We start from the raw sequence: 56,214 nt of genomic DNA, 5'->3' as shown, positions 1-56,214 counted from the left end.
GGATCGATCGCGCAGAGCGTGCCGAAGAAGCTGCCGTCGCCGCGCAGGATCGGCCAGGAGATGTAGCTGCGGAAACCGTAGAGCGCCGGGGTGTGATGCCGGCGCCATTCCGGATCGGCATCGACATCGTCGATATAGACACCCTGCCCGCTCGCGCGGATCTCGTCGCAGATCGTCGTCTTGATCGCCAGCTCCTCGCCGGGGTTCAGCCCGAACTCGATCTTGTCGAGCACCTGGCAGGCGACCCAGCGATCGGGCGTGACGCGCGCCACCGCGGCAAAGCCCATGCCGGTGCGCTCGCACAATTCGGCAAGGATGATCTCGACTTCGGGGATGCGCTGGATGTCGGCGACATCGGCGAGATAGGGGGCGAGATAGGGATGGTCCATGCGCTCCGCCGTAGCGGAGCGTCGCGCCGGTGTAACTGATCGAAATCAGGCGCGGGGATGGGCGTTGCGATAGACGTCGAGCAGATGGGCGGCATCGACGGCGGTATAGACCTGGGTCGAGCTGAGGCTGGCATGGCCAAGCAGCTCCTGCAGCGCGCGCAGGTCCGCGCCCCGGCCGAGCAGATGGGTGGCGAAGCTGTGGCGCAGCGCGTGCGGGGTGGTGCGGTCCGACAGGCCGAGCGCGGCGCGGGCGGCGCGGACCGACTTGCGGATCACCCCCGCCGGCATCGGGCCGCCCTTCGCCCCGCGGAACAGCGGCGCGTCGCGCGAGACGCCATAGGGGCAGGCACGGGCATAGGCCTCGATCGCCGCGCGCACCTCGGGCAGCAGGGGGACGATGCGGGTCTTGTCGCGCTTGCCGGTGACGCTCATCGTCGGGCCCAGCGGCAGCACGGCGCCGGGGAGCCCCACCGCCTCGCCGATGCGCAATCCCGCGCCGTAGAGCAGCAGCAGCACCGCCCAGTCGCGCAGCCCGATCCAGGGCTCGCGCGCCTCCTCGGAGACGGTCTCAGCGAGCGCGACCGCCTCGTGCGGGGCGATCGGGCGGGGCACGCCCTTCCTGACGCGCGGTCCCTTGAGGCGGGGCAGCTCCGCCTCGTCGCCCCCGGCGAATCTGAGGAAGCCGCGCACCGCCGAAAGCTCGCGCGCGGCGGAGGCGTTGGACAGGCCCTCGCCGCGGCGATGGGCGAGATAGGCGCGCAGGTCCGCGGCGCTCGCCCGGCCGAGCGCATCGCGCGTGACGGGCCCGCCCCAATGCCGCTGGAGGAAGGCGACCAGCCGCTCGGCGGTGGCGCCATATGCCCGGACGGTATGCGCCGAACGCCGCCGGTCGCGCGCGAGATGCTGCGCATAGAGGAGCGGAAGGGCGGGCTCGGTCATGGGGGGATAGTACAGTTCCTCCCCGAGCTTGTCTCGGGGAGGGGGACCGCTCGCGCAGCGAGTGGTGGAGGGGCCGCCGCGAACGCGGCGGTGCCCGCCGCGCCCCTCCACCCCCGCCTTCGGCGGCGGTCAGCCTCCCCCAGCAAGCTGGGGGAGGAATTGGGAAGTCAGCCGATCTTCTGCCCGGTCTTGGCCCAATCGGCCATGAAGGCGGCGATGCCGTTGTCGGTCAGCGGGTGCTTGACCAGCTGGCGGATCACGCTCGGCGGCGCGGTCATCACGTCGGCGCCGATCTTGGCGGCCTCGAGCACATGGATCGGGTTGCGCACGCTGGCGACCAGGATCTCGGTGTCGAAAGCGTAATTGTCGTAGATCGTGCGGATGTCGGCGATCAGGTCCATGCCCGGATAGCCGATATCGTCATGCCGGCCGACAAAAGGCGAGATGAAGGTCGCGCCGGCCTTGGCGGCGAGCAGCGCCTGGTTGGCCGAGAAGCAGAGAGTCACGTTGACCATCGTGCCGTCGTCGGTGAGCGCCTTGCACGCCTTGAGGCCGTCGATCGTCAGCGGCACCTTGACCGCGACGTTGTCGGCGATCTTCCGGACGATCTCCGCCTCGCGCATCATGCCCTCGAAATCGAGCGCGACGACCTCGGCCGAGACCGGGCCCTCGACGATCTCGCAGATCTCCGCGACCACTTCGAGGAAATCGCGGCCCGCCTTGTGGATCAGCGAGGGATTGGTGGTGACGCCGTCGAGCAGGCCGGTGGCGGCCAGGTCGCGAATATCGGCGGTATCGGCAGTGTCGGCGAAGAACTTCATCGGGAATCCCTTATGACATTTGCTGTCAGTCGTGCGTGAGCATCAGCCTTGCACGGCCGCCCTTAAGCCGATTCACCGTGACGCGATAGGTGCCGGGGCGCATCCGGTAATAGAGGATCTTGTGGATCGTCGAGCAGCGCGGCCCCCGGCGCTCCGACGCCATGCGCAGCGCGCGCGGGCTGCCGGCGGCGAAGGCATCGATCCAGCCCGCGCGATCGATCGCGATGCCGACCGTGCCGGCCTTGCGGATCGTGACGCGCGTCTCGACGCCGCTGCCGCCACGCACCGGGAGCGTCACCGCATGGCCGGTATCCAGCCCGCGCCCGTCGCGCGTCCAGCCGGCGAGCGAGCGCGGAAGCCGCGTGTCGAGCGTCGCGCAGCGGCCCTGCGCCGCCATGCCCAGAGCCAGCGCCGTCGTGAGAATCATTGCCCTTGTCCCCCCTTTGATCGCGGCGATGTTCCATGGATGTTCCAGGCCCGGCAAGTAAAGCTTGCACCGGAATGAAGACGATGCGTTTAGGCGCGATGCGTTGGTGCGTCGTCCTGCCCCTGCTCCTGGCCGCCATGCCCGCGCGCGCGCAGCGGACCGACGACCAGCTGTGGCTGCAGGCGAGCGGCGTCGTCCGTATGGGCGAGCATCAGGAGGCGACGGTGGAAAGCATCGCCCGCTTCGGCGAGCGCGCCCGGGGGCTGGCGCACACCGAGATCGGCGGGCTGTTCGCCTGGAAGCTCGGCAAGGTCGAGCTCGCCATCGGCTATCGGCACGTCGAGGATTTCGTCGGCGACCGGACGCTGCCGAACGAGGAGCGGCTGCGCCAGCACGTGATCGTCCCGCTCGGCGCCGGCTTCGCCACGCGGATCCGGCTCGAGCAGCGCTTCAACAGCTCCGGCCCGGAGATCGGCCACCGCGTGCGCGGCCAGCTGCGCTTCAACGCGCCGCTGGGCCGGACCGGGCTCGGCCTGTTCGCGACGCACGAGACGTTCCTCAATCTCAACAGCACCGCCTGGGGCCAGCGCGGCGGGATCGAGCGGGTGCGGGCCAATATCGGACTGGGCGCGCCGCTGGGCCGCCAGCTGCGCGTCGAGATCGGCTATCTCAACCAGTATCGCTTCGGCCGCGCCGGCGCGCGCGACCAGATGGACCATGCGATGACGATCGGGCTGACGCTGCGGCCCTAGGGTGCCGGCTCGATCAGCAAATACCGTCATCCGCGCTTCTCCATCGTCCCCCCCGCGGGGGCGGGGATGACGGACGTAGTTTCAACGGCTTGTTTCGGCTTCCACCCTAAGCCTCGCTCACCTGCCTCAGGATCGCGGCGGAATCGCGGGCGCCCCAGCGCTCGGTGATCTTCCCGTCCTCCAGCCGGAACCATTCCATCGCGGCCACCTCATAGGGCCGCCCGGTCGGCGCCAGCCCGCCCAATCCGCGAAAGGGGCCGATGAAACGGCCGGTCTCGCGCAGGCGCACCGCCACCGAATCCCCCTCGGCGACCAGGTCGAGGATCTCCAGCCGCATCTCCATCCCCTCGTGCAGCTCGCGCCAGATCCCCATCGCCATGTCGAGCGATCCGGCGCCGAGCACGCCCCAGATCTTCGCATCCGGCGCGAAGAGCCGCGTCAGCCGCGCGACGTCGTGCGCGTTGAACGCGTCGACATAGGTGCGGACCGCCGCCTTGTTCGCGGCGCTCATTCGCCGGCCACCAGCATGGCCTTAACCCGCGCCCCGGCAAGGCCGGAGACATAGAGGCGATAGATGCCCGGCTCGAGCCGGAAGCGGACGATCTTGCGAATCGTCGAGCATTCGGGACCATGGCCGTGCCTGACCGAGGCGAGCGCCGTGCCGCCCTCGGCCCCCGGCAGCACGTCGATCCAGCCGCCCTGGTCGAGCGCCACGCCATAGATGCCGGCGCCCGCGATCCGGAAGCCGATCATCGCCGCCTTGCCCGGCTTGCTCCCCACGGGCAGGCCCTTGAGCGCCGCGCCGTCGATCGTGTCCAGCGCCACCGCCTTGCCGGGGACGAACGCGTCGCCCGGCGTGAGCCAGCCGAGCAGGCCGGTGGGCAGGCTGGCGTCGGTCGCCTTGCATTGGGTGGTCTGCGCCGCCGGGGCGGCGGGTGCGGCCTGGGCGAGCAACAGGGCAGCAGCGAGCAGCATCTTCGGTCTCCTTGAAGCGCCAACCGGATACGGGGATTCCGTTTCCGGTGCAAAAGCCCATATGAGGGGCATCCATGTCCCGCGCCCGCGTCCTCGTCCTCCATCCCGCGCTCGGCCCGCTCGACTATCGCGTGCCTGCCGGCATGCAGGTCGCGCCGGGATCGATCGTGGTCGTGCCGATCGGGCCGCGCCAATATGCGGGCGTGGTCTGGGAGCCCGAGCGGCTGCCGACCGAGGAGATCGGCGACAACCGGTTGCGGAACATCATGGCCGTCGCCGACGCGCCGCCGATTCCCGCATCGGTCCGCCGCCTCGTCGAATGGACCGCGGACTATTATCTGAGCCCGCCCTCGGCCGTGCTGGCGATGGCGCTGCGCACCTCGGCGGCGTTCGAGAGCGCGCCGACGATCACCGAATATCGCGCGACCGGCCAGGTGCCCGCCCGGCTGACCCCGCAGCGCGCCCAGGCGCTCGAGCGGATCGGCGAGCGCCAGGGGCTGGTGCGCGAGCTGGCCCTGGCCGCCGACGTCTCCGACGCAGTGATCCGCGGCTTGGTGAAGGCCGGCGCGATCGAAGCGGTGGTGGTCGACACCGACACGCCCTATCCGCTGCCCCAGCCCGATTTCGCTCCGCCCCGGCTCAACCCCGAACAGGCCGATGCCGCCGCGACGCTGCGCCAGGCAGTGGAGGCGGCCAGTTTCCAGCCCTTCCTGCTCGACGGGGTGACGGGATCGGGCAAGACCGAAGTCTATTTCGAAGCGGTCGCTGCGGCGCTGGCGGCGGGGCGGCAGACGCTGGTGCTGCTGCCCGAGATCGCGCTGACCGAGCCTTTCCTCACGCGCTTCGAGAAGCGCTTCGGCTGCGACCCCGTCGCCTGGCATTCGGGCCTGCGCACTTCGCAGCGTCGCCGCGCCTGGCGGGCGATCGCCGGCGGCGAGGCGATGGTGACGGTGGGCGCCCGCTCGGCGCTGTTCCTGCCCTATCCCAATCTCGGCCTGATCGTGGTCGACGAGGCGCACGAGACCAGCTTCAAGCAGGAGGACGGCGTCCATTACCATGCCCGCGACGTGGCGGTGATGCGCGGCCGGTTCGAATCCTGCCCGGTGATCCTCGCTTCCGCCACGCCGGCGATCGAGACGCGCCACCAGGTGGAGCTGGGCCGCTATGCGGAGCTCAAGCTGCCCGGACGATACGGCGCCGCCGAGATGCCCGAGATCCTGCCCATCGACCTGATCCAGGAGCCGCCCGAGCGCGGCCGCTGGCTGGCACCGCCGCTGGTAAAGGCGATCGACGCGACGCTGGCGCGGGGCGAGCAGTCGCTGCTGTTCCTCAACCGGCGCGGCTATGCCCCGCTGACGCTCTGCCGGCATTGCGGCCACCGTTTCCAATGCCCGAACTGCACCGCCTGGATGGTCGAGCATCGGCTGCTCCGCCGCCTCTCCTGCCATCATTGCGGGCACACCATCCCGGCGCCGAGCCTGTGCCCCGAATGCAAGAGCGAGGACACGCTGGTCGCCTGCGGCCCCGGCGTGGAGCGCATCGCCGACGAAGTGGCGGCGCTGTGGCCCGAGGCGCGGACCGCCATCGTCACCTCGGACACGCTCTGGTCGCCCGCCAAGGCCGCCGAGTTCGTCGCACGGATGGAACATGGCGCGATCGACATCGTCATCGGCACCCAGCTGGTCACCAAGGGCTATCACTTCCCCAATCTGACCCTGGTCGGCGTGGTCGATGCGGACCTGGGACTGGACGGCGGCGACCTGCGCGCCAGCGAGCGGACCTTCCAGCAGATCATGCAGGTGGCCGGGCGCGCGGGCCGGGGCGAGAAGCCCGGCACCGTCTATATCCAGACGCACGCGCCCGATGCGCCGGTGATGCGCGCGCTCGTCTCGGGTGATGCCGACAGCTTCTACGCCGCCGAGGCCGAGGCGCGCCGCGACGCCGAGGCCCCGCCCTATGGCCGCTATGCCGCGATCATCGTCTCGAGCGAGGACCGCGCCGCCGCCGAGGAAGCCGCCCGGATGATCGGCCGCACCGCGCCCGAGATCGGCGAGGACATGCACGTCTACGGCCCCGCGCCCGCCCCGCTGGCGATGCTGCGCGGCCGCCACCGCTACCGGCTGCTCGTCCATGCCCGGCGCAGCTTCGACGTGCAGCAGGTGCTGCGCGACTGGCTGGGCAGCCTGGCCTGGAGCCCCAAGGTGCGCGTGGCCGTGGACGTCGACCCCTACAGCTTCGTCTGATCCGCGGCAGACCCGATCGCCCGCCCCCGCAACGTCACCGATTGACGAGCCGGCCGCAGTTCATAAACTCGGTCGATCGGGGGGAAGAATCATGCGTCGTCATCTGTTGCTCGCCACTTCGCTGCTACTGCCGTCGTTCGCGCACGCCGCCGACTGGTACGAAGGCAGCTCCAAGCATTTCATCGTCTATTCGGAAGGCTCGCCCGAACAGGTCACCGCGGCGACCGAGTCGCTCGAGCGCTTCGACCAGGCGCTGCGGACGATCACCGGCACGCCGGACAAGCCGCTCAGCCCAAACCTGCGCGTCACCGTGTTCATGCTCGACGACGTCGATGCGATCCGGAAGCTTTCGGGCAACCACTCGATCGCCGGCTATTACCAGGCGCGCGCCTCCGGCCCGATGGCGTTCGCGCCGCGCAAGACCAGCGGCGAGCTCAGCGCGCGGACGATCCTGCAGCACGAATATGCCCATAGCTTCATGTTCGCGAGCTGGCCGAGCGCGGTGTTCGCCAAATGGTTCGTCGAGGGGTTCGCCGAGTTCGTCGGCACCGCCAGCTACCGGACGGACGGCACGCTGACCTTCGGCGCGCCGCCGGAATATCGCAAATACGGCATCAACCAGACCAACCAGATCCCGGCCAGCCAGTTGCTGATGCTCAACCCGGGCAAGCTCGACGGCCTGCAGACCCATATCCTCTATGGCCGCGGCTGGCTGCTCACCCATTATGCGCTGCTCGGCGGGCACGGCAAGGAACTGGCCGACTACATCACGTTGAGCAACGAGGGGAAGACCGCCGAGGCGGGCCGGTCCTTCGGGAATCCGAACGATCTCGACAATAAGCTCAACCGCTACATCTCGGGCAAGACGCTGCCGTTGCTGCGCCTTTCCAAGGACCAGGTCGCGGTCGGCAAGGTCACGCTGCGCAAGCTGGGTGCCGGCGAGATCGCCACCCTGCCGGCACGGCTGCGCTCGAGCAGCGGCGTGACCTCGGAAACCGCGCCCGAAGTCGCCGAGCTCGCGCGCCGGCTCGCGGCGCCCCATCCCACCGACGCGGCGGCGCAGAACGAGCTGGCCGAGGCCGAGTTCGACGCCAAGAACTATGCCGCCGCCGAAGCGGCCGCCGATCGCGCGCTGGCCGCCGATCCCAAGTCGATCCATGCCCTGCTCTACAAGGGCATGGCGCAGATGGAGGCCGCCAAGGCCGCCGGCGACACCAATCCGGAGCGCTGGAAGGCGATCCGCGGCTATTTCCTCAAGGCCAACAAGCTCGATACCGACTATCCCCAGCCGCTGGTGCTGTTCTACGAGAGCTTCGCCGCGGCCAAGCAGGCGCCGACCGCCAATGCGCGGAACGGACTGCTCGGCGCCTATGTGCTGGCACCGTTCGACACCGGCCTGCGCGTCACGGCGGGCAAGGTGCTGCTCGAGATGAACGACGCCAAGGCCGCGCGCGTCGCCTTCGAGCCGGTCGCCTACAGCCCGCACGCGCCGGTCGACAATATGGCGCTGAAGGTCCTCACCGCGCTCGACGAGAAGGGAACCGAAGGCGCGCTCGCCGTGCTCGCCGAGGGCGAGGCCAAGGCGAAGAAGGCGGCCGAGGAGGCGGAGAAGAAGAAAAAGGGCTGAACCCCGCTGCCGCCGCAGGCCCCGGCTTGAACCGCCGGGGCTTTTGCCCGAAAGCTGCCGGCCAAACGGAGGTTCGGGTTCGATGATGCGTCGGTTGCTTATCGTGGTGGCTATGCTCTTCGCATGGGCGGCCCCGGCGCATGCCGACGACATCTCCGCCTCGGCGCGCGGCGTGGTGCGGATCGTCACCATCGCGGTGGTCGATGACGAAGTGGTCGGCTTCGGCCATGGCAGCGGCTTCGCGGTGGCGCCGAACCGAGTGGTCACCAACGCGCACGTCGTCGACCTCGCCTCCCGCTATCCCGACAATGTCGTGATCGGCGTCGTCCCCTCGGAGGGCGACAAATCCTATCAGGGCAAGGTGATCAAGATCGACCAGGCGCGCGACCTGGCGCTGATCGAGTTCACCGGCGTGCGCCTGCCGCCGCTCACCCTGTTCGGCGGCAGGATCTCCGACGGCGACTCGCTCGTCGCGCTCGGCTATCCGGGCAATGTCGACGTCGCCACCGCGCGCTCGGCGGCGGATTTCATCAAGCCCCAGTCGCCGGTGCGCTCGCAGGGCGGGTTCGCCGGGCTGCGCCAGCTGAGCGGCGTGAGCGTGCTGCTCCACACCGCCAGCATCGCGCGCGGCAATTCGGGCGGCCCGCTGCTCGATCGCTGCGGCCGGGTGCTGGGCGTCAATTCGGCGATCACGCATAATGACGACGGCGATTCGACTTTCGCCTTCGCGATTGCCGGCAGCGAGCTGGCCGCCTTTCTGGGCGAGGCGAAGCAGCCCTTCGCCACGGTCGACATCCCCTGCACCTCGGTCGAGGAGCAGATGGCGCAGGAGCGCAGCGCCGACGAGAAGGCCCGCCTGGCGGCCGACGAGGCGTCGCGCGCCAATGCCGCCCGGGCCGAGGCCGAGCGCGACGATGCGATCACCCAGGCGCGCAATCGCGCCGAGACCGCCCGCGAGAACTATATGGCCGGTGCCGCGGTGCTGCTCGTGCTGGGCGCGCTGGCGGTGGGCGGGGCCGGGCTGCTGCTCTCGCGCGAGCGCAAGCGCGAGGCGATCTGGGTCGCGGCGGGCGGCGGCGTGCTGATGCTGGGCGCGGCCGCCCTGTTCCTCAGCCGGCCGGGCTTCGACGAAGCCACGGTGGTGCCGGTGCCCAAGGCCGTGGCGGCGGGCACCACGAGCACGGCGGCGCAGGGCAAGCTGGTCTGCACGCTCGTTCCCGAGCGCAGCCGGGTGATCGTTTCCCCGACCGACAAGGTCGACCTCGACATCGGCGAGGACGGCTGCATCAACGGCCGCACCCAATATGCCGAGTCGGGCACGCACTGGCAGCGCATCCTGGTGCCGGACCAGGAAGCCAATGTCTCGGTGCTCGACTTCGATCCGGCGACGGCCACCTACACCAATACGCGCTATCTGCTCTCCTCGGAGCAGATGAAGCAGGCGCGCGCGCTGCGGAAGGGCGTGCCGCTCAAGGAATGCTCGGCGGACCAGGCCAAGCGCGCCGAGCTGGCGACCCAGCAGCAATCGATCCGCACCGCGCTGCCGCCGGTGTACAACGAGAAGCTGGTCTACAAATGCTCGGCATCGGACGGGACGGCGGCCGGGACGACGCCCGCGGCGAAGTGATCCGCCGACCACCAGAGGAGTACGAGCCCCGACCCTAGATAGCTACTCACCGTCCTCCCCGCGCAGGCGGGGATCCAGGGTAGCATGGGGTAATCGAAGAAATCGCGCATGGGTTTGCCGGCGACGGCAAAGCGCGCCTCGCGACCCTTGCTCTCTACCCTGGGCCCCCGCCTGCGCGGGGAGGACGGTGGGGGTTGTGAGGCCCCAGCCTAGCCCCGGTCCACCCGCGCCGCGAAGCAGCCGGGCCTGGCATTGTGCACGTGCAGATACGCCACCGCCGGATCCGCGAAGAAGCGCGCGATCAGCGGCTCGAGATCACGGCCCTCCACCACCTCGGCATCGGTCATCATGCCGGCGCCGTCAAAGGCGCGGACCGAGAGCAGGCGGATCGCCAGCGGCTCGGGCACCGCATTCTCGAAACGCGCCGGCACCTCGGCCCCCTCGCGCACGAAGATGGCATGGGCGCTGCGATAGGGCGAGGCGACCGGCAGATGCTCGTGGTTGACCAGCAGCACCGTCTCGCCCGGCTCGGCATCGGCCAGCGTCACCCGGCACGGCGCGCCAGGCTTCTTGCCCACCGACATGCGGACGGCATGCCGCGCCGCCAGCTCCGCGTCCGACAGGCCGTAGAGAGGGCGGAACGGCGCCGGATCGATACCCTGGATTACATAGTTCATTGGTCCGCTCCCTCGCGCTTCAGCAATGCCTTTTTGCGGTCCACGCCATAGGCATAGCCGCCCATGCTGCCGTCCGAGCGCAGCGCGCGGTGGCACGGGATGATCACCGGCACGTGATTGGCGCCGCAAGCCGTGCCCGCGGCGCGCACCGCGCCGGGGCTGCCGGCGGCGGCGGCGAGCTGGGCATAGCTGCGCGTCTCGCCTGGCGGGATCGCACGCAGCGCCTGCCACACGGCTTCCTGAAAGGCCGTGCCCCGCACGTCGAGCGGCAGATCGGTGTCGCGCCCCGGGCTCTCCACCTCGGCGACCACCCGCGCGGCGAGCGCGGCGAGCGCCGCCCCGCCCTGGACCACCTCCGCCGCCGGGAAGCGCCGGGTCAGGTCGAAGGCATTCTCCTCGAAGGCGACGCGGCACAGGCCCTTGTCAGTCGCCGCGATCAGCAGCGGGCCCAGGCTGGTCTCGGCGACGGTCCAGCGGATCGTCACGCCCGCGCCGCCGCGCTTCCATATGCTGGGGCTCATGCCGAGCCGGGCATTGGCGGTCTCGTAGAAGCGGCTCGGCGCGGAATAGCCGGCCTCGTAGATCGCGCCGGTCACGCTTTCCTCGCCGGACAGCGCCTCGGCGGCGCGCTTCGCCTTCAGCCCGCGGGCATAGGCGGCGGGCGTCACGCCGGTGGCGCGCTTGAACAGCCGGTGGAAATGATGCGGCGCATAGCCGACCGCCGCGGCGACTTCGTCGAGCGAGACACTATCCTCGGCCGCCTCGATCAGCGCCACCGCCTTCGCCACGGCGATCCGGTCGCGGCCGACCTCGTCGGGCTTGCAGCGCAGGCACGCCCGATAGCCGGCGGCACGGGCGGCATCGGCATCGTCGAAGAACTCGACATGCTCGCGCTTCGGCCGGCGCGCCGGGCAAGTCGGCTTGCAATAGATGCGCGTGGTGGTCACCGCGACGATCAATCGCCCGTCAAAGGCGCGGTCGCGCGCTTCGAAGGCGGCCCAGGCCGCGTCTTCGGAGAGGGAGAATGGGTGGGTCATGGGATGGATATAGGCGCGCGCCGGGCGGGCCACATCCCGGCGATTGCGGTCAAACCCGCTTCCGAAGCTCCCCTCCCTGGAAGGGAGGGGCTGGGGGTGGGTGGAGGCTTGGCGATACTGCAGCCCCATGCATAGCCTCATCGTATCGCGGGCAAATACCCACCCCCGACCCCTCCCTTCCAGGGAGGGGAGTCTAATAACTCATACAAATCCCTCTTGCCCTTCCACCCCAAACCCGCCACCGTTAGCGCTAACGGGCGCATGCCGCGACGCCCGCACGGGAGAGGCCATGTCCTTCTGGCGACGCACGCACGCCCTGCGCTGGTGGATCATCGGGATCGTGATGCTGGGCACGGTCGTGAACTATCTCACCCGCTCCACCCTGGCGGTCGCCGCCCCCGTGTTCATGCCGGACCTGGGCATCGACGAGCATCAATATGGCTGGATCACCGCCGCCTTCCAGGCCGGCGTGATGCTGCAGCCGATCGTCGGCTACATCCTCGACACGATCGGGCTGCGCACCGGGCTCGCCATCTTCGCGAGCTGCTGGGGGGTGCTGACCATGGCGCACGGCCTCGCCTTCAACTGGCAGATGCTGTTCGGCCTGCGCGGCGCGCTGGGCTTTGCCGAGGGCACCTCGCACACCGGCGGGCTCAAGGTCGTCTCCGAATGGTTTCCCGCGAAGGAGCGGGGTCTTGCCGGCGGCATCTACAATCTCGGCGCTTCGGCCGGATCGGCGCTGGCGGCGCCGCTGGTCGCCTGGTCGATCTGGATGTGGAACTGGCGCGCGGCCTTCGTGATCGCCGGCGCCCTTGCCCTGTTCTGGGCGCTGCTGTGGCTGCGCTGCTATCGTCCGCCCGCCGAGCATCCTGCGATCGGCGAAGCGGAGCGCGCCCATATCCTGGCCGGACAGGAAGCGCATATACAGGCGGCGGGGGCGCGGCCCTCGATCCTGTCGATCCTGCGCCAGCGCAATTTCTGGGGCATCGCGATCCCGCGCTTCCTGGCCGATCCGACCTGGGGCACGCTGACCTTCTGGCTGCCGCTCTATCTGGTGAAGGTGCGCCATTTCGACCTGGCCGAGATCGCGCTCAGCGCCTTCCTGCCCTTCGTCGCCGCCGATCTGGGCTGCCTGTTCGGGCCGGCGGTGGTGCTGTGGCTCCAGCGCCGCGGCGTCGACCTGATCGATGCGCGCCGCTGGACCTTCACGCTGGGCGCGGTGCTGATGACCGGCATGCTGTTCGTCGGCACGGTGGAGAGCGCCTGGGCGGCGGTCGCCCTGCTCTCGCTCGGCGGCTTCGCGCATCAGACGCTGTCGGTCACCGTGATCACCATGGCGAGCGACCTGTTCCGCCGCGACGAGCTCGGCACCGTCGCCGGCATGGCCGGCACCTGCGCCAATGCCTCGATCCTGATCTTCTCGCTGCTGATGGGGAGCCTCGTCGCCTCGATCGGCTACACTCCCTTCTTCATCGCGCTCGGCCTGCTCGACCTCGTGGCGGCCGCGCTGCTCTGGACCCTGGTGCGCAAACCCGCATGACCCGCAACCCCATCCTGCCGGGCTTCAACCCCGATCCCTCGATCGTCCGGGTGCGCGACGATTACTACATCGCCACCTCCACCTTCGAATGGTTCCCGGGCGTGCAGATCCACCACAGCCGCGACCTTGCCAACTGGGAGCTGATCGCCCGGCCGCTCAACCGCCGGAGCCAGCTGGACATGCGCGGCGATCCCGACAGTTGCGGGGTGTGGGCGCCGTGCCTTTCGCATGACGGCGCGCGCTTCCACCTGATCTACACCGATGTGAAGCGCTATGGCCGCACGACGGTGGGCGGCGCATCGGGCGCGTCGCTCCGCGACTTCCACAATTATCTCGTCACCTGCGAGACGGTGAACGGCGAGTGGTCCGATCCGATCCACCTGAACAGCAGCGGTTTCGACCCCTCGCTCTTCCATGACGAGGACGGGCGGAAATATCTGCTCAACATGCTCTGGGACCACCGGCCGGGCCGCAACCGCTTCGCCGGGATCGTGCTGCAGGAATATTGCCCCGAGCGGCGCCGGCTGATCGGCGAGCGGACCAACATCTTCCCCGGCACGCCGCTCGGCCTCACCGAGGCGCCGCACCTCTACAAGCGCGGCGGCTGGTATCATCTCCTCACCGCCGAGGGCGGCACCGGCTGGAACCATGCGGTGACCATGGCGCGCTCGCGGAGCCTCACCGGTCCCTATGAACTCCACCCCGACATCCATATCCTCTCCAGCCGCACCCGCCCGGACGCGCCGCTCCAGCGGGCCGGCCATGCCGATCTGGTCGAGACGCCGGCGGGCGAGCCCTGGCTGGTCTATCTCTGCGGCCGCCCGCTCCCCAATCGCGGGCGCTGCGTGCTGGGCCGCGAGACCGCGATCCAGCCGATGCGCTGGGGCGCGGATGGCTGGCTCCATACCATCGGCGAGCCGGGCATGCCGATGCGCGACGTGCCCGGCCCCGAAGGCCGCCAGCCCGCCGACATGCGCGCCGATTTCGACGATCCCATCCTGCCGATCGACTTCCAATGGCTGCGCACGCCCGAGCCGGAGGCGATCTTCAGCCTCACCGCCCGGCCCGGCCATCTGCGCCTCCATGGCCGCGAGACGATCGGCAGCCTGTTCACCCAGGCACTGGTCGCGCGGCGGCAACAGGATTTTTGCTATTCCGCCTCCTGCGCGCTCGATTTCGCTCCCCGCCATTTCCAGCAGGCGGCGGGGCTGGTCGCCTATTACAACGCGGCCAAGTTCCACTATCTGCACGTCAGCCATGACGCGGAGGCCGGCCGCCATCTGCGCGTGATGTCCGCGCTGCCCGATGCGCCGCAGGCCGATGCCTTCACTGCGCCGATCCCGATACCGGAAGGGCCGATCGAGCTGCGTGCCGAGGTCGATTACGAGCGGCTGCGCTTCGCCTGGCGCCTGCCCGGCGGCGCGTGGCAATGGCTGGCGGAACAGTTCGACGCTTCGATCCTGTCGGACGAGGCGAGTGCGCCCGGCCTGCCCAATTTCACCGGGGCGTTCATCGGCATGGCATGCCAGGACCTGTCCGGTGCCGGCCTCCACGCGGATTTCGACTGGTTCGCCTATCGCGAGCGGGAATTCAGCCCTCGCGGGTCGGGCGCCTGATCAGCCGCCGCAGCGGCGGAATGCCCGGCTTCGCATGCGGCTTGCCCGTGCCGAAGCGCGCGGCGAGCGCGGCGGAGAGATCGGCGAGCACATGCTCCTGGCCGCGAAAGGCATGCGCGATCTCCTCCTCGGTCAACGCCTTCATGAAGGCGCAGCCATAGGTATTGCCCGAGCGGCGCACCACCTTGGCGGCGCGCGATCCCGCGCCCGAAAGGCCGAGCGAGACGAGCGTGCCGTCCGGGAGATCGAGCTCCGAAGTGAAACGGAAGCCCGTGCGCGAGAAATCCTCGACCTGCACGTCGATCGGCCCGCCGTCCGGCGTGCGCAGGGTCGAGGGCGAATCCGTGTCGAACCGGATCGCTCCGCGGCGGTCGATGTCTCCGAGGATCTCAAGCTTGGCGACGAGCAATTTGGGGCTCCATGGTTGGCGCCCCGAGCCTAGCGGGCCATGGGTTAACGAGTGCTTTGCGAGCGAGTCCGCGCGCGTTAATTTCGCATGCGCAACGGCGCGCGCCCGTCCCGGCCGTTTTCGTCGCACCAGCTCGCGTCCCGGTCGCAATCCCGATTGGCGCCGCGGCCCGGCTCCGTCCTCCCTGCCGATGCCGCCGGACGAGGACGAAACATGGCAAGACGCATATCCCTGATCCTGCCCGCGCTGCTCGCCGCCTGCAGCGGTGGCGGCGATGGCGCCGCCCCGCCGCGGCCCACCCCCACGCCGTCGCCGAGCCCGAGCCCCACGCCGAGCCCCACGCCCCCGGCCGATCCGCTCGACCAGGCGATCGCCGAGGCGGCGGCGGCCATCCGCGCCGACACGTGCCGGCCCGCCGGCGCGAACTGCGCCTGGACCGATCGCGCCTATAGCCCCGCCGAGTTCGAGATGGCGCCCGGCAGCGGCGAGGCGATCCTGATCATCGACAGCCTGCCCCGCCTGCCCGTCCGCGCCATTCGCTTCCGCAAGCATATCAAGGGCTATTTCCGGCTGGGTGCCGGCGGCGCGATGCACGCCGCGACGACCGGCTGGCGCATCCCGGCGGCGCTGTGGAACGCGCTCGATCGTTTCTCCGGTCCCGCCTTCGTGCCGAGCCAGCGGCTCGCCCCGATCGGCGATGCCGCGAACCAGGCCTATGCCGGCATCGCCTTCGACAATAGCGGCCATGGCAGCACCGTCTTCTCGCTGATCGCCGACAACAGCCCCGGCCAGCCGCTGGTGCTGATGGACGCGATCGACCTTCACGCCCTCGCGGCGGCCGATTATTGCGATGCCGCAGGCGGGGCCGCGGCGCAGGCGCGGCTGGTGCAGTCCGCCCAGCGCGCGGCGGACGCGATCGTCGCGCTGATGCGCGCCAACGATGTCCGCTTCGTCAACTACAGCGCGGGCCACACTTTCCAGACCGTCCGCGACAGCTGGCAGGGCCGTTGCGGGACGCCGCTGCCCGCCGAGGCCGTGCTGCGCGACCGGCTCGCCGCCTATGCGCCGATCTACGCCGCGCTGTTCGGCACGCCCGGCGTGCTTGCGGTACAGGCGGCATCGGAGACCAGCGGGCTCCATGACGCGCCTTATGACCAGCGCATCCCCGCCTATCGCAACCGCGTCCGCACCGGCTATTTCACTGTCCTCGCATCGGGCCTGGACGATAGCGGCCGCGGCGGCATCGCGGCGCCCCAGGGCTGGCCCGCCCGCGCCGATGCCGATATCTTCGTCAACACCGGCGTGCTGCCCGAGCGCCCTTATGCCTTCAACCGCACGCCCCTGCTCCAGTCCGACGATTTCAGCACCGCGCTCTTCCCGATCACCGCGCCGCATACGTCCTGGGTGGCACCGCTGGCACTCGCGCGCATGATCCATCTGCGCTTCTCGCAATTCCCCGGCCGGCCGTTCGACGACGCCCTGATCGCCGACATCCTCGATGCGGCGACCCCCGCGCGCTGCCCTGGCCAATGGGGCGATCGCTGTGCCTTTCAGGACCCGATGCTCCACGGCCAGACCGAAGCGGTGCGGCTGGGCCTGCGGCCGCGCGAATATACGGGAATTGCTGCCCCCTAGGCCGCCTGCCCCGGTGCGGCGCGCGGCGGACAGACGCGGCCCGCGGACCGGCTTCCTTGACGGAAACCGATTTCATCGCCATATGCGCGGCCATCGAGCCAGCATGGCAGCGTGATCGGACGCACGGCGTCCCGGCCCCGGCTCGGTTGATTTCACGGCTTCCCTAGTCACGCGGGTCGTCATTTTTGACCCCGCCTTCGCGTTCGGAATCCGTCCGTGCGCGCCGGCCGTACGCACAGGACACATAATGCAATTCAACGAACTCGGTCTCTCGGAGACCGTTCTCGCCGCGCTTGCCGCCAAGGGCTATAGCGAGGCGACGCCGATCCAGGCCAAGGCGATCCCGTCGCTCCTCGAAGGGCGCGACCTGCTCGGCATCGCCCAGACCGGCACCGGCAAGACCGCCGCCTTCATGCTCCCCTCGATCGACCGGCTGGTCGCATCGGGCAAGCGCGCCCAGCCGCGCGGCTGCCGCATGCTCGTGCTCGCCCCCACCCGCGAACTGGCCAGCCAGATCGCCGACCAGGCGCGCCACTATGCCAAGGGCACCCGCCTCAGCGTCGCCACCATCTTCGGCGGCACGTCGATCCACAAGAACAAGACCGACCTCGCCAAGGGCGTCGACATCCTCGTCGCCACGCCGGGCCGCCTCGTCGACCTGATGGACCAATGCTATGCGATCCTGATGGGCCTCGAGATCTTCGTGCTCGACGAGGCCGACCAGATGATGGACCTGGGCTTCATCCACGCGCTGAAGCGCATCGTCCGCGAGCTGCCCGCCAAGCGCCAGTCGCTGTTCTTCTCGGCGACCATGCCGAAGACGATCCGCGAGCTCGCCGGCCAGTTCATCAAGGAGCCGGTGGAAGTGAAGGTCACGCCCGAGGCGACCACGGCCGAGCGCGTCGAGCAGCGCGTCACCTTCGTCCAGCAGGCCGAGAAGCAGGCGCTGCTGACGATGATGCTCAAGGAGATCGAGATCGATCGCGCGCTGGTCTTCACCCGCACCAAGCACGGCGCCGACCGCGTCGTCCGCCTGCTGGCGGGCAATGGCGTCGCCGCCAACGCGATCCATGGCAACAAGAGCCAGCCGCAGCGCGAGCGCGCGCTCGGCGAGTTCCGCGCGGGCAAGGTGAAAATCCTGGTCGCCACCGACATCGCGGCGCGCGGCATCGACGTGTCGGGCGTGAGCCATGTCTTCAACTTCGAGCTGCCGAATGTGGCGGACCAATATGTCCACCGCATCGGCCGCACCGCGCGCGCCGGCAATGACGGCGTGGCGATCAGCTTCTGCGCCGAGGACGAGCGCCCCTATCTGCGCGACATCGAGCGGCTGATCCGCCAGAAGCTCGCGGTGGTGCCGCTGCCCGAGGGCTTCGTCGCCGCTGCCGAGAAGATCAAGACCAGCCGCGTCAACGTGCCGGCGAGCCGCGACCAGCAGAACGGCGCCCGTGGCCGCGAGATGCAGCGCGACGGCCGCCGTCCGGGCCAGCCGCAGCGTGGCCGCCCGGGCCAGCGCGACGACCGCGCGCGTGGCGACCAGCCCCGCCGCGACGGCCATGCGCCGCGTCCCGAAGCCGCCGGTGCCGCTTCGGGCGAGCCGCGTCCGCGCCGCTTCGACGCGCCGCAAGGCGAGCAGCCCCGCAACTATGCCCGCCCCAAGCGCAAGTGGCAGCCCCGGCCGACCGGCGGCGGCGGCGGCCAGCGTCAGGGCCAGGGCGGCGGCCGTCAGGGCGGCAATCGCGGGCGCTAACGCGCAAGGAGATAGTCGCCGACAGCGTCGAACAGCGCCTGTCGGCGATTCTCCAGATGCATCCGGTGCGCGCCGTCCGCGAGAGTGACGCAGTGCGCGCCGCCCGGCACGCCCGTCAGCCGGCCCGCCAGCCACGCCATGTCCGCCTCGCCCGCCAGCGAGTCCCAGGCGCCGCGCACGATCAGGGTCGGCGCGCGCACCACGCCGGGGTCATAGGGAAAGCGCCCCGACCAGGCATCGCCGAAATCGGCGTCCGGGCCGCTCGGCACCATCACGCCCGCCGGGTCTCGCGCCGTGCTTCCCGGATCGCTGGCGAGATAGGCGGTCGCCCAGGCGTCGAAGTGCGCGGGGGCGATCGGCGAGCCCCGGCCTTCGGGCACGCCCGACTGGAAGCTCCGCCACTGATCCGCGCGCGTGACGAGATATGCGCCCCCGGCCGGCGCGGGGCCGTCACCGGCCTGCCGCTCCCCGAGCGGGCCGAACAGCACCAGCCGCTCGACCATCTCGGGCCATGCCCCGGCAAAGATGCCGGCGGGGATCGTCCCCCAGCTATGGGCGATCACCAGGAGCTTCGCGCCGCCGCGCCGCGCCCGGACATGCGCGGCGACGCGGGCGATCTGCGCCGCCGCCGCGTCCGCCCGGCCATAGGGCAGGTGCTCCCGCATGGCCGCCGGCCGTTCCGATCCGCCATAGCCGGCAAAGTCGAACGCCCAGACATCGAGGCCCCGCGCCCGCAGATCGTCCATCCACGACCACCCGTCGATCCGCCATCCGACCGACAATGCCGATGGAAAAGTGGCGCCGTGCACATAGAGCACCGGCATTCCCGGTCCGGCCAGGCGGCGAACGAGCAACGCCGGCATGGCGGCATCGCCAGCGAGAGTGGTCACGTCCCCGGCGTGCGCGGCTTCGCGGGGGGCGGCGAGAATCGGTTCCGGCATCGGTTCCTCCAGTCGGTCCGGCGGATGCGGCCGATCGGAGAAGCGATGCTTCGGCCCTTATCGAAGCTTCACCGCCACCGCGCGCGGATCGCCGCATCCTCGCGGCCGGCGATCAGCCGAATCGCACGGTCGGCGCCTTCCCTGCCCTCGGACGCCCCGGCGCGCGCGGCCGCATGGTACAGTTCCAGCGCCTTCTCATACTGGCCGGCCTGCTCGGCGCAGAGGCCCAGGTCGAAGGTGATCGAGGGATGGTTCGGCACTTCCGGCGCCAGGGCCGCCCAGCCGGCGCACGCGCCGCGCCCGTCGCGCTTGGTCAGCTTCACCAGTTCCTTGAAACGCTTGGCCTGGTCCTTGGCCATGCCCTTGTCGCTCTCGCGCACGCGGATGGAATAGGTCGAGAGGGTCGGCGCGATGTCGCCGCGCACCGAATAGCCGAGGTTGCGGATCGCATCGGCAATCACTTCCTCCACCGGCGCCGGGCGATCCTCCCTGCCCTCGCACCAGCTGCTTTCCTGTGTGAAGGGCTTGGTGACCGAATAGACGATCCGCCCGTCGCGATTGCGCACCAGCCTCAGATCGGCCTTCACGCTGACGATCCGGCGGCGGCAGCGCACCTCCACTTCCTCCTCGCGGATGCACTTCTTCTGGTTGGCGCTGTCCTTCTCGACGCAGCGCTTCTCCCGCCGGCGGAACGGCGATTCGTCGACGCCCGTCGTCACGCCGCCGGTAAGCGCGCCCTCGGCGTTGTTCCGCCCGGCGCGGCCGCCCATCAAGTCGAAATGCGTGCCCGACAACCCCTGCTCGATCGCCCGGGCCAGCGCCTCGCCGTCCTGCCCCTCGATACGGTCGATCGCGATCGAGCGCAGCAGGCTCGCCTCCCGGTTCGGCGCGGCGAGCTCGCCGCGGATCTCCAGCACTTCGGCATGCGCGATCCCGGCGATCAGGCCGGCGACGGCGATGCCGCCAAGAATCCCCTTGTTCACTTCACCTTCCCCCAAAAGGTCGTCGCGGGCGCCGTTTACCACACGAAACGATTCGGTACATGCCCGTGACGGCCCCTGTTCCGGGAGTCGTTCGTGGCACGCGAATCGGACTCGGGTTGCATCCCCGTGACACCGATGCTAACCGCGCCGCGACCCATAGGGGGCCGTATGGGGCAGCCGTCAGAGTAATACTTTGATGGAGCCGGAAATCGGCCCCCAATTCATATGGGGCTGAAACCCGAACCTCCGAGAGGAACCCGATCGCGTGGAGAATTCCGCCGGTATCCAGGCAAGCCTAAGCGGACGCTACGCTACCGCCCTGTTCGAGCTCGCGCGTGATTCGAAGGCCCTGGCCCAGGTCGAGGACAGCCTCGGCACCGTGGCCAAGGCGCTTGCCGAATCGAGCGACTTCAAGGCGCTGACCGCCAGCCCGCTGGTTTCGCGCGCCGACGCCGCCAAGGCCGTCGCCGCCGTCGCCGCCAGCCTGAAGCTCGATGCCACCACCACCAGCTTCCTGGGCGTGCTGGCGCAGAACCGCCGGCTGAACCAGCTGCCCGCGGTGATCCGCGCCTTCCGCCAGCTGGCCGCCGCGCATCGCGGCGAGACCACGGCCGAGGTCACCTCCGCCCATCCGCTTTCCGCCGCTCAGGTCGACGCGCTCAAGCAGCAGCTGCGCGCCCGCATCGGCCGGGAAGTGGCCGTCGACCTCTCCGTCGACCCCTCGCTCCTTGGCGGGCTGGTCGTGAAGATCGGCAGCCAGATGATCGACAGCTCGATCAAGACCCGACTCAATTCCCTCGCGCACGCGATGAAAGGCTGAAGGCTAAGACATGGATATCCGCGCCGCAGAAATCTCGAAGGTCATCAAGGACCAGATCGCCAATTTCGGCTCCGAGGCCCAGGTCTCCGAGACCGGCCAGGTGCTCAGCGTCGGTGACGGCATCGCGCGCATCCACGGGCTCGACAACGTCCAGGCGGGCGAGATGGTCGAGTTCGCGAACGGCGTGCAGGGCATGGCGCTCAACCTCGAGGCCGACAATGTCGGCGTCGTGATCTTCGGCTCGGACTCGGAGATCCGCGAGGGCGACACCGTCAAGCGCACCGGCACCATCGTGGACGTGCCCGTCGGCAAGGGCCTGCTCGGCCGCGTCGTGGATGGCCTTGGCAACCCGATCGACGGCAAGGGCCCGATCGTCGCCGAGAAGCGCAGCCGCGTCGAAGTGAAGGCGCCGGGCATCATCCCGCGCAAGTCGGTGCACGAGCCGGTGCAGACCGGCCTCAAGGCGATCGACGCGCTCGTTCCCGTCGGCCGCGGCCAGCGCGAGCTGATCATCGGCGACCGTCAGACCGGCAAGTCGGCCGTCGCGATCGACACCTTCATCAACCAGAAGACCGTCAACGCCGGCAATGACGAGAGCAAGAAGCTCTACTGCGTCTATGTCGCCGTCGGCCAGAAGCGCTCGACCGTCGCCCAGCTGGTGCGCACGCTCGAGGAGAATGGCGCGATGGAATATTCCATCGTCGTCGCCGCGACCGCTTCGGACCCCGCGCCGCTGCAGTTCCTCGCGCCCTATACCGGCACCGCGATGGGCGAATATTTCCGCGACAACGGCATGCACGCGCTGATCGTGTTCGACGATCTGTCGAAGCAGGCCGTCGCCTATCGCCAGATGTCGCTGCTGCTGCGCCGCCCGCCGGGCCGCGAAGCCTATCCGGGCGACGTGTTCTACCTCCACAGCCGCCTGCTCGAGCGCGCCGCCAAGCTCAATGACGCGAACGGCAACGGCTCGCTGACCGCGCTGCCGATCATCGAGACCCAGGCGGGCGACGTGTCGGCCTATATCCCGACCAACGTGATCTCGATCACCGATGGCCAGATCTTCCTCGAGACCGACCTGTTCAACGCGGGCATCCGCCCGGCGATCAACGTCGGCCTCTCGGTGTCGCGCGTGGGCTCCTCGGCCCAGACCAAGGCGATGAAGAAGGTCTCGGGCTCGATCAAGCTCGACCTCGCCCAGTATCGCGAGATGGCGGCGTTCGCGCAGTTCGGTTCGGACCTCGACGCCTCGACCCAGCGCCTGCTCAACCGCGGCGCGCGCCTGACCGAGCTGCTCAAGCAGCCGCAGTTCAACCCGCTGCCCTTCGAGGAGCAGACGGCGTCGATCTTCGCCGGCACCCAGGGCTTCCTGGACGCCGTTTCGGTGCAGGACGTGGTGCGCTACGAGGCGGCGATGCTCGCCGACCTGCGTGCGAACCACGCCGACATCCTGAGCGCGATCCGCGACTCGAAGGACCTGTCGGACGAGGTTAAGGCAAAGCTCAAGGCCGCCCTCGAGGCGTTCGCCAAGACCTTCGCCTGATCGCCAGCCGATGGCCGACCACTCCCTCCTCGCATGGACGCTGCTCAGCGTCGGCCTGGTGCTGACGCCCGGGCCGGACACCATGCTCGTCGCGGGTCACGCGGCGCGAGGAGGCGTGCGGGCCGGCCTGGCGGCGGTCTCGGGCGTGGTGCTGGGCGGGCTGTGGTACATGGCGCTGTGCGGCTTCGGCTTCCTCGCCGTGCTGTCGGTCTTCCCGGCGCTGTTCACGGTGGTGAAGACCGCCGGCGCGATCTACCTGGCCTGGCTCGGCTTCAAGCTGATCCGGGGAGCGATCAAGCCGGCTCCCGCCGCTGCGGAGGCACCCGCGCTGGGCAAGCCCTTCTGGCAGGGGCTGCTCACCACCGCGCTCAATCCCAAGGTCGCGCTGTTCTTCCTCGCCATCCTGCCGCAGTTCGTCGGCACCGGCCCTGACGCTCCGCTCAAAGGCGCGCTGCTGATCGCAGTGCCCTATGTGCTCGGCGGCTTCTGGCTGGCCGGCATCAGCTTCGTGGCCGCCCGTGCGGGCCGCGCCGCGAAGCAGAGCAGCGCGATGCGCTGGGTCGAGGGCGTGCTCGGCGTCGCATTTGTTGGTCTCGCGGGCCGTCTGGCCCTTGCTCGGAATTCGTAAATGGCAAGTTTGAAGGCCCTCAAGATCCGCATCGGCTCGGTGAAGTCGACGCAGAAGATCACCAAGGCGATGAAGATGGTCGCCGCCGCCAAGCTGCGCCGCGCGCAGGAAGCGGCCGAGGCCGGGCGCCCCTATGCCCAGCGTCTCGAAGCCGTCGTCGCCAGCCTGGCGAGCAAGGTGACGGTGAGCGAGAGCTCGCCCAAGCTGCTCGCCGGCACCGGCAAGGATCAGGTCCACCTGCTCGTCGTCGCCACCAGCGACAAGGGCCTGGCCGGCGCGTTCAACACCAACATCGCCCGCCTGGCCCGCCGCCATGCGCAGGAGCTGGTGGCGCAGGGCAAGACGGTGAAGATCTACACGATCGGCCGCAAGGGCCGCGCCGTGCTCAACCGCCAGTTCCCGAAGAACCTCATCCACTCGATCGAGCCGGGCGACCTGGGCAAGCTGGGCTTCGCCGATGCGCGCGGCTATGCCGACGACCTGATCGCGCGCTTCGAGGCGGGCGAGTTCGACGTGGCGACACTGTTCTACTCCACCTTCAAGTCGGTCCTCGCCCAGGAGCCGACCGCACAGCAGATCATCCCGGTCGCCGTGCCGGCCGCCGCGGCGGAGACCCCGAGCAGCGGCGCCGCCGTAACCTATGAGCCCGACGAGGAATCGATCCTCGCCGACCTGCTGCCGCGCAACGTCGCGATCCAGCTGTTCCGCGCGATGCGCGAGAACGCCGCGTCGGAGCAGGGCTCGAAGATGACCGCGATGGACAACGCCACGCGCAACGCGGGCGACCTGATCAAGCGCCTCAACACGCTGTACAACCGCCAGCGCCAGGCCGCGATCACCACCGAGCTGGTGGAAATCATTTCGGGCGCCGAAGCGCTCTAAGACCGTTCGAACGAGGAAACAGCAATGGCAACCGAAGCTCCGATCGCAGAGAAGCCCGCCCGCAAGCCGCGCGCGACCAAGCCGAAGGCCGATGCCGCCGGCACTCTGCCGACCACGACCAACAATGTCGGCCGCATCAGCCAGGTGATCGGCGCCGTCGTCGACGTCGCGTTCGAAGGCGCGCTGCCGGCGATCCTTTCGGCGCTCGAGACCGACAATAACGGCAACAAGCTCGTCCTCGAGGTCGCGCAGCACCTCGGCGAGAACACCGTCCGCACGATCGCGATGGACTCGACCGAGGGCCTGACCCGCGGCCAGACCGTCACCGACACCGGCAGCCAGATCCAGGTCCCGGTCGGCCCGGCGACGCTCGGCCGCATCCTCAACGTCATCGGCGAGCCGATCGACGAGCGCGGCCCGGTCGGCACCGACCTGCGCGCGCCGATCCACGCCGAGGCCCCGCTGTTCGTCGACCAGTCGACCGAGAACGCGATCCTCGTCACCGGCATCAAGGTCATCGATCTGCTCGCTCCCTATGCGAAGGGCGGCAAGATCGGCCTGTTCGGCGGTGCCGGCGTGGGCAAGACCGTGCTCATCCAGGAGCTGATCAACAACATCGCCAAGGGCCATGGCGGCACCTCGGTGTTCGCCGGCGTCGGCGAGCGCACCCGTGAGGGCAACGACCTCTATCACGAGTTCCTCGATGCGGGCGTCATCGCCAAGGACGCCGACGGCAACGCCATCTCGGACGGCTCGAAGGTCGCCCTGGTCTATGGCCAGATGAACGAGCCGCCGGGCGCCCGTGCCCGCGTCGCGCTGTCGGGCCTGACGATCGCCGAATATTTCCGCGACGTCGAAGGCCAGGACGTGCTGTTCTTCGTCGACAACATCTTCCGCTTCACCCAGGCGGGCGCGGAAGTGTCGGCGCTGCTCGGCCGTATTCCGTCGGCCGTGGGCTATCAGCCGACCCTGTCGACCGACATGGGCGCGCTGCAGGAGCGCATCACCTCGACCAACAAGGGCTCGATCACCTCGGTGCAGGCCGTGTACGTCCCCGCAGACGATCTTACCGACCCGGCGCCGGCGACTTCGTTCGCCCACCTCGACGCGACGACCGTGCTCAACCGCGCGATCTCGGAGCTCGGCATCTATCCGGCGGTGGATCCGCTGGACTCGACCAGCCGCGTGCTCGAGCCGCGCGTCGTCGGCCAGGAGCATTACGAGACGGCCCGTGCGGTCCAGTCGATCCTGCAGAAGTACAAGTCGCTGCAGGACATCATCGCCATCCTCGGCATGGACGAGCTCTCGGAAGAGGACAAGCTGACCGTCTCGCGCGCGCGCAAGATCCAGCGCTTCCTCTCGCAGCCCTTCCACGTCGCCGAAGTGTTCACCGGCATCCCCGGCGCCTTCGTGCAGATCGAGGACACCATCAAGTCGTTCAAGGCAGTGGTGAACGGCGAGTATGACCATCTGCCGGAAGCGGCCTTCTACATGGTCGGCGGCATCGACGATGCCATCGCCAAGGGCAAGAAGCTGGCCGAAGAGGCGTAAGAAGAACACCTCCCTCTCTCCGCTTGCGGGGAGAGGGCCGGGGAGAGGGGCCTGAACCCCAGGCGCACCGCTCTCCCCCTCTCCCCAGCCAGTTTGGGATTGGCTGGGGTGGTGACAGCCCCGGCTGTCTCCAGATCATGCCGGGGGCATGATCGACCCGTCCAATCCCAAACTCCCCTGAAGGGGAGAGGGAGTAAGGTAAGAAAATGAGCCTGCACTTCGAACTCGTCACCCCCGAAAAGCTCCTCCGCTCGGAGGAAGTGCACATGGTCGTCGTCCCCGGCACCGAGGGCGATTTCGGCGTGCTCGAAGGCCATGCCCCGCTGATGTCGACCATCCGCGACGGCAATCTCGAAATCTACAAGGCCGGCGCCACCACGCCGGAGACGATCCGCATCGAAGGCGGCTTCGCCGAAGTGAACGAGAAGGGCCTGACGGTCCTCGCCGAGAAGGCCGAAGGCTGAATCGCGAAGGAAGCCGGCGGATCGAACCCGCCGGCTCCGTCATCCCGGTGAAAGCCGGGATCCCCGGGGAAGCTCTCGTCCCGCCTCTCGCGGCCTGAGATCCCGGCTTTCGCCGCGCTACCGGCTCATTCGCCGATAGGCCCAGCGCATCGGCTTGCCGCCATCGGCCAGCGAAATCTCCGCCATCAGCATCTCGCCCTCGCGCCAATAGCGGATGCGCTGCGGGTAATCATGCGCCGCGTTGACGAAGGTGATGCCCTGCGCCACCGCATCGCCGGGTGACGCCTGGAAATCGGTCGCGGCCTGCCCCGCCGGCTCGGCGTGGAAGACGAACCCGCCCGCATCGCCGCTGATCCGCATCGGCTCGCGCCGCTCGCCCTTCGCGCTGGTCGTGACGGTGACGCCGCGCATCACCCGATCCGATCCCATCCGCTCCCAGGTCTCGCAGGTCGTGCGGCCGCCCCGCGGCTCGGTGCACCATTTGCCGACCAGCCAGCCGAAGGGCGTTTCCTGCGGGCCGGCCAGGCCCAGTCCCGCGAGCAGCATGATGTTGGCGATCATCTCGGATCCTCCCTGTTTCCTGCGGCGCGTTACGCCGCGCCGCCGCCGCTGGCTTGAACCGACGCGACATGCGAGGCTGGCGCGATGGACTATGCCGAGCTGCCCTTGCCGCCCGCACTCGCCGGCCTCGTCGCCGCCGTGTGGACGCTCGCCGCCAGCCGGCCGGGCTGGGTGGAGCATGAAGCGACGCCCGATGGCTGTATCGAGCTGATCCGCCGCCACACGGGCCGCTCCGAATGGCGGCGCGCCCAGCCGGAATATTTCGCCACCGGCCTTTCCGACCGTCCGATCCGCTTCGGGTTCAGCGGCGATGCGCGCTTCACCGCGATCAAGCTGTGGCCCTGGGCCTGGCACGCGCTGGGCGGCGCGCCCTGCCCCCGCTTTGCCGACGACTGGATCGCGGTCGCGCCCGATTCGCCGCTGGCGGCGCTGCTGGAAGGCGATCCGGTCGCCAACCTCGGCCATGCGCTGGCCGGCATCGTGCCGCCGCCGCTCGCCCAGGCGATCCTCGCGGCCGACAGCGTGGCCGCGATCGCCGAGCGCACCGGGCTGCCGCACCGCCGCCTGCAACGCATCTTCGCCCGCGAGCTGGGGCTGGCACCGCGCGCCTATCTGCGCCTGCTCCGCTTCCGCGGCGCGCTGCAGGACGTCCAGCGGGGCACCGACACGCTCGCCGACACCGCCGCCGCGCGCGGCTATGCCGACCAGGCGCACATGGCCCGCGATTTCCGGGCCCTTGCCGGCATGCCGCCCAGCGATGCCCGCACCCGCGCACGCGGACCTTTCCTCTAGGCATGGCCGCTACCCGGCCTTAACCCCATGCGCCTATTCTCCGGCGAACGGGAAGGGGGATCCAGGACGATGGCAATGGCGCGCTGGCAGGGCCCCGAACGCGCGCGCCCGGCACTGTTCGCCCTGTTCCTGCTCGTCGCGCTGGCAGTGCGCTGGCCGGCCTATGGCGAGTGGAACTATGCCGTGGACGACCAGTATTTCGCACTGGTCGGGCGCAGGCTCCTCGCCGGCGACCTTCTCTATGTCGACATCTGGGACCGCAAGCCGCCGCTCCTCTATTTCACCTATGCCGCGATCGCCCGCATCCATGCTTCGGCCCTGGCCTATCAGCTCGTCGCCACGGTCTGCGCCGCGCTCGGTGGCTATGGCACCGCGCGGATCGCCCGGCTGATCGCGCCCTTTCCGGCGGCGCTGATGGCCGGCATCGCCTATTGCGTGCTGCTCACCCGCTTCGGCGGCGGGAATGGCGAGGCGGCGGTTTTCTACAACCCGCTGATCCTCGCCACCGCCTGGTCGATCGCCACCAGCATCGCGCAATTGCGGCGCGGCGTGCTGCCGCCTCCCGTGCTGCTCGGCATGTTCACCGCCGGCCTCGCCATCGGCTTCAAGCAATCGGCGGCGTTCGAAGCCCTGTTCTTCGGCATCGCGACGCTCGCGATCCTGGCACGCGGCGGCATGGGCTGGCGCGCGCTGGCGGTCCGCGCCGCCGCGATGGCCGCGATCGGCGCGCTGCCCCTCGCCGCGATCGGCCTCGCTTATTGGTGGATGGGGCATTTTCCGCAGCTGTGGCAGGCGCTGGTGCTGTCGAACTTCGCCCGCGCCTATGATGCCGGGCGGCTCGCCCGCGCGCTGGCGCTGGCGGGGCTGCTGTGCCTTCCGCTCCTGTTCGCCGTCCTGGGCTATCTGCGCGGCCGCGCCAGCCGGCCCGCCCCGCTCGATTTCCTCGCCTGCTGGGCGGTGGCGGCGATCCTGGCCGTCGCGATCTTCCCGGGCCTCTATCTCCACTATGCCCTGCCCCTGCTGGCTCCCCTGGCGGTGCTGAGCGCGCCCTTCTTCGCCCGGCCCGGCATCGGCGCGCTCGGCTTCGCCGCGCTGATCGTCCTCAACCTGGCGACGTCGGACATGTTCGACCTGCGCGTCCGCGCCCGGGCCCGGCCGGCCGCGGCCGCGCTGGTGGAGCAGGTGCGCCAGGTCACGCCGCATGGCCGGCTGCTCGTCTTCGGCATGCCGAGCTATCTCTATGCCGAGACCGGCAGCGCCCCGCCCAGCGTCCTGGCCTTTCCGGCTCATTTCTACGAAGGCGCGGAAGCGGGCGCGAGCGGCATCGACGAAGTGGCCGAGCTGCGCCGCGTCCTGCGCGCCGGGCCGGAGACCGTCGTCGTGCAGGAACCGCTTCCGGCCGCGCCGCTGAACCAGGCGAACGTCGCCCAGGTTGCCCGCTATGTCCGGCGCTGCGCGGCCGTCCGGCGCATGCCGCTCTACGATCACGAGGGGGAGAAGCTTATGGCGGTCCATAGCGGCTGCGCCCGCGCGGCCCCGGGGTCGGCAGCGGATTAGGCAAATCTCAAGCCTTCGCGGTTAACGCTCGCCCATCGAGGGGACATTGGATTCTGATGAGCGCTTTCGGACGACGCAGCGGATTGGGGGGTGGACCGGCGGGCCGGCCGGCATTCGGTGTCGCACGTCCGATGCAGGGTGGCGGCCCGCTGCCGCGCCCGATCGACCCCGTGCCGCTCGGCGGCGAACAATTCCCGCCGATCAACTCGGTGCCGCTGCCCGGCCAGGGCGCCGGGCCCGACGGGTTCGAGCAGCGCGATCCGAACGGCCCCAGCGTCGCCAGCGCGGAGGCAATGCAGCGCCTCGCCGATCGCCAGGCCGCGGCCGGCGAGCAGGGCAATTCGCGCGTCGAGGGCTTCGAAGCCTCGATCCATCGCATCAAGGAGCAGGTGCTGCCGCGCCTGCTCGAGCGCGTCGATCCCGAAGCGGCCGCCACGCTCAGCAAGGACGAGCTGGCCGAGGAATTCCGCCCGATCATCGGCGAAGTGCTCGCCGAGCTGAAGCTCACGCTCAACCGCCGCGAGCAGTTCGCGCTCGAGAAGGTGCTGGTCGACGAGCTGCTCGGCCTCGGCCCGCTCGAGGAGCTGCTCGCCGATCCGGCCATCTCGGACATCATGGTCAACGGCCCGGAGCAGACCTTTGTCGAGCGCAAGGGCAAGCTCGAGCTCGCCAACATCCAGTTCCGCGACGAGGAGCATCTGTTCCAGATCGCGCAGCGCATCTGCAACTCGGTCGGCCGCCGCGTCGACCAGACCACGCCGCTGGCCGACGCCCGCCTGAAGGACGGCAGCCGCGTCAACGTGATCGTGCCGCCGCTTTCGCTGCGCGGCACCGCCATCTCGATCCGTAAATTCTCGGCCAAGCCGATCACGCTCGACATGATGGCCCAGGGCGGATCGATGAGCCAGAAGATGGCGACCGCGCTCAAGATCGCCGGCGCCAGCCGCTTCAACATCGTCATCTCGGGCGGCACCGGCTCGGGCAAGACGACGATGCTCAACGCCCTGTCGAAGATGATCGACCCGGGCGAGCGCGTGCTGACGATCGAGGACGCAGCCGAACTCCGCCTGCAGCAGCCGCACTGGCTGCCGCTGGAGACCCGCCCGCCCAATCTGGAAGGCCAGGGCGAGGTGACCATCCGCGACCTCGTCAAGAACGCGCTGCGCATGCGCCCGGACCGCATCATCCTGGGCGAAATCCGCGGCAGCGAGTGTTTCGACATGCTCGCCGCGATGAACACCGGCCATGACGGCTCGATGTGCACGCTTCACTCCAACTCTCCGCGCGAGGCGCTCGCCCGTATGGAGAACATGGTGATGATGTCGGACATCAAGGTGCCCAAGGAAGCGATCAGCCGCCAGATCGCCGATTCGGTCGATCTGATCATCCAGGTGAAGCGCCTGCGCGACGGCAGCCGCCGCGTCACCAACGTCACCGAGGTGATCGGCATGGAAGGCCCGGTGATCGTCACCCAGGAACTGTTCAAGTTCGAGTATCTGGACGAGAGCGCCGACGGCAAGATCATCGGCGAATATCGCTCGATGGGCCTGCGCCCCTACACGCTCGACAAGGCCAAGCAATATGGCTTCGACCAGGCGCTGCTCGAGGCGTGCCTCTGATCGCCTGACCGGCTAGACCATGCCGGTGCTCGGCTTCCTCCTGCCTCTCGCGCTCGCTTCGGCTCCTCCCGTTTCCAGCGGCGAGGAAGCGAAGGACGGCATCACCCTCGCGTCCGACAGCGAGGCGCGCTGGATCGCGTTCGACCTGACGCCCGGCAACCAGATCAGCTTCGAGGCGGTGCTGAACGGCCGCCCGGTCCGCGCGGTGCTCGACACCGGGCTCACCAACACCATCGTTACCCGCGACTTCGCTGCCCGGGCGCGCCTTGCCACCGTCCGGCGCCAGAGCGCGCGCGCGATCGGCGGCGCCATCCAGATCGACTGGGCACCGGGCGGCACCCTGGTCGTCGGCGGGCTCACCCGGCGCGGCGGACGGATCGCCATTCCCGACGTCCCCAGCGAGGGCCGCTTTGGCGGCGACCTCGTCATCGGCAGCGACGTGCTGAGCTGCTGCGCGCTCGACATCGACTATCCCACGCGCCGCTTCCGCATCCTTGCAACGGGCCGGCTGCCCTTCACCGGGCAGACCGCGCCGCTCCGGGTGAGGCCCGGCAATAGCGTGCCGCTGAGCGAGATCCAGTTCGGAGGCGTCCGCCTGCGCCCGCTGCTCGTCGATACCGGGGACGGCGCCGCGATCACCCTGAGCCACGCCGCCTGGGCATCGACCGGCCATCGCGGCGCCCGGCTCAGCACCACGCTGGGCTGGGGGCTCGGCGGTCCGACGGTGACCGAGGTGGCCGTGCTGACCGGCTTCAGCCTGGCCGGCGTCGCCTTGCCGGAGACCGAGCTGCGGATCGAGGAGGAAGGCGCCTATTCGGTTGCGGAAGGCGTCGCCGGCCGGATCGGCACCGGGCTCTTGCTGCGCTACCGCGTGCTGCTCGATCCGCGCGCCGGGCGGATGGTGCTCCAACCCGGAGCCATGGCCGCCGCGCCGGTCCTCCGCTCGACCAGCGGGCTGCTGCTCGGCGCCGAGGACACGCATCTGCGCGTGCTCCACGTCATGCGCGGCTCCCCCGCCGCCGAGACGGGCTGGCGCGAAGGCGAGACGATCTGCGCCGCCGATGGCCTGCCCGTCGCCGGGCGTCCGGTCGAATGGAGCGCGGGCGCGCCCGGGCGCACCGTGGCGCTCACTCTGTGCGACGGCAGCGAGCGTCGGCTGACGCTGCGGAAATTCTATTAGGGCAGGCGCCGAGGGCAGCCATTGACGCATCCCGGATATAGTGCATTACTCAAATAATACACTTGGCCGGGGATACGATCATGGGCTGGAGAATCGCGCGCAACCTCGCCGCTTCGATCGCGCTGGCCGGGATCGGGTCCAGCCCCGCCATGGCCGGCCCGGACCGGCCGGCGATTTGTGCGCTGGTGGAGAAAGCGTCTGCCGATGCCCTGCTGAGCGTGCCGTTCCGCATCATCGACGGCCGCATCTATGTCGATGTGCGGGTCAATGGCGGCGGGCCGTACAGCTTCGCCGTAGATACGGGCGCGAGCGGCATGGGCCGCGCCGATGCCAGCCTGGTCGCGAAACTGAAGCTGCCGATCGTCGGCGCCGCCGAGACCTCGGATGCCGTGGCATCGGCACGGGTCGATACCGTCCGCCTGGCGTCGGTCGAGCTCGGCGGTCTGGTCCGCCACGATCTGGAAGTGATGACCCGCGACTATAGCGGCAAGATGGCGCCCGCGGCCGCGTTCGCCGGAATCCTGGGCCGCGCCTTCTTTGCCGACGGGTTGCTGGTGATCGACTATCCGAAGCGAAGGCTCAGCTTCACCCCCCGCGCCGGACTGGTGCCGGGCGCGCCGGGTGTGCTCGGCTATGAACGCGCCTTCCGGGTGCCGGTGACGATCGGCGAGGTCGTGACCCAGGGCAATCTCGATACCGGCGCCAATGTCGCCTTCGTCCTTCCCCGGCCGCTCTTCGATCAGGTCGGCGGCGGCGCGATCGAGGCGGCGGGCGAGGGCAAGCTGACCAACACGACCGTGAAGACCGGCAGCGCGAAGCTCCACGGCCCGTTCCGCATCGGCGCGGCGACGCTTTCCGATGTGACGGTGCGAATCTCCGACAGCTATCCCGAACTCCTGGTGGGGGCCCATGCCCTGCAGCATTTCGCGCTGCTCATCGACCAGCGCTCCTCCAGCGTCGCGCTTTGCCCGGCAACGGATCGCTAGGCCACGCCTCAGCGCATATTCAGTGCCACGCTCGCCAGGATCACCGCGCCCAGCATCGCCATCACCTGGAGGAACTGCCAGGGCACATAGCCGACATCGTCGATCCGCGTGCGCCGCCGCCGGCGATGCTCGCCCAGGGCGCTGACCACCGCAATCGCTGCCGCGCCCGCCGCACCGAACCATAATTGTTGTTGCATCGAACCGAAGAACCCCCAAATGCGCGGACGACATCTAGGGAGGGAATTCGCGTGCGCCAGACCCTGACCGTTCTTGCGGTACTCACTACTGCCGTCGCCGTGGCCAGCGTCGCCACCGGAGCCCCGCGCACGCAGCGCTCGGCCATCGCCGAAGCAGTCGCCTCGCCCAGCCGCACGCCGGCCAATGTCGCGCGCGATCCCTATCGGCATCCGGTCGACACGCTCAACTTCTTCGGCGTGAAGCCGGGCAACACCGTGGTCGAGATCTGGCCCGGCGGCGGCTGGTATACCGAGATCCTCGCGCCGCTCACCCGCGCCAAGGGGCAATATTACGCCGCGATCGGCCCCGACTTCCCGAATGGCGGCAAGGCGGTCGAGGCGCTGAAGGCCAAGGACCCGGCGCTCTACGGCCATGCCAGGCTCGTCGCCTTCCCGGCCGAGGCCGGCCAGCCCAAGGTGGCCGACGGCACCGCCGACATCGTCCTCACCTTCCGCAACGTCCATAACTGGCGGATGGGCTACAAGCGCGGCGACCAGGACTATGCGCCCGAGGCTTTCAAGCAGATGTTCGCGATGCTGAAGAAGGGCGGCACGCTCGGCATCGAGGATCATCGCCTGCCCGAGAGCGCGAGCGACGCGCGCGAGAAGACCAGCGGCTATATCAAGGTCTCGACCGTCCGCCGCCTGGCCGAGCAGGCCGGCTTCGTCTTCGTCGCCGCGTCCGAGGTCAACGCCAATCCGCGCGACACCGCCGACTGGCCCAAGGGCGTATGGACGCTGCCGCCCACCTACACGCTCAAGGATGTCGACCGCGCGAAGTACGCCGCGATCGGCGAGAGCGACCGGATGACGCTAAAGTTCAGGAAACCCTGATTTTTTCGTGCTAAACGGGGCATTAACCGTCTCGTCTTATCACTGACATGTGCCACGCCGAATTCGAACCCTTCTGTCGGTCCTCCGCGAGGAAGTAGACAGCTATGCCGCGACCAGCGAGGAAATCGCCGCGCGTACCAACCTGCTCGCGCTGAACGCCGCGATCGAAGCCGCGCGCTCGGGCGAGGCCGGGCGCGGCTTCTCGGTGGTGGCGCAGGAAGTGAAGGCGCTGGCGCAACAGGCGCGCGGCGCCTCGATCGAGTTCCGCTCCGAAGTGCGCGAGCGCCTCGCCATGGGCGCGGGCATCGCCGACGAGATGGTGAGCGAGATCGAGGGTACCCGCCTGGTCGAGCTCGCCCAGGCGCTGATCCAGAACGTTTCCCGCCACCTCTATGGCCGCAGCATCGATCTGCGCGTGATGGCGTCGGATGCCGAAGTGGTCGCCGCGCTCGAGGATCCGAGCCCCGAGACGATTGCCGCGGCAGACGCCAGGCTGGCGCTGCTCACCGGGATTTCCCCCTATTACGTCAACGCCTTCCTCGCCAATGACGCGGGCAAGGTGATCGCCGCGTCCGATCCGCATGCGCGCGTGCGCGGCGTCGACCTGTCGAGCGCGCCGCAATATCTGAACGCGATCCGCAGCCACCGGCGCGACGAATGGTTCACCGACGAAGTGTGGCTGAACCCCTATTCGGACCATCGCGCGGTGCTCGTCTTCGTCACCGGCGTGCGCCCGCGCGGTCGCGACGGGCGGCCGCTCGGCGCCTTTTATCTCGAGTTCGACTGGGAGGGACACATCCCCGCGATCATCTCCGACCGGTCGCTGTTCGGCGAGCGCGACTGGGGGCGGACCAGCATCTCGATCGTCGACCAGCAGGACCGGATCGTCGCCACGTCCGCCGGGAAGCGACATGGCGAGCATGTCGCGCTGCCGCCAAATGCGGTGCGCGGCGCGGAAGTGCGCGGCGACAACACGATCGCCTTCGCCAGCGCCACCGACTATCACGGCTTTGGCGGGCTGGGCCTGCGCTGCGTCATTGAGCAGAAGATGCCTACGCTGGAGGAAATTCGCGCGGCGCTGGGCGGGCTGCGGGGGCGTTCATAACTCTTCCCGAGCCCCTCCCTTCCAGGGAGGGGAGTCGTGACTATTTACCCAGTTTCTCGATCTTGTCCTGCAGCCGGGCGAGTTCCGCCTTGAGCGCCGCGACATCGTCGCCTTCCGCGGCCGGTGCCGGCGTGCTCGGCGCAGCGCCCGCAGCAGGGCCCTGGCCCGGCTTGAACGCCTGGGTCGCCGCTTCGAAGATCTCCATGTTGCGCTTGGCCATCTCGGCAAAGGGCGAGTTGGCGAAGGCACCTTCCACCGCCGACTTGAACTGCTGCTGGTTGCGGCGGAAGCTCTCCATCGAGGCCTCCAGATAGCCGGGCACCATCGCCTGCATCGAATCGCCGTACAGCGCGATCAGCTGGCGCAGGAAGTTCACCGGCAGCATGGTCTGGCCGCGCTGCTCCTCCTCCATGATGATCTGGGTGAGGACATTATGGGTGATGTCCTCCTCGGTCTTGGCATCGACCACCTTGAAATCGCGCCCCTCGCGCGTCATCGCGGCCAGATGGTCCAGCGTGATGTAGGACGAGGTTTCGGTGTTGTAGAGTCGCCGGTTCGCGTACTTCTTGATGATGACCGGACCGGTGCCAGCAGCGCTCTTCTTCATCTAAGGCCCCCAGGTGAGTGAAACATATCTATCATCGTTTCATTCTGCGGCGCAACACGGACCGCGCCCGCTGCCGCTGTTCCTTTCGCTGTTGCGCAGCGAGACCGCAGCATCGCCCGAGCGGCGGGCCGCCGCGCTCGCCGGACTGAAGGCCTATCAGGAGGCGGAAAGGCCGGCGGAGCGCGCGCCCCGGCCCGCAATCGCCACCGCCGGGCGCGCTGCGCTGCGCGATTATGGCGGCAGCGGTCCGCCCGTCCTCTTCGTGCCGTCGCTGATCAATCCGCCCTTCATCCTCGATCTCGCGCCGGGCAATTCGCTGCTCGAATGGCTGGCGACTCAAGGGCTTCGGCCGCTGCTGGTCGATTGGGGCACGCCCGGGCCGGAGGATCGCGGCCAGGGCATCGACCATCACATCGCCGAACTGCTGCTGCCCCTGCTCGACACGCTGGGCGAGTCGCCGCTGCTCGCCGGCTATTGCCTGGGCGGGACGCTCGCCACGGCCGCGGCGATGCTGCGCCCGGCGCGCGGGCTCGTCACCATCGCCGCCCCCTGGCGCTTCCGGCGCTATGGCGATTTCGCGCGCGCAGCCATTGCGGCGCAATGGGAAGCCGCGCAGCCGTCCTGCGCCCGGCTCGGCCTGGTGCCGATGGAAGTGCTGCAGGCCGGCTTCTGGCAGCTCGATCCGGCCCGGACGATCGCCAAGTTCGAGCGATTCGCCCGGTTGGCGCCGGACAGCGGCCAGGCCCGCGCCTTCGTCGCGCTGGAGGACTGGGCCAATGCCGGCGCGCCGCTCACCTATGCCGCGGGGCAGGAGATGTTCGAGCGCCTCTTCCGCGCCGACCGGCCGGGCGCCGGCCGCTGGTGGGTGCGGGGAACACGCATCCTTCCCGCGCGCCTCGCCTACCCCGCGCTCGAGCTGCTCTCCACCACCGACCGCATCGTTCCCGCCGCCACCGCCGCCGGCCTGGCCGAGCGCCGGAGCCTCGCCCTCGGCCATGTCGGCATGATCGTCGGCGGCCGCGCGCGCGCCATGGTGTGGGAGCCGCTGCGCGACTGGCTTCTTGCCGCAGTGCACACTAGATAACGCGCGACCACAAAAGACCATTCGCAGGAGTCGTTTCCCATGGCCAACCCGACCGACGTCGTCATCACCGCCGCCAAGCGCACCCCCGTGGGCAGCTTCCTCGGCGCCTTCGGCAGCACCCCCGCGCACGAGCTGGGCCGCATCGCGATCGAGGCGGCGCTGGAACAGGCCGGCGTGAAGGGCGAGGAAGTCAGCGAAGTCATCCTGGGCCAGGTGCTCACCGCGGCGCAGGGCCAGAACCCCGCCCGCCAGGCCTCGATGGCCGCGGGCGTGCCCAGGGAAGTGCCCGCCTGGAGCGTGCAGCAGGTCTGCGGCTCGGGCCTGCGCGCCGTGGCGCTCGCCGCCCAGGCGATCCAGACCGGCGATTCGACCATCGTCGTCGCCGGCGGCCAGGAGAGCATGTCGCTCGCCAACCACGCCCAGGCGCTGCGCGCCGGCGCCAAGATGGGCGACGTCGCCCTGGTCGACACGATGATCAAGGACGGCCTGACCGACGTGTTCAACGGCTATCACATGGGCATCACCGCCGAGAACCTGGCCGAGCAATATCAGGTCACGCGCGCCGAGCAGGACGAATTCGCCGTCGCCAGCCAGAACAAGGCCGAGGCCGCTCGCGCCGCCGGCCGCTTCAAGGACGAGATCGCCCCGGTCACGATCAAGGGCCGCAAGGGCGACACGATCGTCGCCGACGACGAATATATCCGCGCCGGCGCCACGCTGGAGAGCGTCGCGGGCCTGCGCCCGGCCTTCAAGAAGGACGGCACCGTCACCGCGGCCAACGCATCGGGCCTCAACGACGGCGCCGCCGCGCTGGTGGTGATGTCGCGCGCCGAGGCCGAGAAGCGCGGCGCGCCGATCCTCGCGACGATCCGCAGCTGGGCCACTGCCGGCGTCGATCCGTCGATCATGGGCATCGGCCCGGTCCCGGCCTCCAGAAAGGCGCTGGAGAAGGCCGGCTGGACGATCGCGGACCTCGACCTGATCGAGGCGAACGAAGCCTTTGCCGCGCAGGCGCTGTCGGTCGGCAAGGAGCTTGGCTGGGATGCGAGCAAGGTGAACGTCAATGGCGGCGCGATCGCGATCGGCCACCCGATCGGCGCGTCGGGCGCCCGGGTACTCACCACCCTGATCTACGAGATGGCGAAGCGTGACGCGAAGAAGGGCCTGGCCACGCTCTGCATCGGCGGCGGCATGGGAATCGCGATGTGCGTCGAGCGCTGAAAAGCACACGACGAATCCGGACAGTCAAGCGACTGGGAAGCAAGCGAATTGGTGTGACAACACACCATTTCGCTTGCTGAATGTTATATGAACGAACCTGAATCTGTAATTTTCATCAATTCATAGTCGCATTTTTGCAACACCTTCGAGTCGTCGCGCGGCGCGTCATTCCTTGTCCCTTGCGTTGCAGCTTTATGTCCGAATGATTGCCAGTTCGAGCATCCCGCTCGAGGGGCAAAAAAAATGAAATTCACGCATTTGCTGAGCGCGACAGCGCTCGCAGGGTCGTTGCTGACTCTTCCATCCGTCGCATTCGCACAGACCAAGCCGGCACCCGCGCCGTCGCCCACCAACATCACGCCGGAAGGCGAGCCGCAGACCGGCGAGACGATCATCGTCACCGGGTCGCGCATCGCCCGGCCCGAATATGAGGGCACGCTTCCCGGCGTCCAGGTGAGTGCGCAGACGATCGACTCGCGCGGCTTCACCAACGCGCTCGAGGCGGTCAACGACATCCCGCTGGTCGGCAACGGCGCCAGCCCCCTCAACGGCAACAATGGCGGACAGACCGCCAGCCTGGGCGCCGCCTTTGTCGACCTGCTCGACCTGGGCACCGCGCGCACGCTGACGCTGGTCAACGGCCGCCGCTTCGTGTCGGGCAACGCCGCGTCGCTGTTCGTCGCCGGCAACGAGACCGGCAGCCAGGTCGACGTGAACGTCATCCCCTCCACGCTGATCCAGCGCATCGACATCCTCACCGTCGGCGGTGCCGCGGCCTATGGCGCCGACGCGGTCGCGGGCGTGGTCAACTATGTCCTGCGCACCGATTATGAGGGCTATCAGGTCCGTGCCGTCTCGGGCATTTCCGAGCGCGGCGACGCGCCGCAATATCAGCTCAGCGCGCTCGCCGGCTGGAACCTGTTCGACGGCCGCGCGAACGTCATGCTCTCGGCCGAATACAGCCGCAACGACGGCCTGCAGGCAATTTCCCGCGACTTCCGCAACGCGCGCCCGGGCAGCTACACCAACCCGTTCAACGGCGGCATCCGCAACCCGAACTTCGCCGGCACCGCGGTGATCGACGTCACCAATCTGAACAATGGCGCGTTCCTGCGCGCATCGGACGACGGCCAGCCCTCCACGCTCTTCGGCATGGGCCTGGTCACGCAGACGCTCAGCTATGCCGGCACCGTGCTGAACGTGAACAGCACCACCTTCTACACGGCCAACACCCCGATCACGCAGACGGTGAATGGCGAACTGCGCACCAGCAACTACATCACCCTGGCGAACGGCGTGGCGCCGGTCGGCTTCGCGATCACCGCGACGACCCCCTCGGGCGCGCGCACCACGATCACGACTCCCAACAACGGCAACTGGACCACGACCGGCCAGATCATCTCCGGCACGCCGGGCGTCGGCCTGAGCTACAATAACGGCACGACGATCGGTAACCTGTCGTCGAACGGCCTCAACGGCCGCACCACCCAGGCGACCAACGTTCCGTTCACCACCTTCGCGCCGACCGCGCTGCCCAGCAACGTCACTTCGGCCCAGGTGCTGGCGGCCTATGGCGTCACCGCGCCCACCGGCTCGACCGCGGCGCAGCAGACGGCGATCGCCGTCAACCTGCTCCAGGCCAACCGCTTCACCGCGCGCGAATTCCTGGCCGCGAACCCGGCCACCAACCTCAACTATTTCATCGGCACCTTCGCGCCGGACGTGCCGCGCATCGCCAACACCGACACCTCGCTGGTGAACGTGAAGGTCAACGGCTCGACCGTGCAGGTGCCGGTGAACCAGGTCCTGCCCTATGTGGCCGTGCCGCTCGAGTTCAACGATGACGGTTCGCTGCACGCCTACACCTTCTCGGGCGCGATCACCGGCAATGCGCCGCTCACCGTCGGCGCCTCGCGCGGCGGCAATGGCGGCTTCACCCGCAGCCTCGAGAACACGGTGCTGCGCACGCAGCAGGACCGCTATGTGTTCAACGCCAATGCCCGCATGGAGCTGTTCGACGGGGTCACCTTCTTCACCGAGAACACCTATGCGAACATCCTGAACCGGTCGCTCGGCAACATCTCGGGCGCGCAGAACTTCCTGACCACGACGCAGGAAAATGCCGCGCTGATGGTCAACTACAACAACCCCTATCTGACGGCGCAGAACCGCGCGGTGCTGACCCAGGTCGGAATCACGCCCTCGGCGACCAACAAGGGCAATTTCCTGATCACGCGCCAGAACCAGGATATCTTCGGCGCCAATCCCTACACCAACCGCCAGGAGACCTATCGCGTCGCCGCGGGCCTCGAATCGAAGTTCGAGCTGCTCGGAAAGTCGTGGAATGCCGAGATTTCGGCGACCTATGGCAATTCGAAGCAGAACACCCGTTCCTGGGGCATCGCCGACGTCGAATATCAGCTCGCGCTCGACGCCGTAGATCAGGGCCAGGCCACCGGCGGCCCGGCGAACGGCAACATCGTCTGCCGCGCGCAGCTCTTCCCGAACGAGTATCTCGGCAAGACCCCGATCGGCACGGCGGAGAACATCACCCGCGTGGCCGGCTCCGACGGGCTGCCCACCGAAGTGCTCGTCACGCCCACGATCACCCAGGCGATGATCAACGCGTGCAAGCCGCTCAATCCGTTCGGCTACAACCAGATGTCCGATGCGTCGAAGGCCTATGTCATGAGCCCGTCGCTGTTCCGCAATTTCTCGGAGCAGACGTTCGTGCAGGCATCGGTCGGCGGCGGCCTGTTCGACCTGCCGGCCGGTACGCTGCAGGTCAACATGAACGGCGAATATCGTCGCGATCACATGAAGTTCTCGACCAACGAACTGAACCGCCTGGGCCGTTCGCGTTCGGCACCGTCGGCGAACACCGACGCGTTCACCGAGACCTATGAGTTCGGCGGCGAAGCGGCGGTTCCGATCACCGGCTCGGATTTCCTCAGCTTCCTCGGCAAGCTGGAGTTCAACCCGGGCTTCCGCATGACCAAGCAGAGCGGCCAGGCGCAGACCTATCGCAACCTGGCGGGCAACGTGATCACCCCGAGCACGCAGGGCAAGTGGAACACCATCTACTCGCTCGGCGGCACCTGGGCGCCGGTGCGCGACATCCTGTTCCGCGGCAACTACACCAAGTCGGTGCGCCAGCCCTCGATCGTCGAGCTGTTCCTCGGCGGCCAGCCGGTGTTCACCACCCCGACCGACTATTGCAGCCCGGCGAACATCGATTCGGGCGCCGTCCCGGGGACTCGCCGCGCCAATTGCGTGAAGGCCGCGATCGCCAATGGCAACGCGACCGACACGGCGTCGGCCACGACGTTCCTCGCGGGATTCTCGCCGGCAGGCGCCGGTCTGCAGGGCACCTATTCGGGTGCGCCGAACCTGCGTCCGGAACGCGGCACCAGCTGGACGATCGGCACGGTGCTCCGGCCGCGCTGGGTCCCGGGGCTCACGCTGTCGGCGGACTTCTTCAACCTCCGCCTCGACGACACGATCGTCCCGGTCGGCCTCGCGACCATCGTGCAGACCTGCTACGACAGCCCGACCTATCCGGATCCGTCGCCGTCGGTGGGCGTGAACACCTGCAAGCAGTTCTCGCGTGACAGCGGCTTCCAGATCCAGAACGGCTACCAGGCCGGCTTCCTGAATCTGGGCGCGATCAAGATCAAGGCAGTCAACTTCTCGGGCGACTACACGCTGAACCTGGGCTCGGACAAGCTCATCCTTCACGGCAACGCCTATTACCTGATCAACTACGACACCTCGTCATCGGGCAATTTCGACGACACCCAGGCGAGCGCGGGCAGCCGTGCGCGTCCGTCGCTGAAGACCCAGTTCTCGATGCGCTACGAGCATGACGGCATCTACGGCCAGGTCACCTGGAACCGTGAATCGCCCACGCGCATCTTCTCGAGCGGCCTGCCGGCGACGAACGAGCAATATCCGTACACGCGCTATCCGACGGTGAACAACATCGACATGGCGCTGGGCATGGATATCGACAAGAGCTTCCGCTTGCAGCTCGCCGTCTCGAATCTGCTCGACCAGACCACGGTCGGCGATCTCGGCTATCGCTTCGCGGACTATTACGACCAGATCGGCCGTCGCTACAAGATCACGGCGACGACCCGCTTCTGATCCGATCCGACCAACTATCGGGGCCGCCTCTAACCAGGCGGCCCTTTTTTATGCCCAGATCCGGTCGTAGCGCCCGCCGAGCCCGGTCAGCAGCTCATATTGCGAGAGGCCGCTCAGTGCCGCCGTCTCGGGCAGGCCATAGGATATCGCCACCCAGTCGCCCTCGCAAAGCCCGGGGAGCGCCGTCACGTCGATCGCGGTCAGGTCCATCGAGACGCGGCCGAGCACCGGCAAGGCAACCGCTCCGGCCATCGCCGAGCCCTTGCCGGAGAAGCAGCGCAGATAGCCGTCGGCATAGCCGAGGTTGAGGATCGCCACTTCGGTATCGGCGGGCGCGGTCCAGGTCGCATTATATCCCACGCTGTCGCCGGCACGGACCCGGCGGCGCTGGAGGATCTGCGCTTCCGGCGTCGCGACCTGGCGGATCGCGTCGTGCCCGGGCCGCTGCCGGCCGCCATAGAGCGCGATGCCCGGCCGGGTGAGATCGAAGGCATAGCCGGCCCCCAGCGCGATTCCCGCCGAATTGGCCAGGCTCATGCGCTTCGCCTGCGTCCGTCCCTTGAGCGCCGCGAAGGCCGCAAGCTGCCGGGCGTTGAGCGGCACATCCTCGTCGGCCGAGACGAGGTGGCTCATCAGCGTCTCGATCGCCAGCCCGTCGAGCAGCCCCGCGCCGATCTCGTCGGCCGAAACGCCCAGCCGGTTCATGCCGGTATCGACCATCACGTCGCAGGGCCGCCCCGTCGGCTTCCAGCGCATCACCTGCTCCGCCGTGCTCAGCACCGGCCGCGCATGGGGCGCGTCGAGCGGATCCTCCGCCCGCGCGCCGTGCAGCACCGAGACCGCGACGCCGAGATCCGCCAGCGCCGCCGCCTCGGCCCAGGTCGCCACGAAGAAGTCGCGGCATCCCGCCTCGGCCAGGCGCGCCGCCACGTCGCGCGCACCAAGGCCATAGCCGTTCGCCTTGATCGCCGCGCCGCAGGCGGCGGTGCCGCTGAGCTTGGCCAGGTGCCGCCAGTTCGAGACGAGCGCGGCACCGTCGAGCCGCAGGCGCAGGGGAGCAGTCATCCCCCAGCGGTTAGGAGCTGCGCCCGGTCCCCGCAATGGCCGTTGCGGGGGATGGGTATGCCCTCAGTGCCTCGCCCGGCGCGGCGGGACCGTCTCCTGCAGGCCCAGCAGCGTCACCACCAGCGCCATCGCCACCACGGCGATGGTGTACCACAGTCCCGCATAGGGATCGCCGGTGCGCGCGACGATATACTGGCTGATGAAGGGCAGGAAGCCGCCGAAATAGCCGGTGCCCAGATGATAGGGGATCGACATGGACGAATAGCGGATCCGGCTCGGGAACATCTCGCTGAGCAGGGCGGCGACCGGGCCATAGGTCGCGCCGGCCAGCGCCATCAGCCCCAATATCGCCAGCACGATCACCGCCATGTTGCCCGCCGACGGCACGATGCGCTCCAGCCGGTAGCCGGCCGCGGCCAGCGCGGCGTCGAGCCCGGCGGGGCTGGCATCCGCCACCGGCACGCCGCCGATCGTCACCACCACCGCCTCGGCCCGGTCGGTCTTGTAGGCGATGCCCTTCTTCGAGAGCTGGTCGAGGATCCGGCCACAGGCGTCAACCTGCTTGGCGGCAAAGGGATCATAGGCGCAGTCGGGTCCCCGCACGACCACCGGGGTGCGCTTCGCCGCCTCCGCCAGCTCGGGATTGGCCGCGCTGCCGATCGCCCAGAACAGCGGGAACAGCAGCACCAGCGTCAGCGCATAGCCGATCACGATCGGCTTCTTGCGCCCGATCCGGTCGGAAAGGTGGCCGAACAGGATGAAGAAGCCGCATCCCGCCAGCGCCGAGCCGCCGCAGATCAGCTGCGCGGTGGTCGGGTCCATCCGCATCGGCCCGGTGAGGAAGGAGAGCACCGAGAACATCGAGGTGTACCAGATCACCGTCAGCCCCGCCGCGATGCCGAACAGCGCGACGAAGAGCCGGGGCAGGTTGCCGGGATAGGTGAAGCTCTCGACGAAGGGGTTGCTCGCCGTCTCGCCGGCGTCCTTGATCGCCTTGAACACCGGGCTCTCGGAGAGCTTCAGGCGCATCCACAAGGACACGGCGAGCAGCAGGATCGAGAAGAGGAAGGGCAGGCGCCAGCCCCATGCCGCCCAGGTCGCGGCGGGCATCGGCGCCTTGAAGGCGAGCACCACCGCCAGGCTCAGAATGAAGCCGCCGACCACGCTCGCCTGGATGAAGCTGGTGTGGAAGCCGGCGCGCCCGCCCGGCGAATGCTCGGCGACATAGATCGCCGCACCGCCATATTCGCCGCCCAGCGCCAGCCCCTGCGCCACGCGCATCAGCAGGATCAGCAGCGGCGCCGCGATGCCGATCGCGGCATAGCTCGGCACCAGGCCGATGCCGGCGGTGGCCAGGCCCATCACGGTGATGGTGACGAGGAACGTGTATTTCCGTCCCATCCTGTCGCCCAGATAGCCGAACAGCACCGCGCCCAGCGGCCGGAAACCGAAGCCGACCGCGAACGCCGCCCAGGCGAGCAGGCTCGCCAGCACGTCGTTGCCCGCGGGGAAGAAAGTGTGCTGCAGGATGCCGGTGGCGGTCAGCGTGCCCCAGATGAAGAAGTCATACCATTCGAAGATGGTGCCCAGCGACGACGCGCCGATCACCAGCCGGATATCCTTGCCCGTCGGCTCCGCCATTGGGTCCCCTCCCATGATTTGCGCGCGAGCTTAGCGGCTCGCAAGGGCGCGGCAAGACGGGTGCCGCCTCATCGCCACACCAGCATCGCCACCGCCGCCGCGCCCATCACCAGCGTCGCCGCCCAGCCGAACCAGAGCAGCGGGCCGTGGATACGGAAGGCGCCCATCACGCCGCGGCGCGTCGCGATCACCATCATCACCGCCATGATCGGCACCGCCGCGAAGCCATTGACCACCGCGCTCCAGAACAGCGCCTGGATCGGCGGGATGCCCGACCAGTCGAGCCCGATGCCGAGCAGGGTCGCCAGCGCGATCACCCCGTAAAAGCCCGGCGCATCCTTCACCTTGTATTCCAGCCCGCAGCGCCAGCCGCGCGCGTCGCCCACGGCAAAGGCCGCCGATCCGGCCAGCACGGGCACTGCGAGCAGCCCGGTGCCGATGATGCCGATCGCGAACAGCGCGAAGGCGAAATTGCCCGCCACCGGCTTCAGCGCCTGGGCGGCGTCGGCGGCGGTGTCGATCCTGGTCACGCCCTGCACGTGCAGCGTCGCGGCCGTCGCCACGATGATCGCCAGCGCGATCAGGTTGGAGAAGGCCATGCCGATGAAAGTGTCGATCCGCATCCGCCGGATCTCGCCGGGCGCCTGCTCCGGCGCTTCCGTCAGCGGCCGGGCTTCGTCATCGTCATCCACTTCCTCCACTTCCTGCGCGGCCTGCCAGAAGAAGAGATAGGGGCTGATCGTGGTGCCGAAGATCGCCACCACCGTGGCGATCGCCTGGGGCCCGTCGATCCGGGGCACCACCAGCCCCGTCGCGGCGGCGGCCCAGTCGACATGCACCACCAGCATCACCGCGACATAGGCGAACAGCGACAAGGTCAGCCATTTCAGCACGTGCGCATAGCGATGATAGGAAATGAAGACCTGTAACGTGAGGCAGAGCAGCGCGAAGAAGATCGTGAACCCATGGTCGCCCCAACCCAGGACCAGCTGCGCCGCGTCGCCCATCGCGGCGATGTCGGCGCCGATGTTGATCGTGTTGGCGACGAACAGGATCGCGACGAGCAGGGTGAGCAGCCAGCCGGGCAGCACCTCGCGCATGTTGCGGGCCAGTCCGCGCCCGGTCACCCGGCCGATATGCGCGCTCACCAGCTGCACCGCCGTCATCAGCGGATAGGTGAGCACCATCGTCCACATCAGCCCATAGCCGAATTGCGCGCCGGCCTGGGAATAGGTGGCGATGCCGCTGGGATCGTCGTCCGCCGCGCCGGTGATCAGGCCCGGGCCCAGCTTCTTCGCGACCGAGCTGTCTTGTTGTCTGCTGGCGGTCATGCGGGCTCCGGCATCGTGGCGAACGCGCGATGCTATCAGATAGCGCGCGATCCCGAACCAACCCAGATCGATGCGCCCGGGCCGCACCGATCCGGACCGAATGCCGATTGCGCAGGCGCGACTTACGCGGGAGCCTCCCGGCGGTTCGCCTCAGGGGACGCGAGCCGCAAAAGGGGAGTGCCTATGTCTGGAGACAATCCGAGCTTTCCGATCAGCACCTGTGCCGCAAGCTGGTTCGACAGCGCGCACGCGCTGCACCTCCGCGTCTATTCGAGCGACGGCTACACGATCAGCGAGCGCTGCAACGACGGCAATGGCTGGACCGCCGGCGCCACCTTTCCCGGCTCGCAGGCCTCGGTGACGGTCTGGCAGGATTCGCAGGGCGAACACATCCGCCTCTATGTGACCAACCAGAACGTCACGACCGAATATTGCAACGACGCGGGCACCCAGGGCTGGACCAAGGGCGCCTATACCCAGCCCTGAACCGTGCCGCGGCCGGGCCTCAGTCCAGGTTCGGCCGCAGCCAGCGTGTCGCCTGCTCCAGGTCGACGCCGCGCCGCCCGGCATAGTCCGCAAGCTGGTCCTGCCCGATCCGTGCCACGCCGAAATATTCGGCCTGGGGATGGCCGAAATAAAAGCCGGAGACCGCCGCGGTGGGCAGCATCGCAAAGCTCTCGGTCAGCGAGATGCCGGTGCGCTTGTGCGCGTCGAGCATCTTGAACAGGATCGGCTTCAGGCTGTGCTCGGGGCAGGCCGGATAGCCCGGCGCCGGGCGGATGCCGCGATAGTCTTCCCTGATCAGCGCTTCGTTGGTCAGCTGCTCGCCCTCGGCATAGCCCCAGAGCGAGGTGCGGACGAACTGGTGCAGCCGCTCGGCAAACGCCTCGGCCAGGCGATCGGCCAGCGCCTTGAGCAGGATGTCGCTATAATCGTCGATCGCATTCTTGAAGCGCGCAAGATGCGGCTCGATGCCGTGGATGCCCACCGCGAAGCCGCCGATCCAGTCGCCCTGCGTATCGATGAAATCGGCCAGGCACATGTTCGCCCGGCCCTCGCGCTTGGCGATCTGCTGGCGCAGCATCGGCAGCGTGACATGCTCCTCGTCGCCGACATGGACGATGATGTCGTCGCCCCCATTGCTCATGTCTCGGCGGCACGGCCACAGCCCGGCGACGCCGCGCGCGGTCAGCCATTTCTCGTCGACGATCCGGTCGAGCATCTTCTGCGCGTCGGCGAACAGGCTGGTCGCGCTCTCGCCGACCACCTTGTCCTCCAGGATCGCCGGATAATTGCCGGCCAGCTCCCAGGCGCGGAAGAAGGGCGTCCAGTCGATATAGCCGCGCAGGTCCTTCAGGTCCCAGTCGGGGAAGTCGTGCACGCCCGGCATGCGCGGCTTGCCCGGCTTGAGGCGCATGTCCGCCTCGAACGCATTGTCGCGGGCCTTGGCGAGCGGCAGCAGCTCGCTCTGCCCGCGCCCGGCCCGCGCCTGGCGGACCTGCTCATATTCGGCCGCGACCTTGGCGACATAGTCGTCGCGCTGGGTATCCGAGACGAGCGCGGTCGCCACGCCCACCGCGCGGCTGGCGTCCAGCACGTGCACCACCGGGCCGGTATAGGCCGGCTCGATGCGCAGCGCCGTGTGGACACGGCTGGTGGTCGCGCCGCCGATCAGCAGCGGCATCGTCATCTGCGCGCGCTGCATCTCCTCGGCGACGGTGACCATCTCGTCGAGCGACGGCGTGATCAGGCCGGACAGGCCGATCATGTCCGCGTCATTCTCGTTGGCGGCCTCGAGGATCTTGGACCAGGGCACCATCACGCCGAGATCGACCACGTCGAAGCCGTTGCACTGCAGCACCACGCCGACGATGTTCTTGCCGATATCGTGGACGTCGCCCTTCACGGTGGCCATCACCACCTTGCCCTTGCCCTTGGCGCCGGGCTCCTTCGCCGCCTCGATGAAGGGCAGCAGATGCGCCACCGCCTTCTTCATCACGCGCGCGGACTTCACCACCTGCGGCAGGAACATCTTGCCCGAGCCGAACAGGTCGCCGACCACGTTCATCCCGTCCATCAACGGCCCTTCGATCACTTCGATCGGCCGGGCGAAGGCGAGGCGGCACTCCTCGGTATCCTCGACGACATACATGTCGATGCCCTTGACCAGCGCATGCTCGAGCCGCTTCTTCACGTCCCAGCCGCGCCACTCCGCCGCCTGCTTCTCGGCGACCGCATCGGTGCCCTTGAACTTCTCGGCGAGCGCGACGAGCCGGTCGCCGGCCTCGGGATCCTTGTTGAGGATCACGTCCTCGCAGGCCTGGCGCAACTCCGGCTCGATCTGGTCATAGACGTCGAGCTGGCCGGCATTGACGATCGCCATGTCCATGCCCGCCGGGATGGCATAATAGAGGAACACCGAGTGCATCGCCTTGCGCACCGGCTCGTTGCCGCGGAACGAGAAGCTCAGGTTCGAGAGGCCCCCCGAGATGTGGCAATGCGGGCAGCGCTGCTTGATCTCGCGCGTCGCCTCGATGAAGTCGACGCCGTAATTGTTGTGCTCCTCGATGCCCGTCGCCACCGCGAAGACGTTGGGATCGAAGATGATGTCCTCCGGCGGGAAGCCGATGCCGACCAGCAGCTTGTAGGCGCGCTCGCAGATCTCGATCTTGCGCGCCTGGGTGTCGGCCTGGCCGGTCTCGTCGAACGCCATGACGACCACGGCGGCGCCGTACGCCATGCACTTGCGCGCATGCTCGAGGAACTGGTCGACGCCTTCCTTCATGCTGATCGAGTTGACGATCGGCTTGCCCGAGACGCATTTCAGCCCCGCCTCGATCACGTCCCATTTGGACGAGTCGATCATCACCGGCACGCGCGCGATATCGGGCTCGGCGGCGATGAGCTTGAGGAAGGTGGTCATCGCCTCATGCGCGTCGAGCAGGCCCTCGTCCATGTTGACGTCGATCACCTGCGCGCCGTTCTCGACCTGCTGGCGCGCGACCTCCACGGCCCTGGCATAGTCGCCGGCCATGATGAGCTTCTTGAACGCCGCCGAGCCGGTGACGTTGGTGCGCTCGCCGACATTGACGAAGCTGGTGGAGGAGGAAGTGTTGGTCATTGCTCTTTTCTGTTCAAAGGTTCAGCCCGCAAGCGGGCGCGCCAGCACCACGTCGTCGAAAAGCTGCCCGCCCACGTCGAAGCGGCGCTCGCCCATCGGCACGAAACCCTGCTTGCGGTAGAAGCCGAGCGCGCGGGCATTGTGCGCATAGACGCCGAGCAGCAGCCGCGCATGCCCGGCCGCGCCGGCCACCGCCGCCGCCATCAGCGCCGCGCCCGCGCCCGAACCGTGGAACCGGGAAAGCAGGTAGATGCGCTTCAACTCGATATCGCCCGGCCCGGCGCCGGGCAGGTCGGGCGTGGCGAGCTGCGCGAAGCCGACCGGCGCGCCGCCCGGCGCCGCCTCCAGGATCCAGGCCCGGCTGCCCTTCGCGAAATAGTCGGCGAAGCGCTCGGCCGCATAGGCATTGGCGCAATGCGCGACGATCGCATCGCCGGGCAGCACGCCCGCGAAAGTCTCGAGGAACGTGGCGCCCGCCACCAGCGACAGCGCGGCGACGTCGCCCGTGCCGGCCTCGCGGACCTGCCATGCCTGCGCCCCGGCCATGCTCATGCCCCCATGGTGAAGGGCTCGAGCCCGGCCAGCCGCGTCCGCACCTCCGGCGTCGGGAGCGGCCGGGCGGGCAGGCCCGCCACGGCCTTCGCGATCGCGCCGATATGCGCGGGCGTCGATCCGCAGCAGCCGCCCAGGATGTTCACCTGCCCCGCATCCGCCCATTCCTTGACCAGCCCCGCCGTCGTCTCGGGCAGTTCGTCATAGGCGCCCAGCTCGTTGGGCAGGCCGGCGTTCGGATAGACCATGATCAGCGTGTCGCAGAGCGCCGACAGCGTCTTGACGTGCGGGCGCAGCTGCTCGGCGCCGAACGAGCAGTTGAGCCCGATCGTCACCGGCCGCGCATGGCGCACCGCGTGCCAGAAGGCCTCCACCGTATGGCCGGAAAGGTTGCGTCCGCTCAGGTCGGTCAGCGTCATCGACAGCATGATCGGCAAGTCGCGGCCCAGCGCCTCCCCCGCCTCGATCGCCGCCATGATTCCGGCCTTGGCGTTGAGCGTGTCGAACACCGTCTCGATCAGCACGAAGTCGATCCCGCCTTCGACCAGCGCGTCGATCTGCTCGCGATACACGTCCTTCAGATAGTCGAAGTCGATCTCGCGATAGCCGGGATCGTTGACGTCGGGGCTCAGCGACAGCGTCTTGTTGGTCGGCCCCAGCGCGCCCGCCACGAAGCGCGGGCGGCCGTCCCTGGCCTCGAACTCGTCGGCGATCGAGCGGGCCAGCCGGGCGCTCTCCACATTGATCTCGCGCACCAGATGCTCGGCGCCGTAATCGGCCTGGCTGATGCGGTTGGCCGAGAAGGTGTTGGTCTCCGCAATGTCCGCCCCCGCCTCGAAATAGGCGCGGTGAATCGATGCCGGCACCTCGGGCATGGTCAGCGCGAGGATGTCGTTATTGCCCTTCTGGTCGTGGCCCAGCCCCAGATCGCCGGCATAGGCGGCCTCGTCGAGCTTCCAGTTCTGGATCTCGGTGCCGAACGCCCCGTCGGTGATCAGGATGCGCCTGGCGGCTTCGGCCAGCAGTTTCTCGCGTGCAGTCATTTCAGCTTCCTTTCCCTCCGCCATTGCTCCCCTTCCGCTTGCGGGAGGGGCCGGGGGAGGGCCTGTAGTCTTCGGCGGGAGGGACAGCCCCTCCCCTAGCCCCTCCCGCAAGCGGAAGGGGAACAAGGAAATCTACGCCGCCACCTTCGGCCGCACGCCCAGCAGGTGGCAGATCGCGTAGCTCAGCTCGGCCCGGTTGAGCGTGTAGAAGTGGAACTGGCGCACCCCGCCGGCATAGAGCTTGCGGCACAGCTCCGCCGCCAGCGTCGCCGCCACCAGCTGGCGGGCGGCGGGATGATCGTCCAGCCCCTCGAACAGCCGCTCCATCCAGCCCGGCACCTGGGTGCCGCACATGCCCGACATGCGCACCACGCTGGCGAAGCTCATCACCGGCATGATGCCCGGCACGATCTCCGCGTCGATCCCCGCCTTGGCCGCATCGTCGCGGAAGCGCAGGAAGGTCTCGGGCTCGAAGAAGAACTGGGTGATCGCCCGGGTCGCGCCCGCGTCGATCTTGCGCTTCAGATTGTCGAGGTCCGCCACCTGGGTCGGCGAATCCGGATGGCATTCGGGATAGGCCGCAACCGAGATCTCGAAGGGGTGCAGCCGGCGCAGCCCTGCCACCAGGTCCGCGGCATTCTCATAGCCGCCGGGATGGGTGCTGTACTTCTCGCCCGCCCGGGGCGGATCGCCGCGCAGCGCCACGATGTGGCGCACGCCGGCCGCCCAATAGTCGCGCGCGACCTGGTCGATCTCCTCCCGGGTCGCCTCGACGCAAGTAAGGTGCGCCGCCGCCGGGATCGCCGTCTCGCGCGCGATCCGCGCCACCGTGTTATGGGTGCGCTCGCGCGTCGTGCCGCCGGCGCCATAGGTGACCGAGACGAAGCGCGGGTCGAGCGGCTTCAGCGTCTCGATCGATTCCCACAGCGTCTCCTCCATCTTCTCCGTCTTTGGCGGGAAGAATTCGAAGCTCACATCGATATCGCCCGCCACGTCCGCGAACAGCGGCGCCGCCAGCGGGTCCAGAATAGTCATGCGGCCCTCACCTTTTCATTCACCTGGCCGGTCTTGCGACCCAGCCACAATTTCACCGTCAGCTCGCCGCCCTCCAGCGTTTCCACCTTCACCGGCGCGAGCCCATGCGCCTCGAACCAGCCGAGCACCTGCTCGTCGGAGAAGCCCAGCCGCGTATGCGCGTCCTTCTGCCGCAGCTCCTCGCGCTCGTGCGGGGCGAAATCGGCGATGAGCAGCCGCCCGCCCGGCGCCAGTACCCGCGCCGCCTCGCCGATCGCGGCGCCCGGCTGCTGCGCAAAGTGGAGGACATGGTGCAGGATCGCGAGGTCCGCCCCGCCGTCCTGCAACGGCAGCGCATAAAGGTCCGCCTGCCGCAGCTCGGCATTGGCCAGCCCCTGCTCGGAAAGCTTGGCGCGCGCAAGACGCAGCATCTCGCTCGACCGGTCGATCCCCAGCGCGCGCTCGGCCCGCGGCGCGAACAGCTCGAGCATGCGCCCGGTGCCGGTGCCGATATCGACAAGATAGCCGACCGCCGCATCCCCCAGCGCCGCGGCCATCGCCGCCTCGACTTCGCTCTCGGCGACGTGGAGCGAGCGGATCGCGTCCCATTCGCCGGCATTGTTCTCGAACCAGTCCGCCGCCGCGCTCGCCCGGTCCGCCCGCACCGCGGCGAGCCGCGCCTCGTCGGCGACCATCCAGTGATCGACTTCGTTCCAGGCATCGAGCGCGGCGAGCATCGGCTGCACCCTGGCCGGGGCGCCCAGGCCGACGAATACCCAGCTGCCCTCCTTGCGCCGCTCGAGCAGCCCGGCGTCGCACAATATCTTCACATGGCGCGAGACGCGCGGCTGGCTCTGCCCCAGCACCTGCGCCAGCTCGCCCACGCTCAGCTCCATCGAGCGGACCAGCGCGAGGATGCGCAGCCGCGTCGAATCGGCAAGGGCACGGAAGATGGCGAGGGCGTTCTGCACGGCGGTTATAGATATAAAGATATCTTTATATGCGGTCAACGCACCGCATGCGCCTTGCGCGCGAGTCACTCCCTCGGTTAGCCCTTGCCCGAACATTCCGGCAAAGGGGACGCATCCATGCGCAAGGCGCTCATCCTCCCGCTCGCGGCCGTCGCGCTGCTCGGGCTTTCGGCCTGCGGCAACAAGGCGAAGAACGAAGCGGCCGAGGCCAATGAAGCGGTCGCGGGCGACAGCAACACCATGGGCGAGGCGGTGGGCGACGTGAACGCCGCCGAGAATGCGGCGTTCGGCGCCGCCGAGAGCAATTACGACCAGGCCGTGCCGGTCGGCAATGCCGCCGGCGAAGGTTCGGGCGACGAGATCACCGACTGATCCATGCGGCTCGCCCCTCTCCTCCTCCTGCTCGCCCTCGCCGCCTGCGGCCGCGGCGGATCCGATGACGCACAGGGTGGTTTGAGCACAGGCGAGTCCCGCCAGCTCGACGCAGCGGCGGCCGCGATCGACGTGAATGCCAGCCAGTCCAACGGAGCGGCGGAATGATCAGGCGGGAACTGGGCACGAGCGGCATCGAGACACCGCCACTGATACTGGGCGGCAACGTCTTCGGCTGGACCGCCGACCGGGCGACCAGCTTCGCGGTGCTCGATCGCTTCGCCGAAGCCGGCGGCGCGCTGATCGACACCGCCGATGTCTATTCGGCCTGGGTCCCCGGGCATCGCGGCGGCGAATCCGAGGCGATCATCGGCGAATGGCTCCGCACCTCGGGCAAGCACGGCAAGGTGAAGATCGCCACCAAGGTCGGCATGCTCGACGGCGAGGGCGGCTCGAAGCTGGCGCCCGCGCGCATCGCCGCCGCCTGTGACGCGTCGCTGAAGCGCCTCGGCGTCGAGACGATCGACCTGTATTTCGCGCACCAGGACGACGAGGCGGTGCCGCAGGAAGAAGTGCTCGCCGCTTTCGACAGGCTGATCCGGGCCGGCAAGGTCCGGGCGATCGGCGCGTCGAACTTCCATGCCGCCCGCCTCAAGTCCGCGCTCGACATCGCCACGCGCGACGGCCTGCCGCATTACCGGGCGCTGCAGAACGAGTATAACCTGGTCAGCCGCCACAAGTTCGAAGGCGAGCTGCAGGATCTGTGCGTCGAATATAATATCGGCTGCGTGCCCTATTACGGGCTCGCCTCGGGCTATCTCACCGGCAAGTACCGCTCCGAGGCGGATCTCGGGAAGAGCGTGCGCGGCGGCCGGATGACGGCGTTCATGCAGGGCAAGGGCCCCGCCGTCCTCGCCGCCATGGATGAAGTCGCGGCCGAGACCGGCGCCACTCTCGCCCGGATCGCCCTGGCCTGGGTCGCGGCGCAGCCGGGCGTGACGGCGCCGATCGCCAGCGCGACTTCGCTCGCCCAGGTCGAGGAGCTGGCGGGCAGCTGGGACGTGGCGCTCAGCCGCGCGCAGCTGGACCGGCTGACGGCGGCCGGGGCCTAGCCGGCCGGGCGCTCGGCCAGCCCGGCGATCCATCGGGCATCGTCCGAGGCCAGGCGGCTGCCCATGGCGCACAATATCAGCGTGTTGCGCGCCACCGGCCCGCAGGGCGCGAAGCCGAAGGCGCGGGCGGCATCCTCGGGCGCGATGGTGAAGCCGCGACCGGCGCGCACGCTGAGCAGCGCTTCCTCCAGCTCGTTGCAGTGATCGCGGACCATCAGGCCGGCCGGCTGCGCCGCCAGCACCTGGTCGAACCAGTGCCCGAACACATATTCATATTCGTCATAGGCGATGCACGGCGCCTGGGATAGGCATTCGCGCGTCGGCTGGCCGTCCGGCGCCCCGATCAGCCATAGCGTTTCCTCCGCCACCGCGACGCTTGCGATCGGCGCGGCCACCACGCCGCGATAGGTGATCCCCAGGTCGATCAGGCCGGCGCCGAGCCAGTCGAGGATCTGGTCGTGCGAGCCCGTGCGGAAGACGATGCGCCGGGCCGGCTCGGCGTCGCGGAACAGCCTGGGAGCCAGGCGATAGCGGCCGAAGCCGGTGACGCAGCCGATACGCAGCGGCACGGCCGCCGGGGCCTCGCTGCGGACCTGCTCGGCGGCATGCGCGACCTCGGCGAGCGCCCGGTCGATCGCTTCGTACAGGGCGCGCCCCTCGGGTGTCAGCCGCAGCCGGCGCCCGACCCGTTCGGCAAGCGCCACGCCCGCGTCGCGCTCGAACCGCCGGAAATCGGCATGGATCGACGGCGGCGACCTGCCCTCGATCCGCGCCGCCGCGTTGATCCCGCCCGCGCGGGCGACGGCATGGAAGGCAGCGGCACGGCGCAAGTCGATCTTCATTCCGTTTTTCCGAACGGTGATGGCCAGCCTTACGAATATCGGAACAATCGGAGAAGCGCTATGCCGGCGGGCAAGGGAGAGTGCGCGATGTTGACGATGATTGCGGCGTTCGCGGCCATGCTCGCATCGGGCTTCGCGACACCGGATGCGGCGGTCCGCGCCTATGGCGCCGCAGTCGCGGCGAACGATCCGGCGCAACTGGCGGCCGCGTTCCAGCCGAGCGCGATCATGTACTGCGCCGACGGCGCCGCGATCCGGGCGACGAGCCAGGGCGAATGGAAGCAGCGCATGCGCACCGCCGGGGCGCCCGCCGGCCCGATCGCCACCAGCATCGCCTGGATCGACAGCGGCGCCACCACGGCGGTGGCGCGCGCGGTCGCGGTGCGCGGCCAGACGGAATATGTCGACTATCTGCTGCTCGCCCGGCTGGCCGGGGGCTGGCGGATCGTCGGCAAGGCCTGCGAGGCGGGCGCCCGCCCGGATGCCGCCGCCGACGCGGGCGTGCGGCAGGTCGTCCGCACCAAGCTCGCCGCGGATCGCACCTGGGACGACCGGCTCCTGGCCGAGAGCATCGATCCGCGCGCGCTGGTGATGACGGTCGACGGCGGCGAGCTCGTCGCGGCGACGCTTGGGGAATGGCAGGCGCGCTACGTCGCCCGGAGAGCCGCCTCCAGCGGCAGCCCGGCGGTGCCGACCTCGCTGGTCGTCGACGCGCGCGGCGGCATCGGCACGGCGCGCTGGTCCTTCCGCGGCACCGACGGCAGCGAATGGACCGATCGCGCGCTGATGATCCGAACGCCCCGGGGCTGGCGCATGGTCGCGCTGGCCTTCGCGAAGGAAGCGCCGGGCGCGAACTAGGTTGAGAACCTATATATCTGTTTGAGTTATTGTCGTAATATGTGTGGTAGATGAGTTTGGCGGAGGGGATGGATGTCACGTCATCTGTTTT

At 69.0% G+C, this 56,214-nt stretch carries 51 protein-coding genes (1 of these 51 only partly in view); 28 read left to right on the top strand and 23 right to left on the bottom strand.

From position 1 onward, the window contains the following. The 4 genes from ACIQCS_RS21890 to ACIQCS_RS21875 form a co-directional block, all read right to left on the bottom strand. Positions 1–389, bottom strand: partial view of a GAF domain-containing protein gene (locus ACIQCS_RS21890; RefSeq protein WP_345848644.1) — the 5' portion only. 103 nt of this gene lie to the left of the window's left edge; 389 of the gene's 492 nt are visible here — the first part of the coding sequence; it begins with the start codon at positions 387–389; its stop codon lies beyond the left edge, outside the window. 45 nt (positions 390–434) lie between these two features. Next, entirely contained in the window at positions 435–1,328 is an 894-nt protein-coding gene (locus ACIQCS_RS21885) for a tyrosine recombinase XerC (protein WP_345848646.1), read from the bottom strand. A 167-nt stretch (positions 1,329–1,495) separates the two neighbouring features. After that, on the bottom strand, positions 1,496–2,149 hold the full coding sequence (gene fsa / locus ACIQCS_RS21880) for a fructose-6-phosphate aldolase (protein WP_086130650.1): 654 nt from the start codon (positions 2,147–2,149) through the stop codon (positions 1,496–1,498). Between the two features lie 25 nt (positions 2,150–2,174). Further along, a complete protein-coding gene (locus tag ACIQCS_RS21875; RefSeq protein WP_345848649.1) occupies positions 2,175–2,576 on the bottom strand; it encodes a hypothetical protein in 402 nt (133 codons plus the stop codon). 83 nt (positions 2,577–2,659) lie between these two features. Between ACIQCS_RS21875 and ACIQCS_RS21870 the strand changes: the two genes are divergently transcribed. Next, positions 2,660–3,328: a DUF2490 domain-containing protein gene (locus ACIQCS_RS21870; protein ID WP_345848651.1), complete on the top strand. Its 669-nt coding sequence runs from the start codon at positions 2,660–2,662 to the stop codon at positions 3,326–3,328. 106 nt (positions 3,329–3,434) lie between these two features. On the opposite strand, the gene ACIQCS_RS21865 is transcribed toward ACIQCS_RS21870, so the two are convergent. Both ACIQCS_RS21865 and ACIQCS_RS21860 read right to left on the bottom strand, forming a co-directional pair. Further along, positions 3,435–3,839 (bottom strand): ester cyclase, encoded by a 405-nt coding sequence (locus ACIQCS_RS21865; RefSeq protein WP_345848652.1) that lies wholly within the window; start codon positions 3,837–3,839, stop codon positions 3,435–3,437. Further along, the gene (locus ACIQCS_RS21860) at positions 3,836–4,303 is read right to left on the bottom strand and encodes a hypothetical protein (protein WP_345848654.1); all 468 of its coding nucleotides are present in this window, start codon (positions 4,301–4,303) and stop codon (positions 3,836–3,838) included. Before ACIQCS_RS21860 ends, ACIQCS_RS21865 begins: the two co-directional genes overlap by 4 nt. 74 nt (positions 4,304–4,377) lie before the next feature. On the opposite strand from ACIQCS_RS21860, the gene ACIQCS_RS21855 reads away from it, so the two are divergent. The 3 genes from ACIQCS_RS21855 (at position 4,378) to ACIQCS_RS21845 (ending at position 9,800) form a co-directional block, all read left to right on the top strand. Next, the gene (locus ACIQCS_RS21855) at positions 4,378–6,546 is read left to right on the top strand and encodes a primosomal protein N' (protein ID WP_345848656.1); all 2,169 of its coding nucleotides are present in this window, start codon (positions 4,378–4,380) and stop codon (positions 6,544–6,546) included. A 91-nt stretch (positions 6,547–6,637) separates the two neighbouring features. Continuing rightward, a complete protein-coding gene (locus ACIQCS_RS21850) occupies positions 6,638–8,173 on the top strand; it encodes a hypothetical protein (protein ID WP_345848657.1) in 1,536 nt (511 codons plus the stop codon). 85 nt (positions 8,174–8,258) lie between these two features. Then, entirely contained in the window at positions 8,259–9,800 is a 1,542-nt protein-coding gene (locus ACIQCS_RS21845) for a S1C family serine protease (RefSeq protein ID WP_401531806.1), read from the top strand. A gap of 209 nt (positions 9,801–10,009) precedes the next feature. On the opposite strand, the gene ACIQCS_RS21840 is transcribed toward ACIQCS_RS21845, so the two are convergent. Continuing rightward, positions 10,010–10,477, bottom strand: coding sequence for a DUF1203 domain-containing protein (locus ACIQCS_RS21840; protein WP_345848658.1), 468 nt, complete (start codon positions 10,475–10,477; stop codon positions 10,010–10,012). Beyond that, positions 10,474–11,514, bottom strand: a complete 1,041-nt coding sequence (ada, locus tag ACIQCS_RS21835) for a bifunctional DNA-binding transcriptional regulator/O6-methylguanine-DNA methyltransferase Ada (RefSeq protein WP_345848659.1) — start codon at positions 11,512–11,514, stop codon at positions 10,474–10,476. The genes ACIQCS_RS21840 and ada overlap by 4 nt, the downstream gene beginning before the upstream one ends. 289 nt (positions 11,515–11,803) lie before the next feature. On the opposite strand from ada, the gene ACIQCS_RS21830 reads away from it, so the two are divergent. Both ACIQCS_RS21830 and ACIQCS_RS21825 read left to right on the top strand, forming a co-directional pair. Continuing rightward, positions 11,804–13,054, top strand: a complete 1,251-nt coding sequence (locus ACIQCS_RS21830) for an MFS transporter (protein WP_345848660.1) — start codon at positions 11,804–11,806, stop codon at positions 13,052–13,054. Then, complete coding sequence (locus ACIQCS_RS21825; RefSeq protein ID WP_345848661.1) at positions 13,051–14,670, top strand: glycoside hydrolase family 43 protein; 1,620 nt, start codon at positions 13,051–13,053, stop codon at positions 14,668–14,670. The genes ACIQCS_RS21830 and ACIQCS_RS21825 overlap by 4 nt, the downstream gene beginning before the upstream one ends. Here ACIQCS_RS21825 and ACIQCS_RS21820 read toward each other — a convergent pair. Then, entirely contained in the window at positions 14,645–15,079 is a 435-nt protein-coding gene (locus tag ACIQCS_RS21820) for a PilZ domain-containing protein (RefSeq protein ID WP_345848663.1), read from the bottom strand. The genes ACIQCS_RS21825 and ACIQCS_RS21820 overlap by 26 nt on opposite strands. A gap of 213 nt (positions 15,080–15,292) precedes the next feature. On the opposite strand from ACIQCS_RS21820, the gene ACIQCS_RS21815 reads away from it, so the two are divergent. Then, positions 15,293–16,714: a hypothetical protein gene (locus ACIQCS_RS21815; protein WP_345848665.1), complete on the top strand. Its 1,422-nt coding sequence runs from the start codon at positions 15,293–15,295 to the stop codon at positions 16,712–16,714. Between the two features lie 247 nt (positions 16,715–16,961). Then, positions 16,962–18,464, top strand: coding sequence for a DEAD/DEAH box helicase (locus ACIQCS_RS21810; RefSeq protein ID WP_345848667.1), 1,503 nt, complete (start codon positions 16,962–16,964; stop codon positions 18,462–18,464). Here the strand turns inward: ACIQCS_RS21810 and ACIQCS_RS21805 are convergent. Together ACIQCS_RS21805 and ACIQCS_RS21800 are read right to left on the bottom strand one after the other, a co-directional pair. Next, on the bottom strand, positions 18,461–19,405 hold the full coding sequence (locus tag ACIQCS_RS21805; RefSeq protein ID WP_345848669.1) for an alpha/beta hydrolase: 945 nt from the start codon (positions 19,403–19,405) through the stop codon (positions 18,461–18,463). The two genes, ACIQCS_RS21810 and ACIQCS_RS21805, sit on opposite strands and share 4 nt — an antisense overlap. Before the next feature lie 68 nt (positions 19,406–19,473). Beyond that, the gene (locus ACIQCS_RS21800; RefSeq protein ID WP_345848671.1) at positions 19,474–20,388 is read right to left on the bottom strand and encodes a hypothetical protein; all 915 of its coding nucleotides are present in this window, start codon (positions 20,386–20,388) and stop codon (positions 19,474–19,476) included. Between the two features lie 265 nt (positions 20,389–20,653). Between ACIQCS_RS21800 and ACIQCS_RS21795 the strand changes: the two genes are divergently transcribed. From ACIQCS_RS21795 to ACIQCS_RS21770, 6 genes are all read left to right on the top strand, one after another. Further along, positions 20,654–21,208, top strand: coding sequence for a F0F1 ATP synthase subunit delta (locus ACIQCS_RS21795; RefSeq protein ID WP_345848672.1), 555 nt, complete (start codon positions 20,654–20,656; stop codon positions 21,206–21,208). 10 nt (positions 21,209–21,218) lie between these two features. After that, entirely contained in the window at positions 21,219–22,748 is a 1,530-nt protein-coding gene (atpA, locus tag ACIQCS_RS21790) for a F0F1 ATP synthase subunit alpha (protein WP_345848674.1), read from the top strand. 10 nt (positions 22,749–22,758) lie between these two features. Next, on the top strand, positions 22,759–23,376 hold the full coding sequence (locus ACIQCS_RS21785) for a LysE family translocator (RefSeq protein WP_345848675.1): 618 nt from the start codon (positions 22,759–22,761) through the stop codon (positions 23,374–23,376). Next, complete coding sequence (locus ACIQCS_RS21780) at positions 23,377–24,258, top strand: F0F1 ATP synthase subunit gamma (protein WP_345848677.1); 882 nt, start codon at positions 23,377–23,379, stop codon at positions 24,256–24,258. A gap of 24 nt (positions 24,259–24,282) precedes the next feature. After that, complete coding sequence (atpD, locus tag ACIQCS_RS21775; protein ID WP_345848679.1) at positions 24,283–25,809, top strand: F0F1 ATP synthase subunit beta; 1,527 nt, start codon at positions 24,283–24,285, stop codon at positions 25,807–25,809. Between the two features lie 206 nt (positions 25,810–26,015). Continuing rightward, positions 26,016–26,273 carry an ATP synthase F1 subunit epsilon gene (locus tag ACIQCS_RS21770; protein ID WP_086130635.1) on the top strand — a complete coding sequence of 86 codons (258 nt, stop codon included), beginning with the start codon at positions 26,016–26,018 and terminating at the stop codon, positions 26,271–26,273. A 117-nt stretch (positions 26,274–26,390) separates the two neighbouring features. Here the strand turns inward: ACIQCS_RS21770 and ACIQCS_RS21765 are convergent, their stop codons facing one another. Next, a complete protein-coding gene (locus ACIQCS_RS21765; RefSeq protein ID WP_345848684.1) occupies positions 26,391–26,834 on the bottom strand; it encodes a DUF6265 family protein in 444 nt (147 codons plus the stop codon). An 84-nt stretch (positions 26,835–26,918) separates the two neighbouring features. On the opposite strand from ACIQCS_RS21765, the gene ACIQCS_RS21760 reads away from it, so the two are divergent. From ACIQCS_RS21760 to ACIQCS_RS21740, 5 genes are all read left to right on the top strand, one after another. Further along, positions 26,919–27,626, top strand: coding sequence for a helix-turn-helix domain-containing protein (locus ACIQCS_RS21760; protein WP_345848685.1), 708 nt, complete (start codon positions 26,919–26,921; stop codon positions 27,624–27,626). Between the two features lie 75 nt (positions 27,627–27,701). Next, positions 27,702–29,183: a hypothetical protein gene (locus ACIQCS_RS21755; protein ID WP_345848687.1), complete on the top strand. Its 1,482-nt coding sequence runs from the start codon at positions 27,702–27,704 to the stop codon at positions 29,181–29,183. A 56-nt stretch (positions 29,184–29,239) separates the two neighbouring features. Further along, a complete protein-coding gene (locus ACIQCS_RS21750) occupies positions 29,240–30,802 on the top strand; it encodes an ATPase, T2SS/T4P/T4SS family (RefSeq protein WP_345848688.1) in 1,563 nt (520 codons plus the stop codon). 19 nt (positions 30,803–30,821) lie between these two features. After that, entirely contained in the window at positions 30,822–31,982 is a 1,161-nt protein-coding gene (locus ACIQCS_RS21745) for an aspartyl protease family protein (RefSeq protein ID WP_401531800.1), read from the top strand. A gap of 80 nt (positions 31,983–32,062) precedes the next feature. Beyond that, positions 32,063–32,968, top strand: a complete 906-nt coding sequence (locus tag ACIQCS_RS21740; RefSeq protein ID WP_345848692.1) for a retropepsin-like aspartic protease — start codon at positions 32,063–32,065, stop codon at positions 32,966–32,968. An 8-nt stretch (positions 32,969–32,976) separates the two neighbouring features. Here ACIQCS_RS21740 and ACIQCS_RS21735 read toward each other — a convergent pair whose 3' ends face one another. After that, a complete protein-coding gene (locus ACIQCS_RS21735; RefSeq protein WP_086130804.1) occupies positions 32,977–33,165 on the bottom strand; it encodes a hypothetical protein in 189 nt (62 codons plus the stop codon). Between the two features lie 51 nt (positions 33,166–33,216). Between ACIQCS_RS21735 and ACIQCS_RS21730 the strand changes: the two genes are divergently transcribed. Next, positions 33,217–34,038, top strand: a complete 822-nt coding sequence (locus tag ACIQCS_RS21730) for a class I SAM-dependent methyltransferase (RefSeq protein ID WP_401531798.1) — start codon at positions 33,217–33,219, stop codon at positions 34,036–34,038. Between the two features lie 49 nt (positions 34,039–34,087). Next, a complete protein-coding gene (locus tag ACIQCS_RS21725) occupies positions 34,088–35,143 on the top strand; it encodes a methyl-accepting chemotaxis protein (protein WP_345848696.1) in 1,056 nt (351 codons plus the stop codon). 40 nt (positions 35,144–35,183) lie between these two features. Here ACIQCS_RS21725 and phaR read toward each other — a convergent pair whose 3' ends face one another. Continuing rightward, complete coding sequence (phaR, locus tag ACIQCS_RS21720; protein ID WP_345848698.1) at positions 35,184–35,750, bottom strand: polyhydroxyalkanoate synthesis repressor PhaR; 567 nt, start codon at positions 35,748–35,750, stop codon at positions 35,184–35,186. An 88-nt stretch (positions 35,751–35,838) separates the two neighbouring features. Between phaR and ACIQCS_RS21715 the strand changes: the two genes are divergently transcribed. The 3 genes from ACIQCS_RS21715 (at position 35,839) to ACIQCS_RS21705 (ending at position 42,201) form a co-directional block, all read left to right on the top strand. Continuing rightward, the gene (locus ACIQCS_RS21715) at positions 35,839–36,834 is read left to right on the top strand and encodes an alpha/beta hydrolase (protein ID WP_345852011.1); all 996 of its coding nucleotides are present in this window, start codon (positions 35,839–35,841) and stop codon (positions 36,832–36,834) included. Positions 36,835–36,873: 39 nt separating this feature from the next. Then, positions 36,874–38,055, top strand: coding sequence for an acetyl-CoA C-acetyltransferase (locus ACIQCS_RS21710; RefSeq protein ID WP_345848699.1), 1,182 nt, complete (start codon positions 36,874–36,876; stop codon positions 38,053–38,055). A 243-nt stretch (positions 38,056–38,298) separates the two neighbouring features. Further along, positions 38,299–42,201, top strand: coding sequence for a TonB-dependent receptor domain-containing protein (locus ACIQCS_RS21705; RefSeq protein ID WP_345848700.1), 3,903 nt, complete (start codon positions 38,299–38,301; stop codon positions 42,199–42,201). 48 nt (positions 42,202–42,249) lie between these two features. Here ACIQCS_RS21705 and ACIQCS_RS21700 read toward each other — a convergent pair whose 3' ends face one another. From ACIQCS_RS21700 to ACIQCS_RS21690, 3 genes are all read right to left on the bottom strand, one after another. After that, on the bottom strand, positions 42,250–43,266 hold the full coding sequence (locus ACIQCS_RS21700) for an alanine racemase (RefSeq protein WP_345848701.1): 1,017 nt from the start codon (positions 43,264–43,266) through the stop codon (positions 42,250–42,252). 63 nt (positions 43,267–43,329) lie between these two features. Further along, complete coding sequence (locus ACIQCS_RS21695) at positions 43,330–44,907, bottom strand: MFS transporter (RefSeq protein ID WP_345848702.1); 1,578 nt, start codon at positions 44,905–44,907, stop codon at positions 43,330–43,332. A 68-nt stretch (positions 44,908–44,975) separates the two neighbouring features. Further along, positions 44,976–46,238 (bottom strand): Nramp family divalent metal transporter, encoded by a 1,263-nt coding sequence (locus ACIQCS_RS21690; protein WP_345848703.1) that lies wholly within the window; start codon positions 46,236–46,238, stop codon positions 44,976–44,978. Positions 46,239–46,421: 183 nt separating this feature from the next. Here ACIQCS_RS21690 and ACIQCS_RS21685 point away from each other — a divergent pair, with 183 nt between their 5' ends. After that, positions 46,422–46,724, top strand: coding sequence for a hypothetical protein (locus ACIQCS_RS21685; RefSeq protein WP_345848704.1), 303 nt, complete (start codon positions 46,422–46,424; stop codon positions 46,722–46,724). Positions 46,725–46,743: 19 nt separating this feature from the next. Here the strand turns inward: ACIQCS_RS21685 and metH are convergent, their stop codons facing one another. The 5 genes from metH to ACIQCS_RS21660 form a co-directional block, all read right to left on the bottom strand. Then, positions 46,744–49,359: a methionine synthase gene (gene metH / locus ACIQCS_RS21680; RefSeq protein WP_345848706.1), complete on the bottom strand. Its 2,616-nt coding sequence runs from the start codon at positions 49,357–49,359 to the stop codon at positions 46,744–46,746. Between the two features lie 21 nt (positions 49,360–49,380). After that, on the bottom strand, positions 49,381–49,911 hold the full coding sequence (locus ACIQCS_RS21675) for a GNAT family N-acetyltransferase (protein ID WP_345848708.1): 531 nt from the start codon (positions 49,909–49,911) through the stop codon (positions 49,381–49,383). Continuing rightward, positions 49,908–50,954 carry a homocysteine S-methyltransferase family protein gene (locus ACIQCS_RS21670; RefSeq protein WP_345848710.1) on the bottom strand — a complete coding sequence of 349 codons (1,047 nt, stop codon included), beginning with the start codon at positions 50,952–50,954 and terminating at the stop codon, positions 49,908–49,910. Before ACIQCS_RS21670 ends, ACIQCS_RS21675 begins: the two co-directional genes overlap by 4 nt. 132 nt (positions 50,955–51,086) lie before the next feature. Beyond that, the gene (gene metF / locus ACIQCS_RS21665; protein ID WP_345848712.1) at positions 51,087–51,989 is read right to left on the bottom strand and encodes a methylenetetrahydrofolate reductase; all 903 of its coding nucleotides are present in this window, start codon (positions 51,987–51,989) and stop codon (positions 51,087–51,089) included. Further along, positions 51,986–52,939, bottom strand: coding sequence for a metalloregulator ArsR/SmtB family transcription factor (locus ACIQCS_RS21660; RefSeq protein WP_345848714.1), 954 nt, complete (start codon positions 52,937–52,939; stop codon positions 51,986–51,988). Before ACIQCS_RS21660 ends, metF begins: the two co-directional genes overlap by 4 nt. Positions 52,940–53,056: 117 nt before the next feature. On the opposite strand from ACIQCS_RS21660, the gene ACIQCS_RS21655 reads away from it, so the two are divergent. Next, positions 53,057–53,311: a hypothetical protein gene (locus tag ACIQCS_RS21655; RefSeq protein ID WP_280279958.1), complete on the top strand. Its 255-nt coding sequence runs from the start codon at positions 53,057–53,059 to the stop codon at positions 53,309–53,311. A gap of 164 nt (positions 53,312–53,475) precedes the next feature. After that, complete coding sequence (locus ACIQCS_RS21650) at positions 53,476–54,423, top strand: aldo/keto reductase (RefSeq protein WP_345848718.1); 948 nt, start codon at positions 53,476–53,478, stop codon at positions 54,421–54,423. Here the strand turns inward: ACIQCS_RS21650 and ACIQCS_RS21645 are convergent. Further along, entirely contained in the window at positions 54,420–55,265 is an 846-nt protein-coding gene (locus tag ACIQCS_RS21645; RefSeq protein WP_345848719.1) for a LysR family transcriptional regulator, read from the bottom strand. The genes ACIQCS_RS21650 and ACIQCS_RS21645 overlap by 4 nt on opposite strands. 87 nt (positions 55,266–55,352) lie before the next feature. Here ACIQCS_RS21645 and ACIQCS_RS21640 point away from each other — a divergent pair, with 87 nt between their 5' ends. After that, positions 55,353–56,123, top strand: a complete 771-nt coding sequence (locus tag ACIQCS_RS21640; protein ID WP_345848721.1) for a nuclear transport factor 2 family protein — start codon at positions 55,353–55,355, stop codon at positions 56,121–56,123. The last annotated feature ends 91 nt before the right edge of the window (positions 56,124–56,214 follow it).

Source organism: Sphingomonas sp. NPDC092440 (assembly GCF_044754985.1).
GTDB lineage: Bacteria > Pseudomonadota > Alphaproteobacteria > Sphingomonadales > Sphingomonadaceae > Sphingomonas.
This window is presented reverse-complemented; position numbering and strand designations above follow the sequence as displayed.

Bases quoted from the DNA above. Each gene is read 5' to 3' on its own strand.
- ACIQCS_RS21745 (WP_401531800.1), top strand. From the start codon at position 30,822: ATGCCGGTGCTCGGCTTCCTCCTGCCTCTCGCGCTCGCTTCGGCTCCT.
- ACIQCS_RS21770 (WP_086130635.1), top strand. From the start codon at position 26,016: ATGAGCCTGCACTTCGAACTCGTCACCCCCGAAAAGCTCCTCCGCTCG.
- ACIQCS_RS21655 (WP_280279958.1), top strand. From the start codon at position 53,057: ATGCGCAAGGCGCTCATCCTCCCGCTCGCGGCCGTCGCGCTGCTCGGG.
- ACIQCS_RS21860 (WP_345848654.1), bottom strand. From the start codon at position 4,303: ATGCTGCTCGCTGCTGCCCTGTTGCTCGCCCAGGCCGCACCCGCCGCC.
- ACIQCS_RS21710 (WP_345848699.1), top strand. From the start codon at position 36,874: ATGGCCAACCCGACCGACGTCGTCATCACCGCCGCCAAGCGCACCCCC.
- ACIQCS_RS21780 (WP_345848677.1), top strand. From the start codon at position 23,377: ATGGCAAGTTTGAAGGCCCTCAAGATCCGCATCGGCTCGGTGAAGTCG.
- ACIQCS_RS21735 (WP_086130804.1), bottom strand. From the start codon at position 33,165: ATGCAACAACAATTATGGTTCGGTGCGGCGGGCGCGGCAGCGATTGCG.
- ACIQCS_RS21765 (WP_345848684.1), bottom strand. From the start codon at position 26,834: ATGATCGCCAACATCATGCTGCTCGCGGGACTGGGCCTGGCCGGCCCG.
- ACIQCS_RS21815 (WP_345848665.1), top strand. From the start codon at position 15,293: ATGGCAAGACGCATATCCCTGATCCTGCCCGCGCTGCTCGCCGCCTGC.
- phaR (WP_345848698.1), bottom strand. From the start codon at position 35,750: ATGAAGAAGAGCGCTGCTGGCACCGGTCCGGTCATCATCAAGAAGTAC.
- ACIQCS_RS21650 (WP_345848718.1), top strand. From the start codon at position 53,476: ATGATCAGGCGGGAACTGGGCACGAGCGGCATCGAGACACCGCCACTG.
- ACIQCS_RS21785 (WP_345848675.1), top strand. From the start codon at position 22,759: ATGGCCGACCACTCCCTCCTCGCATGGACGCTGCTCAGCGTCGGCCTG.
- ACIQCS_RS21870 (WP_345848651.1), top strand. From the start codon at position 2,660: ATGCGTTTAGGCGCGATGCGTTGGTGCGTCGTCCTGCCCCTGCTCCTG.
- atpA (WP_345848674.1), top strand. From the start codon at position 21,219: ATGGATATCCGCGCCGCAGAAATCTCGAAGGTCATCAAGGACCAGATC.
- ACIQCS_RS21705 (WP_345848700.1), top strand. From the start codon at position 38,299: ATGAAATTCACGCATTTGCTGAGCGCGACAGCGCTCGCAGGGTCGTTG.
- ACIQCS_RS21755 (WP_345848687.1), top strand. From the start codon at position 27,702: ATGGCGCGCTGGCAGGGCCCCGAACGCGCGCGCCCGGCACTGTTCGCC.
- ACIQCS_RS21885 (WP_345848646.1), bottom strand. From the start codon at position 1,328: ATGACCGAGCCCGCCCTTCCGCTCCTCTATGCGCAGCATCTCGCGCGC.
- ACIQCS_RS21840 (WP_345848658.1), bottom strand. From the start codon at position 10,477: ATGAACTATGTAATCCAGGGTATCGATCCGGCGCCGTTCCGCCCTCTC.
- ACIQCS_RS21830 (WP_345848660.1), top strand. From the start codon at position 11,804: ATGTCCTTCTGGCGACGCACGCACGCCCTGCGCTGGTGGATCATCGGG.
- ada (WP_345848659.1), bottom strand. From the start codon at position 11,514: ATGACCCACCCATTCTCCCTCTCCGAAGACGCGGCCTGGGCCGCCTTC.
- ACIQCS_RS21640 (WP_345848721.1), top strand. From the start codon at position 55,353: ATGTTGACGATGATTGCGGCGTTCGCGGCCATGCTCGCATCGGGCTTC.
- ACIQCS_RS21685 (WP_345848704.1), top strand. From the start codon at position 46,422: ATGTCTGGAGACAATCCGAGCTTTCCGATCAGCACCTGTGCCGCAAGC.
- ACIQCS_RS21700 (WP_345848701.1), bottom strand. From the start codon at position 43,266: ATGACTGCTCCCCTGCGCCTGCGGCTCGACGGTGCCGCGCTCGTCTCG.
- metF (WP_345848712.1), bottom strand. From the start codon at position 51,989: ATGACTATTCTGGACCCGCTGGCGGCGCCGCTGTTCGCGGACGTGGCG.
- ACIQCS_RS21865 (WP_345848652.1), bottom strand. From the start codon at position 3,839: ATGAGCGCCGCGAACAAGGCGGCGGTCCGCACCTATGTCGACGCGTTC.
- ACIQCS_RS21845 (WP_401531806.1), top strand. From the start codon at position 8,259: ATGCGTCGGTTGCTTATCGTGGTGGCTATGCTCTTCGCATGGGCGGCC.
- ACIQCS_RS21670 (WP_345848710.1), bottom strand. From the start codon at position 50,954: ATGACTGCACGCGAGAAACTGCTGGCCGAAGCCGCCAGGCGCATCCTG.
- ACIQCS_RS21760 (WP_345848685.1), top strand. From the start codon at position 26,919: ATGGACTATGCCGAGCTGCCCTTGCCGCCCGCACTCGCCGGCCTCGTC.
- ACIQCS_RS21740 (WP_345848692.1), top strand. From the start codon at position 32,063: ATGGGCTGGAGAATCGCGCGCAACCTCGCCGCTTCGATCGCGCTGGCC.
- ACIQCS_RS21825 (WP_345848661.1), top strand. From the start codon at position 13,051: ATGACCCGCAACCCCATCCTGCCGGGCTTCAACCCCGATCCCTCGATC.
- ACIQCS_RS21750 (WP_345848688.1), top strand. From the start codon at position 29,240: ATGAGCGCTTTCGGACGACGCAGCGGATTGGGGGGTGGACCGGCGGGC.
- metH (WP_345848706.1), bottom strand. From the start codon at position 49,359: ATGACCAACACTTCCTCCTCCACCAGCTTCGTCAATGTCGGCGAGCGC.
- ACIQCS_RS21645 (WP_345848719.1), bottom strand. From the start codon at position 55,265: ATGAAGATCGACTTGCGCCGTGCCGCTGCCTTCCATGCCGTCGCCCGC.
- ACIQCS_RS21695 (WP_345848702.1), bottom strand. From the start codon at position 44,907: ATGGCGGAGCCGACGGGCAAGGATATCCGGCTGGTGATCGGCGCGTCG.
- ACIQCS_RS21850 (WP_345848657.1), top strand. From the start codon at position 6,638: ATGCGTCGTCATCTGTTGCTCGCCACTTCGCTGCTACTGCCGTCGTTC.
- atpD (WP_345848679.1), top strand. From the start codon at position 24,283: ATGGCAACCGAAGCTCCGATCGCAGAGAAGCCCGCCCGCAAGCCGCGC.
- ACIQCS_RS21810 (WP_345848667.1), top strand. From the start codon at position 16,962: ATGCAATTCAACGAACTCGGTCTCTCGGAGACCGTTCTCGCCGCGCTT.
- ACIQCS_RS21855 (WP_345848656.1), top strand. From the start codon at position 4,378: ATGTCCCGCGCCCGCGTCCTCGTCCTCCATCCCGCGCTCGGCCCGCTC.
- ACIQCS_RS21875 (WP_345848649.1), bottom strand. From the start codon at position 2,576: ATGATTCTCACGACGGCGCTGGCTCTGGGCATGGCGGCGCAGGGCCGC.
- ACIQCS_RS21690 (WP_345848703.1), bottom strand. From the start codon at position 46,238: ATGACCGCCAGCAGACAACAAGACAGCTCGGTCGCGAAGAAGCTGGGC.
- ACIQCS_RS21675 (WP_345848708.1), bottom strand. From the start codon at position 49,911: ATGAGCATGGCCGGGGCGCAGGCATGGCAGGTCCGCGAGGCCGGCACG.
- fsa (WP_086130650.1), bottom strand. From the start codon at position 2,149: ATGAAGTTCTTCGCCGACACTGCCGATACCGCCGATATTCGCGACCTG.
- ACIQCS_RS21805 (WP_345848669.1), bottom strand. From the start codon at position 19,405: ATGCCGGAACCGATTCTCGCCGCCCCCCGCGAAGCCGCGCACGCCGGG.